A 57,671-nucleotide genomic window follows, 5' to 3' on the forward strand; every position below is an offset into this window, starting at 1 on the left:
GTAAATATCTTTTAGTAAGAGATACTTGAACATCATGATAGGAGAGTAGGCACGACGTCCGAAGTCAGGTTGATAATTCTTTTCCAGCTCATCATAAATAAAGCTAAAATCACAGAGTTCCGTTAGCTGCCGTAAAAAATGAGTTTTAGGAACAACAATATCATACAGAGTAGAATAGGGACTAACATCTAAAGTCAACTGATTATCAAGCATATCATCACCTCAACTTTAGTATAGCAAAAAAAGCCATCAAACGATGACTTTTTCAGTGGGCTCGTCATTTGCTCAACTCTTTTTTTGTTATAAGCTATAGCTATAGCTAAACCTAGTTTTTAACAACTTGTTTTTTATAACTGCCTATGCCATAATAAGAAAGTATTAAAAATAAGAGGTGAGAGCTATGACAATTAAAAAATTTTTAGGCATTGCAGGTATTGCACTGGCTTCAACGGTTACTTTAGCAGCTTGTTCAGGTGATGAATCAGCTGATGATAAGAATGTTGTTCGCGTTGGTATCATGACTAGAACTGATGCTACAGAACCTCTATGGGATCGTGTTGAAGAATTAGCTGAGAAAAAAGGTGTTGAGCTAAAATTCACAGAATTTACTGACTACACGCAACCAAACAAAGCCCTTAAAAATGGTGAAATCGATGTCAATGCGTTTCAACATTACAATTTCTTGAACGATTGGAATAAGAAAAATAATGGTGATTTGGTAGCAGCAGCTGACACACTCTTGAGTCCAATTCACTTGTTCTCAGGCTTAGATGGTAAAAAAGCCAAATACACAGATGTCAAAGACATTCCAAAAGGGGCAACGATTTCAGTGCCAAACGACCCAACCAATGAAAGTCGTGCTCTCTATGTTCTTCAGTCAGCAGGTTTGATTAAACTGTCTAAATCAGGTGAAGAAGTAGCGACACTTGACGATATTACATCAAATTCAAAAGATTTAAACATCAAAGAAATCGCTGCTGATCAATCCGCTTCAACGCTGACATCAGTTGATGCAGCTATTGTTAATAACAACTATGCTGTTGACGCGGGTGTTGATTATGACACATCAATCTTCACTGAAGAGAAAAATGATAGTTCAAAACAATGGATTAACATCATTGCTGCTCAAAAAGATTGGAAAAAATCTGATAAAGCAGATGCAATCAAGACTTTGATTGATGTTTACCAAACGGATGAAGTTGCTAAAATCATCAAGAAAGCATCTAAGGGTACAGATATTGCTATCTGGGAAGGTGCTCCAAAAAATTAATTCAAGTCTCCAATAATTTATTAATGAACAAGTAAAATAGGCGTGTGAGAAGCACTCCTGTTTTCTTGTTATGGTATCGTCTTTTGAATTGACTTTGATACACCGACACTTTCGACTTGCCGCATACTCATACTCACTGAAAATAAAAAAGCAGACTAGGCGACACAGATAGCAGATAGAACTGTCTTCATCAAATCAAGTCAACAAGGTCTGGTTTTGATTTTCGAAGAGTATCAAGTACTGCCCGTGTCTTTCGTTCCTTGTTCTAAAAGTTAATTCATTTGACTATAGTATTGAGCATAGAGAGGAAGAACATGCCAGAGATAAATCAAACTAAAGAAAAAGCTAGCTTGACGGAACATTATCTTGAAGTTTTGGAAAAACTAATTGCAAGCAAATCTATTTTTGCTCAAGCAGTTGGTCTGGCTGAAACAGCAGCCTATCTTAAAGAAGTCTTTGAAGATGCTGGCGCAGAGGTTACTGTTGATGAGAGCTATGCTGCACCATTTATTCTGGCTCAGTTTAAGAGTTCACGACCAGAAGCCAAACATATTATTTTTTATAATCATTACGACACACAACCTGCAGATGCCGATCAGGTTTGGCAGAGTGACCCCTTCCAACTTACCTTCCGCAATGGTTACATGTATGGTCGAGGTGTAGATGATGACAAAGGTCACATTACAGCTCGCTTAACAGCGGTTGTAGCCTATTTGAAAAAGCATAGGGATTTGCCGGCTCACATTACCTTTATGATGGAGGGAGCGGAAGAATCCGCATCTGTTGATTTAGAAAAGTATTTAGCAAAATATGCTGATAAGTTAACTGATGCAGACCTTTTAGTTTGGGAACAGGGTATTCGTAATAAAGAGAATCAGATTGAAATTTCGGGTGGAACTAAAGGAATTGTCACCTTCAATGCAGAAGTAAAATCTGCTAAGGTTGATAGTCATTCTAAATTTGGAGCTATTTTTGATAGTGCAACGTGGTACCTTCTCAATGCTTTGAGTAGTCTCAGAGCAGCAGATGGTCGGATTTTGGTTGATGGTATCTATGAGGACATCATTCAACCGTCACAGCATGAGCTTGACTTAGTAGCAGAACATGCGCATATAGATTTGGAATCCTTAAGGGAATTATATGATTTAAGCCTTCCGACCTTAGCTAAAACGCAGGAGGATTTGAAAAGACGTCTGTTCTTTGAACCAGCTTTAACGATAGAAGGCTTATCATCTGGTTATCTTGGACAAGGTGTTAAGACGATTATTCCTGCTCAGGCTTCGGCTAAGCTAGAAGTGCGATTGGTACCGGGCATGGATCCTCACAAGGTTTTAGGCTTGATTGAAAAACAACTTGCCAAGAATGGCTACAATCAAGTACAATTAACCTACACTTTGGGAGAAAAAGGTTATCGAAGTGATATGACGGCGCCAGCTATTCAAAATGTGATTAACATTGCAGATCGTTTTTCACAAGAAGGTGTTGCTGTTTTACCGACGACGGCTGGTACTGGTCCTATGCATCAAGTATTTGAGGCTTTACAAGTACCTATTGTAGCCTTTGGGATTGGTAATCCTGATAGTCGGGATCATGGCAGTGATGAAAATGTCAAAATGACAGACTATGAGACACATATAAAAATGATAGAGGAGTTAATTGCAAGTTATGACTGATGCGATTATAAATTTAGAACATATCGATATCACTTTTCATCAGAAAAAACGTGTTATTGAGGCCGTGAAGGATGTTTCTGTAAGCATCAATAAAGGTGATATTTATGGTATTGTTGGTTACTCAGGTGCTGGGAAATCAACTTTGGTGAGGGTGATTAACCTTCTACAAGTGCCAACGTCAGGAAAGATTACTATTAATGATGATGTGACTTATGATAATGGAAAGGTTCAACTGTCATCAGCTGAATTGCGCCAAAAACGCCAAAAAATTGGAATGATTTTCCAACACTTTAACTTGATGGCTCAAAAGACGGCTTCTGAAAATGTTGCGTTTGCCTTGCGTCATTCAGATTTGAGTAAGGAAGCCAAAGCCAAGAAGGTTTCAGAGTTATTAGAGTTGGTAGGTTTGTCTGATCGTGCGGACAATTATCCAGCACAGCTATCTGGCGGTCAAAAGCAACGTGTCGCTATTGCGCGCGCCCTAGCAAATGATCCAGAAATTTTGATTTCTGATGAATCGACATCAGCTTTGGATCCGAAAACAACCAAGCAGATCTTGGCTTTGTTGCAAGATCTTAACCGAAAATTAGGCTTGACGGTGGTGATGATTACCCATGAAATGCAGATTGTTAAAGACATCTGTAACCGTGTTGCCGTAATGCAAAATGGCGTTCTAATCGAAGAGGGTTCGGTTTTAGATATTTTCTCAAATCCAAAAGAAGAATTAACACAAGAGTTTATTAAAACAGCGACTGGTATTGATGAAGCCATGATTAAGATTGCACAGCAAGATGTTGTTGCTAATCTAGCAGCAGATTCTATTTTAGTGCAACTTAACTATGCGGGAACATCGACAGATGAGCCAATTTTGAACGATATTTACAAACGATTCCAAGTCACTGCCAATATCCTTTACGGGAATATTGAAATTCTTGATAATACACCTGTTGGTGAAATGGTGGTTATTTTATCAGGAACTTTGGATAATCTATCAGCAGCACAAGAAGCCATCACAGCAGCTGGTATTCACTTAACGATTTTGAAGAGAGGTGCCTAGATGTTAGAGTGGATTCAAACGTATTTACCAAATGTTTATAATATTGGTTGGACAGGGGATAATGGCTGGTTAGCAGCCATCAATGCTACCTTATACATGACTATTGTCTCCTTTATTATCGGTGGTCTTTTAGGTCTCCTTGCCGGTCTCTTTCTTGTTTTGACGGGACCTGGTGGTGTTATTGAGAATCGTCCTGTTTTCCAAGTTTTGGATAAGATTACTTCGGTCTTTCGCGCTATTCCTTTCATCATCTTGTTAGCTATTTTGGCGCCAGTGACCTTCTTTATTGTCAAAACAAATCTTGGTGCGACAGCTGCCTTGGTTCCCCTCTCAGCAGCGACTTTCCCATTTTTTGCTCGTCAAGTTCAGGTGGTTTTATCAGAACTAGATCGTGGAGTGATTGAAGCAGCACAGGCTTCAGGAGCAACGCTTTTTGATATTATCAAGGTTTATCTTGGAGAGGGTTTGCCTGATCTTATTCGTGTGTCAACAGTAACCTTGATTTCCTTAGTTGGAGAAACAGCTATGGCGGGAGCTATTGGAGCTGGAGGTCTTGGTAACGTTGCTATTTCTTATGGTTACAACCGTTCCAATACAGACGTTACCTTTATGGCTACGTTAGCAATCCTTTTGTTAATCTTTGCCATCCAATTTATCGGAGATTTCCTAACACGAAAACTTAGTCATCGCTAATCATTGTTGATGAGTGTAACAGGGCTTATCAAGAGCAATACATAAAGGAGGTTTTACCTGTTGGTAAGCCTTTTTTTGATCAATAGGGGGTATTATGAAAGTTGCTTTATTACAAATGGCCATCAAAGAAGGTCAGCCTGATAAAAATCGTCAGCACCTTTTAGAATTGTTGGATGATGATGTCACCTTAAATCAGGTAGATTTACTAGTATTGCCAGAATTATGGGATACGGGTTATGCTTTGGCAGATTTGGACGCTTGTGCTGATGAGAACGGACGAGAAGCGCAAGAATTTTTAGCGGAGTTGGCTAAAAAATATCACATCAACATTATCGGAGGTTCGATAGCTAGAGCCCACGATGGACGCTATTTTAATACTTCTTATACTTTCGAGCGTAATGGACAATTAATCAATTGTTATGATAAAGTTCATCTGTTTGGGCTCATGGGTGAAGACAAGTATCTGTCGGCAGGTGATAGCGACAGCAGTTTTTTAATAGATGATATTTTAACCAGTCAAGTTATTTGTTACGATATACGCTTTCCAGAGTGGCTTCGCAAGCAAATGGCTAAGGGGGCAAAACTTTTGGTGGTTCCTGCGGAATGGCCGAGTGCTAGAATTTCACAATGGAAAATTTTATTGCAGGCAAGAGCTATTGAAAATCAAGCTTTTGTCGTTGCTGTTAACCGGACAGGGCAAGGTCTGCTAGATAGCTTTGATGGTCATTCCCTAGTCATTGATCCATTGGGCAATATTCTTTTAGAAACTGATGATCAAGAGGGGCTTTCGCTTTTTGATATTGATTTTTCAAAGATTGAAGAAGTTCGCGGTCAAATACCTGTTTTTGCAGACCGTCGTCTAGACTTATACGAGGAGGATTAGGATGGGATTTTCACAGTCACATTTATTAGATCAATTACCTAAGCAATTTTTCGCAGATTTGGTCGCTAAGGTCAATGCTCAAGTAGCTGCTGGTCATGACGTTATTAATCTTGGACAGGGGAATCCTGATCAGCCGACTTATGATTTTATTGTCGAAGCCATGGCGAAAGCAAGTCGAAAGCCTCTAAACCATAAATATTCCAATTTTAGAGGACAGACTTCTTTGAAAGAAGCGATAGCTACCTTTTATAAAAGACAATATGGTGTTGACTTGGACCCTGAAACTGAAGTTTGTATTTTAGGAGGTGCCAAAATTGGCTTGGTTGAATTCCCTCTAGCCTTGATGAATCCAGGTGAGAAATTATTACTACCCGATCCCGGCTATCCAGATTATCTTTCCGGAAGCGTTTTAGGACAAGTCGACTATGATACCTTTCCTTTGCTTGCTGAGAATGATTTTTTACCTGACTATGCTAGTTTTTCAGATAAGCTATTGGATAAGGCAACATTTCTCTATTTAAATTACCCCAACAACCCAACTGGTGCAGTAGCTAGTGCTGAATTTTATGACCAAACGGTGGCTTTTGCCAAGAAAAATGGTTTAGGAATTGTCAGTGACTTAGCTTATGGTGCTCTAGGAGCTGATGGCTATGATAATCCTAGCTTTTTGTCTTCAAAAGGGGCTAAAGATGTAGGTATTGAACTTTATACATTCTCCAAAACCTTTAATATGGCGGGCTGGCGCTTGGCTTTTGCAGTGGGAAATAAAGATATGATTTCAGCACTCAATCTGTTGCAAGATCACCTTTTTGTCTCAGTCTTTCCAGCCATTCAAGAAGCTGGTCGCATCGCCTTGCTTGATGAGAGAAGTGATGACGCTATTTATCACTTAAACAAGCTCTACGATCAAAGGCGACATGCCTTTGTTGAAGCAGCTGCAGAAATCGGTTGGCATGCCTACCCTTCTAAAGGGAGTTTCTACGCTTGGATGCCAGTTCCTAAAGGTCACACTTCCGAAACATTTGCGGATTTCTTATTGGAAGAAGCTAAGGTTGCTGTCGCTCCGGGTCTAGGTTTCGGTGCTGCCGGAGATGGTTACGTACGAATTGGTCTTTTAGAAAGTACCGAGCGCTTGCTTGAAGCGGTAGAAAGAATAAAAAGATTAGATTTGTTTTAAATAATTGAAAGTAACTTGAATTTTTAGATAATTTTTTATGATATAATAGGTAAATGGAGGCGATATGTTCCTCTTATATTATAAAAATGTAATAAAAATACAGGAGAAGTTATGAAAAAAGCATTTCACGCTTGGGGACGTGTTAGTCTAGTCAAGCGCATTGTTATTGGTGTCATTGTCGGTTGTCTTTTAGGTTTACTTGTTCCTAAAATGACCTTTATTGGATTAATTGGGAAGATGTTTGTTGGTGGCTTGAAAGCTATCGCTCCACTCTTGGTATTTGCCCTTGTTGCTAATGCCTTATCACAATCACGTGATGGGCAAAAGAGCAATATGAAGATTGTTGTCTTTCTTTATCTTTTAGCGACATTTTCAGCAGCCTTTGTTGCAGTTTTGAGCTCATACGTCTTTCCGGTGACGTTGACATTGACAGAATCAGCTGCTGCCAATGCTGATTCACCTGAAGGCATTGCACAGGTTTTCCAAACCTTACTCTTGAACGTCGTAGATAATCCAATCAATGCTCTTGTTCAGGCTAATTATATTGGGGTATTATCATGGGGAGTAATCTTTGGCTTAGCCTTGCGTTCAGCTAGCAAAACGACAAAAGAGCTTTTGGCTACTTTGGCAGATGTCACAGCCCAAATTGTTAAGGGAATTATTGAATTAGCACCGCTTGGTATCATGGGATTGGTCTTTTCGACAATTTCTGAAAATGGTATCTCAGTATTAGCTGATTATGGTATTTTGATTTTAGCACTTGTTGGAACAATGGCTTTTGTCGCCTTAGTTATCAACCCGCTATTAGGCTTCATCATGATGGGGAAAAATCCTTACCCACTTGTTTTTCAATGTTTGAAAGAGTCAGGGGTAACAGCCTTCTTTACACGTAGTTCAGCAGCGAATATCCCTGTTAATATGGGGCTTTGTGAGAAGTTAGGCTTGAATCCAGATACCTATTCTGTTTCTATACCACTCGGAGCAACCATCAATATGTCAGGGGCGGCAATTACCATTAATGTTTTGACCTTAGCTGCAGCGCGTACCTTAGGGATTGAAGTTGACTTTGCTACAGCCTTTATTTTAAGTGTTGTTGCAGCAGTCTCAGCATGTGGAGCTTCAGGTGTTGCTGGTGGGTCTCTACTTTTGATTCCTGTCGCATGTAGCTTGTTTGGTATTCCAAATGACATCGCCATGCAAGTTGTTGGTGTCGGCTTCATTGTCGGTGTTGTTCAAGACTCTTGCGAAACAGCTTTGAACTCATCATCGGATGTCTTCTTTACGGCAGTTGCTGAAAAATCACATTTTAATAATCGTTAAGTAAAAGGCTATCAGAATTTTTCTGATAGCTTTTTATACTCAATGAAAATCAAAAGCAAACTAGGCAACGCCGATGCAGATAGAGCTGAAGTTCATTAAATCAAGTCAATAAGGTCTGCTTTTGATTTTGGATGAATATTAAATGTGGTGTAGTGGGTGGATGAAAAGCTAACACCTATGAAAATGTGAGATTAGGGGCTTTATTTTTAATTCCTAGCAGTTGTGTGATAAGATGTGATTGTTCCATATAAGTTTTTCTAAATGATAGTTTAGTCACTTTTCATTATAGGTCATATAGGGCTTTTTGTATGCAATCAAAAAGCCCTATGATCTCCAGAGTGGGTTTCCCCACTACAGAAATTATAGAACCTTAAATGTAAACCAATGCTCTAAATGATTGAGAAATTGAAAATGTAAGACCTGATTGTAAATAAACAAACACTTAGGGATGCTGATTGATACTCAATGAAAATCAAAAGCAGACTAGGAGACGCCGATGCAGATAGAACTGAAGTTCATTAAATCAAGTCAACAAGGTTTGAATTGATTTTCGAAGAGTATCAAGTACTGCCCGCCTCTTTTCTGTTCCTTGCCCGAAAGTTAATTTATTTGATTATAGTAATCTTTCTAAGAGTTAGATTGAAGACAAATGCCCCGAATGGACTTTTTCTTCAATCTTTTTTTGTAGCTAAAAACGAAAAAACTACTAAAAACGTTGAAATAACAGTCTTTTTAAACCTTTAATTATTATTCGTTCTCCCTGTTAGATGTCCCAAATATCACATTTTCAGGGATTTGTTTGCGTTCTGAATCTTTCTAAGAGTTTTTATTTCCCAAGAAAACCAAAAAAGTTGAAGAATATTATCCAAAATGGATTTTCTTCAACCTGAGCTGTTTTGTTATTTATTTTTGAAGTAGTAATGGTACCCCAGTATTCCAATAGCATAACCAATCAGTGCAAAGGTAATCCATCCCATGTTGTATTGTCCCAAAGGTACAGTATGGGTAAAGAAATGGTTGATTGTATCTGGTAAATGGAAGAATCCGGTCATGGTTCCCAGTGTTGACGAAAAGTCATAGAAACCAGCAATAAATGTGGAAGCAATCGTTGTCTGGTAGACAAAGGAATGATTGGCGAAGAATTGTTTCGTGAACACTAGTAAAATCAAAGCAATGGTCAATGGGTATAGGAGATAAAGAAATGGTGTCGACCATTTAATAATTTCTGATAATCCGCCAAAGTAAAAGAGCGTAGACATAAGCGTAAAAATCGTTACCCATGTCACGTGAGATAATTTAGGCATGAAGCTATGGAAGAATTCTGAACAAGCTGTGATTAATCCAGAAGACGTTGTCAGACAGGCTAGGAAAATAACAACTGAAAGAATGGTCTGTCCGAAATTACCTAGATAGAATGCTGCGGATTGATTGAGGATGTGACCACCATCGACTTGGATGCCGTAAAACTCAAAGATACCACGATTCAAGGTGAATAGGCTTTGAGATGTGGCACCGATGTGTCCGATAAAGACATAAACTAGAGAAAGCAAGAAGCAGGCAATCAGACCCGATTTAACAACATTTTGTCCAACTTGTCTTTTTTCACTGATACCGTGATCTTTGATTGCATTAATGACGAGAATGGCAAAGGCTAGTGAAGCTAAGGCATCCATTGTCCCATAGCCTTGAAGGAGGCCAGCTACAAATGGCGAGTCTTTAAAAGCATTATTGACAGTCTCTGAAGCATTGCGTGGTTCTCCTAGTCCACCGATGGGATTGATAAGAGAAACAACAATCAAAAGAGCAAGGACAGCTATCAAAATAGGCGTTAGGTATTTTCCGATATAATCTGCAATTTGACTCGGTTTAACAGCTAATAAATAGGATAAACCAAAGAAGACTAGAGCGTAGATTACCCTTACTAGTGGGCTATTACCAAAAATAGGCTCAATTCCGATAGAAAATGATGTCGCGCCTGTCCGTGGGATGGCAAAGAAAGGACCGATTGAAAGGTATAAGACGGCTGCGAAAATTAAGGCATACCACTTGGAAACGGGGCGGGCAAGATCCTGAGGACTCTCATGTCCAGAAAAGGCTACGGCGGTGACCCCTAGCAAAGGAAGACCGATACCAGTGATACAGAATCCTATGATAGATTGCCAGAAATTTTGCCCTGAATAAAGGCCTAAAAAGGCTGGGAAGGTTAGGTTTCCTGCACCAAAAAAAAGTGCGAAAAGCATAAATCCAACAATAAGTGTCGGATTTTTAAATTTTTTTAACATGTAAAGACGATACTTTCTAAAAATGAGTATTGTGTTATAAAAAAACAACGTTTATTATTTTAGAATTATTCTGACATTTTGTCAACTTGTCTTACTAGGAATCTTACAAAATAAAAGACGTCAGACAGAACGTAGACAAACCCCTGCAACTTTGATATTTCGGAACATCTCGCAGGGAAATGGGGAATAATTAAACACTCAAAAACGTTGAAATAACAGCGTTTTTGAGTGTTTTTGTTTTTGGCTACTGAGAAAAAAGCTTGGAGGAAGATATCCAAAATAGACTTTTTCTTCAACCTGAGACCAATTTAAAAATTGGTCTGCCTACTAGAACCTAGATACCTATTTGAAAATGTGATACTCTAGGAAATCCTGCTAGATGCGACGAATAATGATTAAATGTTTAGACATGCTGTAATTTCAACAGGTCTGAGATTTTCTTGTTTTTGACGACAGAGAGAAAGATGAAAGCAATTATTTTAAGTAGCCTAAATAGTCAAATTTTTCAAAAGTGCGAGAATTTGTAACAGCACTTATTTGGATATTATCTGGCAGAGGCTCTTGAGCGTTAAAATCTGTTGTTAGGCTTTCCATATTTCCTCTGCGAATACCGACAACGTTCAATTCGTATTTGTTACGCACATCAAGTTCAATCAGGTTTTTACCAACCCATTTTTGGGGGATTTTAAATTCAATGATAGAAATATCGTCTTCAACATGGATGATATTGGAAATGTGACGTCTTAGAATGTGAGATGCTAATGATTTTCCAGAAGCTCTCTCGGGCATGATAACGCGACTGGCTCCAATATTGTACAAAACATCTTCAAAAATCCCGCTTTTAGCTTTGGCGATAATATTTTGAACCCCCAGTTTTTTGCAATGCATGACAGCAAGAACTGAGGCTTCGAGACTGTTACCTGTTGCAATCACAACAGTGTCACAGTGTTCAATACCGACACTTTCGAGAAATTCGTAGTTGGTAATGTCACCGACAGCAGCACGAGTGACAGTATTAGCAACCGCTTGAACATGATCTTCGTGATAATCAAGGGCAATGACTTCTTGGTCAAAGGTACAAAGTTCTTCGGCGACGGTTTTTCCGAAAATTCCGAGGCCTAGGACACCAATAATTTTTTTAGACACAATTATTTCCTTTCTGTCTTATCCAACTGAAATATTTGCTTTAGCATAATGGATAGTTTTTTCTTTCTTTTGTAATAGGCTGAGCAGCACTGTTACTGGTCCAACACGACCAATAAACATGAGAATGATAATAATGATGCGCCCAGCTGTAGACAAATCGGCAGTCAAATTCATAGAGACACCAACAGTCGCAATAGCTGATGACACTTCAAATAAAAGCTTAAAGGGACTTACTGTTTTTTCGACTATCAATAATAGAAGAAATCCGGTAATCATAATACTGAAGAAAAAGATGATGATGGTTAGCGTTTGTTTGATAATGCGATTGTCGATAGTGCGGTGATGGAAGGTAACTTCTGTCTGTCCAGAAAGTTCAGCTTTAAAGAGTAAAGCGATAATAGCAACAACGGTAATCTTAATACCGCCAGCTGTACCTCCAGGTGCTCCCCCCATAATCATTTGGATCATGTAGAGGAAATTAGTAGCAGGATTGGCATTTTCATAATTAATGGTTGCAAAGCCAGCTGTTCTCATTGTAACAGTCTGAACAAGAGAAGTCATAAACTGCTGCATGGGAGATAGGTTGGCGATGGTTTTTGTATTGTTAAATTCTAATAGCCAGCTTAGTGCTGTTCCTATTACTAAGATAATAGCTGTTGTTTTGAGAACTAGGCGTGATTGATTCGTTAGGGCACGAAAAACCGTTGTCAGACGTCTTGGGCGTTCAGAAAGGTAGCTTTTAACGCACTGTATTATATCCTGCCAAACACCAAATCCTAGACCACCTGCTATAATCAAGCCAATAATGGTAAAGTTGATAATGGGGTTCGTTGCATAATTTTGTAAGCTAGATGAGCCAAGGTTATCAAATCCCGCATTACAAAAAGCTGAGATGGCTAGGAAAATAGCATTGAAGATGCCGTGACCTAAGCCAAATCGTGGTATAAAATCAATCATTAGGATTAGGGCGGCGATACTTTCAATGATAAAGGTAAATTGATAAACCAGATAGAGAAATTTTTTTAAGTCCTGTCCGCTATCTCGACTCAATGCTGACTGTAGCAAAGATTGATCGGATAAATTAATTTTGCGGTGGAGGGCATAGCTACTAATGGCTATTAAGGTAACTAAGCCCAGACCACCGATTTGCATGAGGAGCATGACAATGATTTGTCCGATTCCATTATAAACATCCCCCACAGCAAAAACCGACAAGCCTGTTACGCAAACCATAGAAGCAACATTAAAGAGATGGTCAAAATAACTGGTTTGTGGAGCGTCAGCATAGTGTGTAAAAGGCTGTGAGAGGATGAGACTACCGACTAAAATAACGATAATGAAACTAAAGCTAAGTCGCTGAGTCACCGACCATTTGGAAATAAAAGTTGACATGAAAGTCCTTTCTGATGATCAAGATTAAAGTGGTTTTTTATTCGGAGTTCCAGCTTTTCGTGGGTATTTTTTGGGTGTTTCCTTCTTCTTTTCGACAATAGTAATATTTCTAGGGTCTCCGTTTGGAAGCTCGTAATCCCTGCTTTCAATAATCTGTGCAAAAAGGGTCGTGAGAGCATTTTTTGCCTGCTCCATCTCTTGGTCAGCTGCACTCGCTTTTAAGGCGATTAATCGACCATTTAATTTTAAAAAGGGAATCGTTAATTCGGCTAAAATTTGCATTCTCGCAACTGCTCGAGCTGTTACAAAATCAAATTGTTGACGAAATTGTTTGTCTTGACCAAAATCTTCAGCACGTCCATGGAAGAAGTGCACCTTGGTCAAGGATAATTCATCAGCTAAAAGATTTAAAAATTGAATCCGTTTATTGAGAGAATCGACAATGGTGACATCTAAGTTGGGGAAGATGATTTTCATAGGAAGGCTGGGAAAACCAGCTCCAGCACCGATATCAAGGATTCGAACGGATTCATTTGCCAAATGTCCTTGTAAAATAGGGGCAATGGAATCGTAGAAATGTTTGAGATAGACATCGTTTTTTTCAGTAATAGCAGTAAGGTTTATCTTTTGATTCCATTCGACCAAAAGTTCAAAATAACGCTCAAATTGCTTCTTTTGTTTGTCTGTTAGAGTAATGCCATGAGTTTTTAGCTGCTCATAAAAAGTTTGCGGTGTCATATAAGCTCCTTGTATCTTAAACTTCCCCTATTTTATCACAATCACTTGCTATTTTCTTTAGAAATTATCATAAACCTGCTATAATGAAGAGAAACATTCTTAGGGGATGACAGATGTTAAGACAACAGATTGCAAGTAATAAAAGAAGGACCATTTTTCTTCTTGTTTTCTTTTTTAGTTTGCTCAGTGCTATAGGAGCAGCGATAGGCTATCTTATGATTGGAAATACAGGCTTTGGTCTCACTATTGCATTAATTATCGGGATCATTTATGCTGCAAGTATGATTTTTCAATCGACACAAGTGGTGATGTCAATGAATGGTGCCAGAGAGATTGGGCCTGAGCAAGCTCCTGAATACTATGATATTGTTGAGAAGATTGCCATGGTAGCACAGATTCCAATGCCAAAAGTATATATTATTGAAGATGAAGCATTAAATGCTTTCGCAACAGGTTCTAGCCCAGAAAATGCTGCCGTTGCGGCTACCAGTGGATTACTCAAGGTGATGAATCGAACAGAATTGGAAGCCGTTATCGGTCATGAAATTAGTCATGTGAGAAATTACGATATTCGCATTTCAACAATTGCGGTAGCTCTCGCTTCTGTTGTAACCATGATTTCGAGTATTGGCGGTCGTCTCATGTGGTATGGTGGAGGAAGACGAAGAGATGATCGTGAGGACAGCTCGGGGGCTTTGGTTTTTGTTTTTGCTATTATTACCATTATATTGGCTCCGATGATAGCAAGTTTGGTTCAATTAGCTATTTCACGACAGCGTGAATATTTGGCAGATGTTAGTTCAGTAGAATTAACTCAAAATCCTCAGGCTATGATCAATGCCCTTAAAAAATTGCAGTCTTCAAAACCAATGTCACATGATGTTGATGAGGCAAGTGCCGCCTTGTACATTAGTGACCCCAGAAAGAATGAATCTTTTAAATCCTTCTTTCAAACCCATCCACCCCTTGAAGAACGCATCAAGAGATTGGAAGAAATCGCAAATAGTCATTCATTATAAATTGAAAAAACATATAGAAAAGGTAGAGCATGAAGGTAACAGAAATCCGAAAAAATCCAGAAGGATTGCACTTTGAAAAAGAATTAGACTTAAAAGATCAACTCATTGCGCGTGATGAGACAGTAATTGATTTGCAACATTTAAAAGCAGTTGGTGTTGTGAGCTTTGATGATGGGCTTTACTTACTAAATTACCAACTTTCTTATGATTTGACTTTGCCATCAAGTCGTTCGATGGAAGCGGTGACCATTTCTGAAGACTATCCTGTTTCCGAAGTTTTTATTGCAGCAGCCGATGTTTCAAGTAAGAAAGAGTTGGTTGAAGAAAATCTTGTTTTAATTATCGAAGATGATGAGATTAATCTTTCTGAAAGCATTTTAGATAATATTTTGCTAAATATTCCATTAAAAGTTCTCACAAAAGAGGAAGAAAAGTCTGAAACAATGCCAGAAGGTAATGATTGGGTTGTTCTGACTGAAGAACAATATCAGGCTATGAAGGAAGAAGAAAAACAAGAAAATAGCCCATTTGCGTCGCTTTCAGGCTTGTTTGATGAGGATTGAGATAAATTGATACCATTTTGACATATAAGTTTAATTTGTAATCTTTCGTAAAACATGGTATGATGAAATATCTGGAAATTATTGAAACGACGCTTGCTGATAATAGTTTAACTAAAAATGAGTAAACGCTACTATTTAATTCGTTTATTTATCAATTGTTGAGACTATTTAGGTATGTAGAATCTTATTATTATAGATAATATAAAGTTTAATTAAATAACAAAGGTGGTAAAATGACGAAACACATTTTGATTATAGAAGATGAGAAAAATCTTTCACGCTTCGTTTCTTTAGAATTACAACATGAAGGTTATTCTGTAGCGGTTGAAAACAATGGTCGTGCTGGCTTAGAAGCTGCACTTGAAAAAGATTTTGACTTGATTCTTTTGGATTTAATGTTGCCAGAGATGGACGGATTTGAGATTACACGCCGTTTACAACAAGAAAAATCAACGTATATCATTATGATGACAGCAAGAGATTCAGTGATGGACATCGTTTCAGGCTTGGATCGAGGCGCAGATGATTACATTATCAAACCATTTGCAATCGAGGAGTTATTGGCTCGTGTCCGTGCTGCATTCCGTCGCCAAGAAATCGAAGAAAGTAAACGAGCATCATCAGGTGGAGCAAGCTACCGTGATCTTAAATTAGATCCTCAAAACCGTTCAGCTGTCCGTGGTGATGAAACAATTCCATTGACAAAACGCGAGTTTGACTTACTCTCAGCCTTGATGTCAAATATGAACCGCGTTATGACTCGTGACGAATTATTGAACCTTGTTTGGAAATACGACGAAGCTGTTGAAACTAACGTCGTTGATGTTTATATTCGTTACCTTCGTGGTAAAGTTGATGTCCCTGGTAAGGAGTCTTACATTCAAACAGTTCGTGGTATGGGGTATGTCATTCGTGAAAAATAAGCAGTTTTTTGAAAAACTACATCGAATGTCATTGAGAAAAAAAATGGTCCTAGTAACAATGGGACTGTTTTTTCTCATTTTGACTACATTTACCACTATGGTTCTGCTATTTTCAAATGATTTATTGATAAAACAGGAAGAAACGACGATTATAGCAACAGCAGATTTGGTACAAAGCCACATTTCGGATATTGATGAGCCTTTAACCAAAGAAAATCTAATTGAATATTTGCAGACAACTCAGATAATTGAGATGTCAAGTCCTGAAACTGTTCTAACCGAAGGAATGGCTATTTCGGGGAATAATTCGGTTTCCCATCTTTTATTTTCAAACCAGATGGCATACCTTTACAATACCAAGAAAGAGATGCTTTTTACGACGGGCTTAGAAGTTGAGCACATCGATCTTGGCCCGCTTAATAAGCTGCGTTCGGAGAGAATTGATGGTTTTAGGGGATTCACGATTAACGTTCCTATTTATAACAAGTCTGGAAAAAAAGTGATTGGCTATGCTAAGCTGTTTCACAATCTTGAATTCTATTATACGTTGAAGAATCGCTTGATTATTTTGCTACTTTTCTTGGAAGTTGGAACGATTGTTATCGTCTTAGTCATTATGCGCCGTAGCATTGAGAACTTCCTTAGACCCATATATAGCTTACGCCGTGTCATGCGTCGGATTGAGGGGGATCCTACTGATTTGAACGTCCGAGCGGATATTAACAGTGGGGACGAGATTGAAGAGCTGTCTCATATGTTTAATGCCATGATGGCACGTATCGCTGAACAAAATAAGTTACAACAACAGTTTATTAGTGATGTTAGTCATGAGTTGAGAACACCTGTTGCTGTTATTAAAGGACACTTGGACATGCTTAGTCGCTGGGGAAAAAATGAACCGGAAATTTTAGATGAAAGTTTAGAGGCCAGTCGTCACGAAGCACACCGCATGAGCTTGATGATTAGTGATATGCTTGATTTGATTCGATTGCAAGGTAATCTGACTGGAAAAAATAAAGAAGTTAGTAGTTTAGAACCTTCCATGCAGGTTTCGCTATATAATTTTGAAATCCTAAGACCAGACTTTCAATTTGCTCTTCATGTGAAGGCAAGTAATGTTCAAGCCAAAATTGCCAAGAACCACTTTGAACAGCTTTTGACGATTTTGATTGATAATGCCATTAAATATTCACCGCACGGAGGTTTGATTGAATTAACCTTGGATAAGGAAGAAGGTTACGCACTGGTCACGGTCAAAGATCATGGAGAAGGGATTGCAGAAGAAGATTTGCAAAACATTTTTGAACGTTTCTATCGGACGGATAAGTCGCGTAATCGTGAAGGGACTAGAGCTGGTTTGGGAATTGGTCTATCCATTCTTAAGCAAATTTGTGATGCCTACGATTGTCGTTTGAAAGTTGAAAGTGAAGTCAATGTTCAAACGAGTTTTACCATTGCGATACCATTGGCGGAACCAGAACCAGATTTTTTTGAGGAATAATTGTCATGGTCAAATGAATTAACTTTCAGAACAAGGAACTGTAACGCGGATAGTACTTGATACTCTTCGAAAATCAAAAGCAGATCTTGTTGACTTGATTTGATGAACTTCTATTCTATCTGGATCTGCATCGTTTAGTTTGATTTTGCTTTTCTTCGAGTATGCGTAGAGCAAGTCGAAAGTGACGATGTAGCAAAGTTAATTCAAAAGACTATACATTCGATAAATTAGATAACAACAAGTAAGTTATTGCTATTCAAACGAGTAGTAATGACTTACTTTTTTTAAGTTTTTATTGTCCAAAATGACGGGGTGAAATAGATATTGAGACTAGTAATAATCGTGTCTGGTCGTTTTGTTTCTAGATGAAACTATGGTATAATAAAGTATTACAAAGCTGATTTTAAGCTGGTGTTTGAAAGACCTCTTTAACTCAGTTTTCGAGTAACAATTTTAAGAAAGATTGGGGTGCTTTTTGTGCGTTGTCCAAAATGTCATACTACAAAATCAAGTGTTGTCGATAGTCGTCAAGCTGAAGAGGGGACAACTATCAGAAGACGCCGAGAATGTGATAATTGCCATAATCGTTTTACAACCTTTGAGCGTGTTGAAGAGATACCGCTCTTGGTGGTTAAAAAAGATGGAACCAGGGAGGCTTTCTCAAAAGATAAGATTTTACACGGGATTATCATGAGTGCCCAGAAGCGTCCGGTTTCTAGTGAAGACATTGAAAATGTCATTAGCCGAATTGAGCAGGCTATTCGTAGTAACTATGAAAATGAGGTTCCAAGTACAGTGATTGGTAACATGGTCATGGATGAGTTGGCAGAACTTGATGAGATTACCTATGTTCGTTTTGCGTCGGTTTATCGTAGCTTTAAGGATGTTGATGAGATTGAAGAATTGCTACGACAAATTACCAATCGTGTTCGCGGGAAAAAGGGTAGTTAATGAGACCTATTGATGAATTTTCATTTGTAAAAGGAAATGCGGTTGATGCATCATCACAGGCTTTGATGACTTGTTATTACCCAATTATTGGTCAAGAAGCCTTCAGTCTTTATCACTATTTGGTAGCCTTTAAAGATGACGGAACTAAGAAACATAAGTTTTCAGAGATTCTTAACCATACCTTAATGGGAATGACAGCTTTTGAGACGGCTTTAGCTACTCTAACTGCTATGGATCTTGTTGCTTTTTACCAACAAAGAGATACTTATCTGATAAAACTGAAGGCTCCTTTACCCAGTGAAGATTTTTTGAAGGTGTCCCTCTATCAACAGTTGCTTAGCCAAAAGATTGGGGAGACTGCCGTTGATGAGTTGCGAGTTATTCTGCCAGAAAATGTGCGGAATTTGTCTAAGAATTTCTCTGACGTGTTTGATGATCAAGGGCAAATAGCCCTCGTCCAAGAAGCTGGCAGATCGAAAGAATCGTTTGATTTGGATGCTTTTAAGAATTTGATGAAGCGTGATGGTTTATCCTTCGCTCAAGAAAAATCGGACATTATTGGTTTGTATCGTATAGCTGAAAACCATAAAATGACTTGGTTTGACACTTACTTACTAGCTAAAGAAACTGCTGTTAATTTGACCATTTCCTTGTCACGGATGAAGGCTAAAAAAGAACAATCGAAAGTAGCTCCTGTTAAAACAGGAGAATTGACGCCTCAAGAAGCAGTTATCGTTAAGGAAGCTCAGCTTGATCGAGCAGATGTTTTCCTAGCTAAAATCAAGAAAACACGTAAGGCTGCTATCACTTATGATGAGAGACAGTTGCTTTTAGATTTAGCTAAAATGGGTTTTTTAGATGAGGTTATCAATGTCATTGTGCTTTATACCATCATGAAAACCAATTCAGCAAATGTGAATAAGAAATACGCCATGAAGATAGCTAATGACTTTGCTTATCAAGAGATTAACAAGGCTGAAACAGCTATTTTAAAGATGCGAGATTTTTCAAATAAATCAGTAAAAAGCACTCAGACATCATCCAATAAACAAACCAAGCCTAATATTCCTGAATGGAGTAATCAAGATTATCAAAATCAGACGTCTGATGAGGAGCAAAGAAGACTAGAGGAAGCGAGACGGAAAGCTTTGGAACGTCTTAGAAAGGACTGATCATGGAAAAAGTAGGAAAAACTTTAAACAAATCGGGACATTCTAGGCATTTCGATGCAAATCAGGTGACCCAGTTAATCTTATCGGATCCAGATGTTGTGACGTTTATCAATCAACATGGTTTGACGCAGGATGAAATTAAACGTAGCTTACCCAAGTTCAATCAATTTATTAACGAACGCCGCAAGTTCCAAGATAAGGAATCATCCTATATTGCTAAGGGCTATGAACCTATTCTAACGATGAATGAAGGTTATGCTGATGTGACTTATTTGGAAACTAAGGAGTTAAAAGAAGCTCAGGAACAAAAGGCGATCGAGGATCGGATTAACTTGGTTAGTTTGCCAAAATCATATAAATTCATTTCTTTTGCTGATGTCTTACTGGACGATGTCAAGCGTTTGGATGTTTATGAAAGTTTGGTTGACTTTATCAGCCAGTACCCGAGTCCAGATCAAAAAGGTCTTTACCTCTATGGAGATATGGGGGTAGGAAAATCCTTTTTCATGGCGGCTTTAGCGCATGAACTTTCAGAGAAGAAGAATGCTATGACAACTATTCTTCATTATCCAAGTTTTACGATTGACATTAAAAATGCCATTAAAACGGATTCTGTTAAAGATGAAATTGATGCCATTAAAACTAGTGAAGTCTTAGTTTTAGATGATATTGGTGCGGAGCAAACCTCATCTTGGGTACGTGATGAAGTTTTACAAGTTATTCTGCAATACCGGATGCAAGAAAATTTACCGACCTTCTTTACATCGAATTACAGTTTTGCGGATTTGGAACGAAAACTAGCTAATGGTCGAAATGGTGACGAAACGTGGCAGGCTAAGCGTGTTATGGAGCGTGTTCGCTTTTTGGCTAGGGAAACCCATTTGCAGGGTGAAAATAGAAGATAGTACCTTGGGTCATCTTTTAGCATTTTGAAAATAATTTAAGAAAAATAAGATAGGGAGACATTATGTCCTTACCAACAGTTGCTATTGTCGGGCGCCCTAATGTGGGGAAATCGACGCTATTTAATCGTGTTGCTGGAGAACGCATTTCTATTGTAGAAGATGTGGAGGGTGTGACACGTGACCGTATTTATACCAGTGCGGAGTGGCTTAATCGCCAATTTTCTTTGATTGATACCGGTGGTATTGATGACGTGGATGCACCATTTATGGAGCAAATCAAGCACCAAGCAGATATTGCCATGACAGAAGCAGATGTCATTGTTTTTGTCGTGTCGGCAAAAGAAGGCGTGACCGATGCGGATGAATACGTTGCGCGCATACTTTACAAAACAAACAAACCAGTGATTCTAGCTGTCAATAAGGTTGATAACCCTGAAATGCGTTCGGAAATCTATGATTTCTACACGCTCGGTTTAGGCGATCCTTATCCTGTTTCATCTGTTCATGGTATTGGTACGGGTGATGTCTTAGATGCCATTGTGGAAAGTCTTCCGACAGAACATGAAGAAGAAAATTCAGATATTATTAAATTTAGTTTGATTGGACGTCCTAATGTTGGTAAATCAAGTCTTATCAATGCTATTTTGGGTGAAGAGCGTGTGATTGCTAGTCCAGTTGCAGGAACAACACGTGATGCCATTGACACTAATTTTACGGACAGCGAAGGTCAAGAATACACCATGATTGACACCGCTGGTATGCGTAAATCAGGTAAAATTTACGAAAATACCGAGAAATATTCTGTCATGCGGTCCATGCGTGCCATTGACCGTTCAGATGTTGTCTTAATGGTTATCAATGCTGAAGAGGGGATTCGTGACTATGATAAACGTATCGCTGGTTTTGCTCATGAGGCAGGCAAAGGGATTATTATCGTCGTTAACAAATGGGACACCATCAAAAAAGATAACCACACAGTAAGTCAATGGGAAGCGGATATTCGCGATAACTTCCAATTCTTAGCTTATGCGCCAATTATTTTTGTCTCAGCTGAAACCAAGCAACGTCTTAACAAATTACCTGAGATGATTAAACGCATCAGTGAAAGTCAAAATCGCCGAATTCCATCTGCTGTGCTTAACGATGTTATCATGGATGCTATTGCCATCAATCCGACGCCAACGGATAAAGGGAAACGTCTCAAGATTTTTTATGGGACACAAGTCGCTGTTAAACCACCAACTTTTGTTATCTTTGTCAATGAAGAAGAGTTGATGCATTTCTCATACCTTCGTTTCTTGGAGAATCAAATTCGGGCAGCTTTTGGATTTGAAGGGACACCTATTCATCTCATAGCACGTAAACGTAGCTAATCATGTAGAAATAAGCGATTCAGATTGCTTTTTAGGGAGTTTATGAAAAAACTATCTTTAGTCGGTTTCTTTGCCTTCGGGCTTGGTCTTGTTTTTCTTATTTATCGTCTGGTTGCCCCACCTACTGTTGAGCAGAAACAGCAGGCTAGTTACGATACTAGCACTGAACAATTTATAGTTGCGGATGACAGTGAAACTCTTTCGAAAATGACTTCTAAGCAGGCTGGGATATACTTTTATGGGTTTCCAGAATGTCCTTGGTGCCAAGAATTGCTCCCAATAGTTAATGATGCCTTGCAGGGAGAAAAAGCAAGTGCTTATGTTGTTGATATTCATGGAAATAGCTATAGCGAAGAAGATGCCGCCACTCTCAAGACATTTTACCAACTAAACGTCAAGCAAAAAGAGGTTCTAGTCCCTTTCTTGGTTTTTATCAATCAAGAGGGACAAGTGAAAACTCACGTTGGTACCATTGAAGGGCATAATGCTAAAAAAGAAAAAATGACAAAAAATCAAAGAGAAGAATTGATGAAAGCCCTACGTGACTTGGTGATTTGGAGCCAGTCTTGATAAATACGTCAGAAAGCCAATAAAGGCTATCTTAAGTTTTTCTTACAGTTAATAACGATTGTATGGAGACCGTTTTGACGAATGAAGCGAGTGTCAAAAAAGATTTTCCCTTCCATTTTTGAAAAGACCTGTAAGAGGTCTTTTCTTTTACGCTAAAAAATCCTTAATGCCAATTATCATAAGCGAAATTCTAGTCTTTTTGTTATAATATAGGGATAGATAATGCAAGATTTAGCTAAAAATCCGTTTAAAAGAAGCAGTTTCGTTTAGCTTTATTTTGCATGAGAGGGTGAAAGAATTATGGCAAAATTAATTCCAGGTCGTATCCGCAATCAAGGAATTGCTTTTTATGAAGCGGGTGTAATTTCGATTATTTCTCAAGAAGGAACCTTGTTGCAGGCCAGTGTTGATGGGGTGACAATCCAGTATTCATTAAATGATGAGGAAGTTGCCTGTCAATGTGCTTTCTTCCATGAAAAAGCTTACTGTGAGCATTTAGCAGCGATTGAATATTTTTTGAAAAAAGATACTCAAGGCAAAGAACTAGCAGAACAACTGGAAGAACAAACTGACGTAGTAGAAGAAGTTACTGAAAGGCAGTCATTTGGCAGTTTATTTTTAGACACACTACAAATGAACGATAATAATGAGGATGCTTTTATTCTCAGTGCTGAAGGTCAACAAAGTTTATATTCTAACGACATCTGGTGGACGCTTCGAATTCGTCGCCTACCTGATCAAAGAAGCTATGTTATACGTGATATTAAGAGCTTTCTCAATCTTGTTAAAAAAGAGTCGTTTTATCAAATTGGAAAAAAATATTATGAACAATTATCATTTGGCCAATTCGACGAAGCTAGTCAGCAATTGCTTGAGTTTTTGTGGCGTATGACACCCGATACGTCTCAACAAGACTTAGAGTTTTTATTTCCTAATCATAGTCGCCATCTCATGGTTCCGTCAGGCTTCTTTGAAGAAGGATTGAGCTTGTTAAATCAGCTAGAATATTTTAGTTTAGAAGTTGGCTTAAAAACTTATCATCATATTGATTTTACTTACCTCCAGCCAGAACATAATCTCTTTGAATTCGAGGTTGAGGTTCATCAAAAGGCAATCGAATTGAGGGTTAAGGAGAGCAGTTATCAGGCTTATTTTGATAATCAGTATCTTTTTGTGAATGGACACTTTTATTATCTGGATCGTAAACAGCAAAAGTTGGTTGGTGCTTTAAAAACCTTACCAATTGCTGAGGATTTGGTAAAACACTTGTATTTTGATTTGAATGATCAGGATAAATTGGCAGCCAGCCTTTTAGACTTTGACATTTTAGGAACAGTAAGTGCCCCTAAAACTTTCAAGCAAAGAGATTTTAAAATACTTTTTGCTTTTGATTTGCATGATGACAATCGCCTTGTCTTACAAACGACCTTACAGTTTACAGACGTCGAAGTTACTACTAAAGCACAGCTCAAGAACCTACCTTTTGCAGTACATTACAAGAAGGAAGCTAGTCTTTTTCAATTGATCGAAAAAGAAAGTTTTGGCTTTGATCTAAGAGGCGAGAAGGTTCTTTCATCGAGTGATGATTTGGTTCAATTCTTTCAAACAAGTTTACCCAAGTTTCGTCAGTTAGGCGCTATTAAGATTTCAGAACGCCTGGAAGCCATGAAAGTGGTAGAGCGTCCTAAGGTTAGGGTAGAACGTCAAGGTGGTCTTTTAGATGTGTCCTTTGATTTCACACAACTGGGTGAAGAGGATGTCGATAAAGCCCTTCAAGCGCTCTTTGACAATCAATCCTACTTCATTGCTCAATCTGGGAAAATGGTTGTCTTTGATCAAGAAACACAAAGAATTAGTAAGTCACTGGAAGAATTACGAGCAAAGCCAATCCAAAATGGACATGTGCAGTTGGATAGTATCGCAGCATTCCATTTATCAGAAGCGTTTATGCGTTCAGAACAGGTAATCTTTTCTCAAGAATTCCAAGAATTAGCTAGGGATTTACGTCACCCAGAAGAGTTTGAACTTCCTGAATTATCGGTAAAAGCTGATTTACGTGATTATCAGCTTAGAGGAATCCAGTGGTTATCAATGCTGGATCATTATGGCTTTGGTGGGATTCTAGCTGATGATATGGGGCTTGGTAAAACCTTGCAAACAATAGCATTTTTGACAAGTAAGTTGACCAAAGATTCCCATGCTTTGATTTTGGCACCGTCTAGTCTGATTTACAATTGGCAGGAAGAATTCAACAAGTTTGCCCCACAGATTGATGTGGCTGTCTCCTATGGCTTAAAGCCAGTGCGTGATGAGATTATTGCTAGCAATCATCAAGTGACCATTACTAGCTACAGTTCTTTCCGACAAGATTTCAAGGAATATCAAGCACTTGCTTATGACTATCTGATTTTAGATGAAGCGCAGGTCATGAAAAACGCTCAAACGAAGATTGCACATTATTTAAGACAGTTTGAGGTTAAGAATGTCTTTGCCCTCTCGGGGACTCCTATTGAAAACAAACTTTTAGAGATTTGGTCTATTTTCCAAATCGTCTTGCCCGGTCTTTTGCCAAACCAGAAAGCCTTCTTAAAATTAGATGCCAATCAAGTTTCTAGATATATTAAGCCTTTTGTTCTTCGGCGAAAGAAAGAAGACGTTTTACCAGAATTACCTGATTTGATTGAAATCACTTATCCAAATGAGTTGGCTGAGAGTCAAAAAGCCATCTATCTCGCCCAGCTTCGTCAAATGCAGGAACGCATCAGTCGTTCTAGTGATTCAGAGATTAATCGCCAAAAAATCGAGATTTTATCTGGTATCACCAGATTACGACAAATTTGTGATACACCAAGCCTCTTTATGGATTACTCTGGAAACAGTGGAAAACTAGATAGCTTGCGAGACCTCCTTCTTCAAATTAGGGAAAACGGACATCGTGCTTTGATTTTCTCACAATTTAGAGGCATGTTGGATATTGCAGAGACAGAATTAGATAAATTAGGGTTAAGTACCTATAAAATAACGGGTTCAACCCCAGCAAATCAACGCCAAGAAATGACTCGAGCTTTTAATGCGGGGTCTAAAGATGCCTTTTTGATTTCCTTGAAAGCAGGGGGAGTAGGGCTCAATCTAACTGGCGCTGATACGGTTGTTCTGATTGATTTATGGTGGAATCCTGCTGTTGAGATGCAAGCGATTAGCCGAGCCCATCGGATTGGTCAAAAAGAAAATGTTGAAGTCTATCGTTTGATTACACGCGGAACGATTGAAGAAAAGATTTTGGAAATGCAAGAGAGTAAGAAAAATCTTGTCACAACAGTCTTAGATGGTAATGAAACAAGAGCAAATATGACGATTGAAGACATAAAAGAAATTCTTGGAATAGGTACCGAAAGATAACTTTGAAAAAGTGGACTCTTTAGTTTATAATAGGACTGTTACAGAAAGGAAGTGAGCCAATGAGTTCCAGAAGACGTGCGTTTCCCCTAGTTCCTGATGACGAGCCTGTTATCGGACAATCAACAGCGATGCGCTTATATGATAATGATGATCTCATTACCAATATAAATGGGACTTATTACGATAAGGACTATTCCGATGTAACATCTGATATTCAGTTTGTTCATAAGACTAGTAAGGAAAGAGAATCCAGTCAATCAGCTGAGCATGAAGACTTGAGAAGCACTCAGACTTATGCTGAGCAGGCGCGCGAAGAAGCTAAAAACGACTTGAGACAAAAGAGACAATTTTATGTCAATCGTGAATTACAGCGCACTAAACAACCAAGTAAGTCTGCTAAGACAACTACAACCATATCTCAATCATCTCCGAAAAGAGAAATGCCAAGTTTTCAAAAGAAAACACCGTCTACTAAGAAAATGAGACAATCTGTTTCAACAGCTAAGGTATTTCAGAAAGAGACAGCATCAGCACACACCTCTGAATTAGCTGCATTTTCGAAAAGGCTACACCAAGATTCATACATTTTGGTGGATTTACCAAAAGTCTACAGCAAACCCGACAATCAAAAAGATTCAAAACCAAAGAAAAATACATTTGACTTTTTAAAACGCAGTCAAATATACAACCACCAAGAAAGGCAAGAAAAACGAGAACGTCAGATTGCTCAAGAGTTAAATCTGATCCGTTTTGAGGATTAAGGAGTTACCATGTCAAAAACCTATCATTTTATCGGAATTAAAGGCTCAGGAATGAGTGCACTGGCATTGATGTTACATCAAATGGGGCACAAGGTTCAAGGGTCTGATGTTGATAAATATTACTTTACACAACGTGGATTAGAACAAGCTGGAATCCCCACCCTTCCTTTCTCTGAAGAAAATATCACGGCAGATGTGGAATTGGTTGCTGGTAATGCCTTCCGTCAAGATAACAATGTTGAAATTGCTAAAGTGATTGAGTCGGGTTATTCGTTTAAACGTTACCACGAATTTCTTGGGGAATTCATGGAGCAATTCACGAGCTTTGGTGTAGCAGGTGCTCATGGTAAGACGTCAACAACAGGTCTTTTAGCCCATGTGATGAAAAACATCACTGACACATCCTTCTTGATTGGTGATGGTACTGGACGTGGTTCAGCTTCAAGCCAGTATTTTGTGTTTGAATCGGATGAGTATGAGCGTCACTTTATGCCATATCACCCAGCTTATTCAATCATCACAAATATTGATTTTGATCACCCCGATTATTTTACAAGTATTGATGATGTTTTTGATGCTTTTGATGCGTATGCTAAACAAGTTAAAAAGGCTCTTTTTATCTTCGGAGAAGATGATTACCTCCGTCGGATTACATCTCCAGCTAAGATTTACTATTATGGTTTTGAAGAGTCAAATGATTTTTATGCAGCAGATATTACCCGTACGGTAAACGGTTCGGACTTTACAGTAATGCATGAAGGTCAAGCTATTGGTCGTTTTCATGTACCAGCATTTGGACGCCATAATATCCTAAACGCAACAGCAGTCATTGCCAACCTTTTTGTTGAAGGGTTTGATATGGAGCTTGTTGCAGAACACCTTAAAACTTTCTCTGGTGTTAAACGTCGTTTCACTGAGAAAAAGATTAATGAAACCATTGTTATTGATGACTTTGCCCACCATCCTACGGAAATTATTGCAACCTTGGATGCTGCTCGTCAAAAATACCCTTCAAAAGAGATTGTTGCCATTTTCCAACCACATACTTTTACGCGTACCATTGCTTTGTTAGATGAATTTGCAGTAGCTTTAAACGAAGCTGATGCTGTCTATCTAGCACAAATCTATGGTTCAGCTCGTGAGGTTGACCATGGAGATGTCAAAGTTGAGGATTTGGCAAATCGCATCAACAAACCAGCAAAAGTAGTTACTGTTGAAAACGTGTCACCACTCCTTGATCATGACAATGCTGTTTATGTCTTTATGGGCGCTGGTGATATTCAACTGTATGAGCGTTCTTTTGAAGAACTCTTATCTAACTTGACAGAAAATAATCAATAGAGTCAGAGGAACGTCTTTCACTTTTTAAACGGAGAAAAGAAAAGTTCCAGCTTTTGGATTTAAAATATGGAGTAGGCAGATCCGTCTTAATTTAAGAGGTTTTATCTGCCTTTTTTTATAAGGAGACCCTATGGACATTAGACATGTGAAAATGGCAGATTGGAATGTCATTGTTGATATTGAATCTCAAAATTTTTCAGCGGAAGAAGCGGCGACACCGGAGGCTATTAAAGAAAGAATTGAGCGTATTTCAGATACCTTTCTGGTTGCTGTGATTGATGATGAGATTGCTGGTTATATTGAAGGACCAGTAGTGTCGCAACGTTACCTGACAGATGATTTATTTCATAAGGTTACGGAAAATCCCAACGTAGGCGGTTTTATTGCAGTGACTAGTCTATCAGTGTCAGAAAATTTTAAAGGTCAAGGTTTGGGGACTGCATTGCTTGCGGCTCTTAAAGATTTGGCAGTAGCTCAAAATCGTCAAGGCATTACACTAACCTGTCATGATTATTTGATTTCCTATTATGAAATGAATGGTTTTGTAGATGAGGGAGAATCTGAATCAGAACATGGTGGCACTCTCTGGTATAATATGGTCTGGGAAAATCCTGTGAAAGAATGTTAAAAATAGGTGACAACCCCGTATAATCGTTGCTTTTCTAAGGCTTTTAAGATATAATGGCGAATGATTATTATGTAGGAGGATCAGCTTTGACTGATTTTAAAGACGATGACAAATCTTCTTCTGGTAGTGCGGAAAATTTTAAAGAACGCATTTTACGAGAATTAAAAGAAGCAAGTCGTGAACGTCAACTTCAAGAAGAAGAGGCTCAGCGAAGGGATGAAGAAAACCGTCAAGCTGAGAAGGCTAGACGCCAAAAAGAGTTAGAATTAGCGCGTTTAGCTAAGGAGCGTCAACGATCAGAAGCAGCACGTCAAGCCGCTGCTGCCGCCGAAACAGCACGTCAATCAGAGATGGCTCGCGTACAGCGTGAAGAAGAGTTAGCGCGTCAAGCTGAGAAGGCTAGACGCCAAAAAGAGTTAGAATTAGCGCGTTTAGCTAAGGAGCGTCAACGCTCAGAAGCAGCACGTCAAGCCGCTACTGCCGCCGAAACAGCACGCCAATCAGAGATGGCTCGCGTACAGCGTGAAGAAGAGTTAGAACAAGAGCAGCAAAAGGCAATTGAGCGAGAACGTTTGGTTCATGAAGCTGCTAAAATGCTTCTCGCCTCGTCAGAAACAACTAGTCAAATGCCCTTATCTTTCGAAAGTCAAGACAATAGTCTAGGTGAGAATGATTGTGATTCGGCTACAAACGTTGAATTAGCAGATCCGACTAGTCATCAAAAGCAAAGTGACGTTGCTAATTTCGCTATGAAGACTCAAGAATTACAGAGTGAGACTATCTCATCTTCAGAAACTGTTACGAAAAAAGTTGCACCAGATACATTATCGGAACAGTCACCAATAGATTTAGCTACTTTAGATGAGAGTAGCACGTCTAGAAGTTCCCTTTCATCTTCTGTTGCTCTATTAACAGAGGCAAATACTGATGAAACAGATATTGCCACTTCAGAAACGGTGACCGAAGCAGATGGTTCTGGTGAAAGTATAGAAGAACAAAATGAAGCTGTTGTCGCTCAAGTAGAAGCAAGAGAATCCATTACTGAGGAAAGACAATCATCGATGAATAGAAAAAAGAAAAATCATAAGATTGCAGCTAAAATCGCAGGGATTTTAGTGACCATTATCCTAGTTGTAGGATTATTAACGGCATTTTTAGGGTATCGTTATGTCTCGAGTTCACTTGGGGCTGTTGATGCAGGGGCTAAGAAATTTGTCACCGTCCAAATTCCTAAAGGGTCTGGCAATAAGTTAATTGGTCAAATCTTGGAAGAAAATGGTTTAATAAAAAATGCATCTATTTTCAACTACTATACTCGTTTTAAAAATGTGTCCAATCTTCAAAGTGGATACTATAATCTTCAGAAAAGCATGACCGTTGAGGAGATTATCGATACCCTAAAACAAGGTGGTACGGCAGAACCTCAAGAACCTGTTTCTGGGAAAATTTTGGTGACAGAAGGTTTCACGATTGATCAGATTGCTAAAGCTGTGACAACCAATGTCAATACGAAAAAAGTAGGTAAGACACCATATTCTGAAAAAGATTTCCTAAACTTAATGAAGAATAAAGACTTCATAGATAAAATGGTTAAGAAGTATCCGGAACTCTTGAAAGATATTCCCTCTGCTGATAAAGCAAGGTACCAATTGGAAGGGTATTTGTTCCCAGCAACCTATAATTACTATGAAGAGTCAACTCTTGAAGACGTTGTCGATCAAATGCTAGCAACAATGAATACTAATTTAGCACCTTATTATGAACAGATTGCTGCTAAAGGACAAACTGTCAATGAAGTCCTCACATTAGCTTCCTTGGTTGAAAAAGAAGGTTCAACGGACGAAGATCGTCGCAATATTGCTAGTGTCTTTTATAACCGCTTGAATACTCAGATGCCTTTACAAAGTAATATTGCTATTTTATATGCAATGGGCAAACTTGGTCAGGAAACAACACTTCGGGAAGATGCTGCTATTGACACTAAGATTAAATCCCCGTATAATATCTATGAAAATCCTGGTTTAATGCCTGGACCTGTTGATAGTCCGGGATTATCCGCGATTGAAGCTACTGTCAATCCTGCTAATACAGATAACCTATACTTTGTGGCTGATGTTACAACTGGTGAGGTTTACTATGCAGAGGATTATGCCACTCATGAAGCCAATGTTTCTAAATACGTTAATGCGCATTTAGATAAATAGAAACAATTCCAATGAGTAAACTAATATGATGTGGTTTTACCACATCATATTCATTTAATAAAAAGAATAGAAAAGAGATTAAAATATGTCAGAAAAAACATTTCCAATGACTCAGACTGAAAAAGAAAAGCTTGAGAAAGAGTTAGAAGAATTGAAATTGGTTCGCCGTCCAGAAGTTGTCGAACGTATCAAAATCGCTCGTTCATACGGTGATCTTTCAGAGAACTCCGAGTACGATGCCGCTAAAGATGAACAGGCCTTTGTTGAAGGTGAAATTTCAACCTTGGAAAACCAAATTCGTAATGCAGAGATTATTGATAGTGATGCCGTTGATAAAGATGAAGTAGCGATTGGTAAGACTGTAGTTGTTCAAGAAGTTGGAACAACAGATAAAGACACTTATCACATTGTTGGTTCAGCGGGTGCAGATATTTTCTCTGGGAAAATATCAAATGACAGTCCAATTGGTCAGGCTCTTATTGGTAAAAATAAGGGTGACAAAGTTGCTATCGAATCACCTGCAGGAAGCTACCAAGTTGAAATTATCAGCGTTGAAAAAACACAAGACAATAAATAACAATAAAAAAGAATTGGCCCTTGTTCAGTCAATTCTTTTTTATTGAATCATAATCTCTATGGTATAGTCTTTTGAATTAAGGTTGAGACATCGTCACTTTCGCCTTGCCCTACTCAAGTGCTGCCCGCGTCTCAGTTCTTTGTCTCAAAGTTAATTCATTTGACTATAGATTACAGATATAGCGAAATGAAATAAAAACAGTACACTTGTGATATCATGTTTTTATGGCATATTCACTAGATTTTCGTAAAAAAGTTCTTGCATACTGTGACAAAACTGGCAGTATTTCTGAAGCATCTGTTGTTTTCCAAATCTCACGCAACACCATTTCTCAATGGCTAAAACTAGTTGAGTACAATCCCAGCGAGAAAACATGAGCTTACATCAAAAGTGCCTCAATGAAAGTATCGCCAAATGGCCATATTTTCATTGAGGCACTTTTGTCCTGCTCTTGTTTCAGTTGACTATATTATAGAGCCAGAAAACCCACTGAAGAGCTATTTCAGTGGGTTTTCTTATTGGACGCCATTCATTTCATAATAAGACGCCTAGCACCTCAGAAGATGTCTCTCTAACAAATCAAAAAGGCTGAGAAAATTCTCAACCCTTTTACAATATACTCTTTTGAATTAACTTTGACACATTGTCACTTTCGACTTGCCGTACGCGAGTACTGTCTGCGTCTTTCTGTTCCTTGTCTGAAAGTAATTCATTTGATTTTAACGTTTACGCTGTTTCCCTGCATTACGATTTGATTTTGTTTGAATAGCGCCTTGTGTTGACTTGGTTGTTGGGGTAACATCCTTGCGAGTTGCCGCATTTGACTTAAAAGGTTTTGGAGGATTTTTAGCAAACTCTTCTTCTACTTTTTTGCGCAAACGAGGCTTGATTATATAAGTTGTAATCAATTGCTGAGCGATAGCGAAGAAACCACCAACGAACCAGTAGAGGGTGACACCTGCTGGTGAAGAGAAACCAAAGAAGGCCATCATGAGAGGCATTGAATACATCGCTGTCTTCATTTGTGCACGTTGCTCTTCTGGAACGGTTGCCATTGATAACCAAGATTGGAAGAAATAGAGGGCTACGATGATGGCTGTGAGAAGCAAGTCAGGTTTATCCAATGAGAACCATAGGAAATGAGAACCTTGGATACCATTTGTGTAGCGAGCTGCAAAGTAAAGAGCTGAGAAAAATGGCATTTGAATGAGGAGTGGTAGGCATCCGATACCACCAAACATGCTGACACCATATTGACGTTGAGCTGCCATAAAGTCAGCTTGAGCTGCTAATTTTTCTTCTTGCGTAGTTGCTGACTTCATGCGTTCTTGAATAGGGCCAAGATAGGGTTTCAAGAAAGCCATTTTTTCTGATTGGTAGGCTGCTTTTTGGGCTTGGTAGAGACCAAGTGGTAAGATAATCAAGCGAACGATGATTGTTACAGCGATAATCCCAAGACCAAAGCCAAATCCTAAGTCATTTGCAAAGTATTGGATTACTTTTTCCATCGGTTTACCAAATGTATTCCAGATGAAGCCGACTGGTTTACCGTGTTCAGTCCTGACACAACCAGACAGGAAGAGAAGCATTGATAATGCCATTCCTGAGAGGATTAATTTTTTATTTGTTTTTTTCACAGTTCATATCCTTTAATTTTTGTAATACCTACCTATTTTACAGTTTTTTTAGGATTTTCTCAATACTTCTGAGGTCCTAATTTTAATTAGCCATTCGGAAGTCGGTATAGTCTTGAAATTGCCCCATCTGCACATCGACATAAGTGACATGACTCATACGAGAAGGCCCCTTACGAACTTCTTGGATAAATTTAGCCATCTTGGTTGAATCGTTTGATTGTGCAAGGATTTCAACAGTTCCATCGTCGTTATTCCAAACGCGTCCTTGAATGTCACCTATTTCTTTAGCAAGGGCATAAGTTGAGTAGCGAAAGCCAACGCCTTGAACACGACCGGAAACAATCATACGTACTTTTTTCATGGTTTTTCCTCCATTTGCTCTTTTAGTCTGTGATATAATACTTCTATGATTACTATTATAACCTCAAAATCCAATAATCTCATTAAAAAGACTAAAAAACTCTTACAGAAAAAACACCGCAAGGATTCTTACCTTATTGAGGGTTGGCATCTCTTTGAAGAAGCTCAAAAAGCGGGGGTTCAATTCCGACATATTTTTGTATTGGAAGATTTAGCAGATAAGGTGCCTCCGTGTTCTGAATTGGTTTTGGTTTCAAGTGAAGTTTTGAAAGAGATTTCTGATGCCCCAACGCCACAAGGGATTGTTGCAGAAGTTATTTTGAACCAAGTGACCTTGCCAGATTTCAAGGACGGACGGTATCTTGTTTTAGAGGATGTCCAAGATCCTGGAAATTTAGGGACGATGGTTCGAACAGCAGATGCTGCTGGTTTGGATGGAGTGATTTTGTCAGATAAATCTGCTGACTTGTATAATCCTAAAACGCTTCGTTCCATGCAGGGAAGTCATTTTCATTTGCCTGTCTTTCGCTTTGCTTTGGCTGATGTTTTTGACGAAATGAAGGCGGCTAACCTACCCATTTTAGCGACAACCTTGTCAGATAGGTCAGTCGATTATCAAGAGTTAAAACATTTTGAAAAGTTTGCCTTGGTGATGGGAAATGAAGGACAAGGGATTAGTTTGGAGACAAGTGCCACAGCTGATTATTTGATTCATATCAATATGCCTGGACAGGCGGAAAGTCTCAATGTCGCAGTAGCGGCAGGAATAGTGATTTTTAGCTTGCTTTAAGTCAATATGGTATAATAGTGGTCTAGAGAGGTGATTCTGATGAAAAAATATGAAAAAGATGCTGAATTCATGGAACTTGTTGGGCATTTGATTGAACACCCACGCTTTAAAAAACTTGATGGTATTGTTCAGCATCACCATTCCACGCGTATGGAACACTCGATCAATGTCGCTTACACCAGTTATAAAATTGCCCGCAAATTTGGTTGGGATCAAAAGGCAACGGCACGTGGTGGTCTTCTCCATGATTTCTTTTATTATGATTGGCGCGTGACTAAGTTCAAAAAAAGTCATGCGTGGATACATCCTCGTATTGCCGTTCGCAATGCTAAAAAATTAACGTCGCTGAGTAAAAAAGAAGAGGATATTATCCTCAAGCATATGTGGGGAGCAACCATTGCCTTTCCACGTTATAAGGAATCTTATATTGTAACGATGGTTGATAAATACTGGGCAATTAAAGAAGCTACCACTCCTATGCGCCGTACTTTTGTAAAACCCATCCGCTATAGCCGTAAATTTTTGGACAGTCACAATCGCTAGTTAGAAAAGGAAATGTTATTTATGAATGATAATCTCGTTTACACAGAATCACAAAATGGTCTATCAGCCTTCTTTACAAAAATCTACAGTCTTGTTGGTATTGGAATTGGGCTGTCAGCCTTTGTTTCTTGGCTCATGCTCTACCCATTTAAGGCTAACCTTGTCACTATTATGACTCAGTACTCTTGGGTTTACTACAGTGCTTTCTTTGCAGAATTGGCCTTGGTTTTCTTGGCATCAAATGCAGCCCGTAAAAATACACCAGCTGCCTTGCCACTCTTTTTAACCTACTCAGCCTTGAACGGCTTTACACTTAGCTTTATTGTTGTTCAATACACTCAAGCGACAGTTCTTCAAGCTTTTATGAGTTCGGCTCTTGTTTTCTTTATTATGGCAGCCATTGGTGCAACGATTAAAAAAGACTTGTCAGGTATGGCAAAAGCTCTTGTGGCAGCCTTAATTGGTATTATCATTGCCAGTCTGGTTAACATGTTTATTGCTAGTGGCACAATGAGTTTCATTATCAGTATTATTTCTGTTTTGATTTTCTCAGGTTTGATTGCTTATGATAACCAAATGATTAAACGTGTTTACCAACAAACAGGTGGTAATGTTCAAAATGGTTGGGCTATTTCAATGGCACTCAGCCTATACTTAGACTTCATTAACTTGTTCTTAAATCTTCTACGTATCTTTGGAAGTAACGACTAATAAGTTTTCAGGTTGAAGAAAATTGTCCATTTTGGACTTTTTCTTCAACCTTTTTAATTTTGATGGGTAAAGAAAAACTCTCAGAAAGCTCACCAATACTCTTTATAGTCAAATGAATTAACTTTCAGAACAAGGAACAAAAAGACACGAACAACACTTGATTTTCATTGCGTATGAGTCCGGCAAGTCGAAAGTGGCGATGTTTCAAAGTTACTTCAAAAGACTATAAAAATCAATTCAGACCTTGTTGACTTATTTTGAAGAACTTCAGTTCTATCTGAGTCGTCACGTCTGCTTTTAATTTTCATTGAGTATCAATCAACACTTCTAAGAGTTTGTTTAATTTACAATCAGGTCTTACTTTTTCAAGTTCTCTATTGTTTAGAAGGAGCTGTCTACATTTAAAAAAACTTGTCATAAGACAGGTTTTTAAGTTATAAATGATTTAGTTCATGAGCCAGTAGAATAGTTTGTCGGCCATTGTTATCAACAATATAAATCTTTTTAGGGAAAAAGGGATCAAATAGATACTTGTAATCAAATGCGATGATCAGTCTTCTTTTGGCATCGTGATATTCATAGGTCATGCCCTTGTTAGATTTTTTTAGTTTAAAGGTTAAAACGCTGTCTAAGGGAACAACGGACTTTAAATAATTGTCCAAGATGTCCCAAAAGGTATCAATGAGTTCGCTCGGTAAACTGGTAGCAACGCCGAAGCTAGCGTAACGAGCGCTTGTTTTTTCAAAAGCCATCTACTGGTATCCTTTCTGAGAATATTGACTAATATATTGCCTAATACTCTTTGAAAATCAAATTTAGGGCTTGCTGCCTTGATTAGATGAACGTTTAGTTCTATCTGCAACAGCGTCGTCTAGTCTGTTTTTCATTGAGTATAATCTGGTTGTTGTGCAGAAGCAAAAGTGAAGGAGCTGAAGACCTTTCTCCAGCTCCTATGGGCAACTTTAACGCTTCTTCAGCTCAAGATAGCGTTTGTACCAGATATTAACGTAAGACTGTGAAAATGGTCCTTTGTGGTTATTAATCCAATCCACTAAAATTCTGACATTCTTTTTAAGAATGAAATCAATATCAGCCGAATAGTGCATTTCTCGCTTATGAATCTCATATTCGTCCACATCAAGAAGTTTTTTCTCTCCATCAGCAAAGACTTTGACGTCTAAATCATAATCGATGTATTTGAGAGCTTCTTGATCTAGGACGTAGGGACTGGCAAGATTACAGTAGTAGGAAATACCATTATCGCGAATCATTGCGATGATATTAAACCAATATTTTTTGTGGAAATAGACAATCGCGGGCTCTCGAGTAACCCATCTGCGACCATCGTGCTCTGTCACAAGCGTATGATCGTTCACCCCAATAATTGCATTTTCCGTTGTTTTGAGTACCATAGTATCACGCCAAGTGCGGTGCAAACTACCATCATGTTTATAACTTTGAATTGTAATAAAGTCGCCTTCTTTTGGTAATTTCATGGCAATCATCTTTCTACAATTTCTTTGTCCCTAATAGTTTATCATAATTTTCAGAAAAAATCACTTTGAGATTGGATGTGATTACAAATAGTCTCTTAAAGCTGAACGAATGGCATCAAAATCGTAACCTTTTCGAGCTAGTGCCTTTGTCAAACGTTCTTTCAGGTCATAACCATCATATTTTCGGCTGTATTTTCGATACTGCTTGTCTAATTCTTGGTAGATAAGTTCTTCCTCAGTTTCCTCGTCCTTCTCCAAGTCTAGCGCTTCAATAGCGATTTTGGCTTCCTGGTAGGAAAATCCTTTGTTAGTTAGATTTTGGCTGAGTTTGTCTTTTAGGGCTTTAAAAGCTAGTTTGCCATCATACTTGCGTAAAAGTTTCTGCGCCACGCGCTCGGCAACCTCTGTGAAGTCATAGTCTGCTAAAACGCCATCAATGGTGCTACTAGAGATTCCTTTTTGCATAAGTTTTTGCCTAATAACAAAACCTCCCTTATCACCACTAGATAGATTTTGCTCAACTGTTGAAATCACAAACTGTCTATCGTTAATCCATTTATCAGTTTTCAGATTATCAATCACTTGAGGAATGATAGCCGACTCAATCTCATGTTTATAGAGATAATCCCTAACTTCTTTTTCCGTTCTCTGTTTGAACGAAATGAAATAAAGAGCCAGATTTTTTCCATAAGAAAACTGGGCAAACTGGCGAATTTCGTCAAGTTCTTTTTCTGAAATAGCCATCCCTTTACTCAACATAAAGCGGACAATGGTGTCCTCAGTGATATAAAGGTTTTTTGTCTCATCAAGTTCTAAAAGATAGAGACGCTTTTTCTTTTCGATTTTTGTGATTTTCATGCTTAATCTCCAAAGACTTTGTGGGCAGAAACAATTCTTAGTATATCCCAGTCAATCTCTTTTCTGCCATAATTATCTAGGAAAATGCCAATGTATCTGTCCTCTCCTAAATGATAATGAATAGACCAAATAGCCCAAAAGATATCAATATGCTTATCGCTATAACCAGAAAGCCCCAAAATGATGAAGGTTGAGAAGGTTTGGCTATCTTTTAAAATGATATTTGGCAAGCAGGTATCGCCATGAATAAAGACATTTGTTTCTAAAAGATGTCCTTTTTCTTCAACTAGCTAAAAAGCTTCTTCTCGAGCTGAGATATGAAAAATCAGAAGCAGTGCTTTTCGTAGAAGACACTATTTTGATAATTGGATTTGACTGTTTGACGATAAGTATCAAGAAGACAATCTTGTGGGAAATGCTTGGGGCTTAATTGATGCAGTTGTCGCATGCTTTTCTAAAATCGTACAGACTGATTCAGGCTGATTTAAAAAAGAAGTTGCAGCAGAGCCTGTCACAGCTCTTGTTAAGAGGTAGTCTCTATCTGTATTGATATATGCAATCACCTCAACTCCCATGTGATGTTGGTAAAACCACTTCGTTAATTGAGCCTCCTGGTTTGATTTTCCTTTTGTATCCATTAAAAATACGTCTCACCAACTTTTAACACCAGAGCTCCAGAATGAGATGAATCATCATAGAGACTTTGGTTTCTTAAATATTGGTGTCATTTTTCAGGAATTTCACTTATCTTTAGGGAAAATTCAGGATTTGTCATGCTTTTATTATACCAAAAATGGTACAATGGAAGCAAAAGTAAGTTGAAAGCGAGTAGCTGATATGGCTGATAAAAAGAAAGATAAAATAGTTGATTTTAGTAACTATCTAGCTGAAAAGGATTTTGAAGAAATTCTCCAAAAAGGCTTGGCAGATTTTTCAGATGAAGAGTTAGATGAACTTTATGACGATTTAGCCTTTGGTCAACTATTTGAGGAAGAATGGCAAGAGGAAGATGAAGAAGAAGTGGCTCGGGAGAATTTTCAAATCCTAAAAGAGTTAGAGAAAAAAGAAGCTGCTGAACATGATGCTTGGCTAGCAGCTTCACCTGTTGGTTGGATTAATCTAGAAGAGCGTTCCTACTTGTCACACAAGATGGAATTAGCTATGGTCTACAAACAAAATGGTCGCTATCAACAGTCCCTGCAGCATCTTCTTGAAATCTATCAATACGATGAAAATGATGGTCTGGGTACTCGTTATGAAGTGATGGCTCTCTACGTGCTCATGTCAAGACACGAGGACTTGGAAGCATTTTATTTCAGTAATGACCATCATCAGGGAGATTTGATGATGGATATTCCTTATATCATATCAAGCATTTTGGCAGGAAAAGAAGATTCTGTTAAGGAGATGTTAGTTGATTGGATAGACAAAGTGGACGGGCTATTTGAATTTTGTAACAGGTCTGGTATGCCAATGGGAGATATTATGGAAGCAGGCAGTCTAGAGTTCTATCAAGCTAATACCATGTCGGCAGTCTATGTTTCGCTAAGCACTTTTTTGGCTATTTTGATTCCATCAGGATATTATATCATGTCTACTCTCCATCAACTGCTAGGTATTGACGCTGAAGTTTTGATTACAGAATTAGATATCTTTAGTCCTGTTCAATTAGGGACAATCATTAGCATGGGTATCAGATATGTTTCAGATATCGAAAAATGGTCGGAGAAAGATTTTTTAGCTATTCCTAAAATCGGAAAAACAACGATTAAGAAATTGAAAGAGAAAGGAGTTATTTTTGACTCGTGAGTGCCTTGCAAGTTAGACAGCGAATCCCATTGAAAATCAAACGTATGGGTATCAATGGGGAAGGGATTGGCTTTTATAAGAAAACCTTAGTTTTTGTACGTGGTGCCTTGAAAGGTGAAGAAGTCTTTTGCCAAGTGACATCTGTTAAACGTAATTTTGCAGAAGCAAAGATTTTGGACATCAATAAAAAGTCCAAGTTTCGAGTTGTTCCCCAATGCCCTATTTATGAAGCCTGTGGTGGTTGTCAAATCATGCACCTTCGCTATGATAAACAGCTAGATTTCAAAGTTGATTTGCTTAAACAAGCTCTTAAGAAATTTAAGCCAGCCGGTTTTGAAAACTATGACATTCGTTCAACTTTGGGGATGGATAAACCCCAACATTATCGTGCCAAGTTGCAATTTCAAACCCGCTCTTTCGGTGGTTCTGTAAAAGCTGGTCTTTTTGCGGAGGGTAGCCATCGTCTAGTTTCACTGGAAGATTGTTTGGTACAAGATAAGCTCACCCAAGAAATCATCAACAAAATCACCAATCTCTTAGACAAACACAAAGTTCCTATCTACAATGAACGTAAAATCCAAGGGATTCGTACGGTTATGGTGCGTAAGGCAGAAGCAACCGACCAAGTACAAGTTATCTTTATCGCCAGCAAATGGGTTAATTTGACGGCTGTTATTAAAGATTTGGTTGCAGTATTTCCCCAAATCAAAACCGTTGCCTTTAATCTCAACACTTCAAAATCCAGCGACATTTATGGTGCAGAGACAGAGCTTCTATGGGGGCAGGATGCTATTGAAGAGGAAGTTTTGGATTATGGTTTCCAATTGTCTCCAAGGGCATTCTATCAGCTCAATCCGGAGCAAACAGAAGTGCTCTACAGTGAGGCAGTCAAGGCTCTTGATGTTAGTTCAGAGGATCATTTGATTGATGCTTATTGTGGGGTGGGTACTATTGGATTTGCTTTTGCTAAGCAGGTTAAAAGCGTTCGCGGTATGGATATTATTCCAGAAGCCATTGAAGATGCAAAAGAAAATGCACGCCGTATGGGCTATGACAATACCTATTATGAGGCAGGAAAGGCAGAGGACATCATTCCAAAATGGTATCATGAAGGTTACAGAGCAGATGCGTTAGTGGTTGACCCACCACGTACTGGTTTAGATGATGCCCTCTTAAAAACTATCGTCAAATATCAGCCTAAGAAAATGGTTTACGTGTCTTGTAACGTTTCAACCTTGGCGCGTGATTTGGTACAGTTGACAAAAGTTTATAATGTTGAGTATGTTCAAAATGTGGACATGTTTCCGCATACTGCACGAACTGAGGCGGTTGTTAAATTGTCCAAACGAGATATCAACCATCATATTGATCTTGAAATCAATGAAGAAGATCTCAAAGATATTTCTGTCAAGAAGGATGCCACTTATTCAGAAATCAAAGATTATGTCTTTAGAAAATTTGAATTAAAAGTATCTACCCTTAACATTGCACAAGTAAAAAGGAAACTTGGGATAATCGAGCGAGAGAACTATAATCACTCTAAGAAAGAAAATCAAAGAGTTCCAAATTGTCCACCCAAAAAAGAACAAGCTATCATCAATGCGTTAAGTTGGTTTGGAATGATTGAGTAATTAAATAAATTAAAAAGTGCAGAATTGATCTGCACTTTTTAACGTTCACAATCATTTGTATTGCGATTTTTACTCTTTTGTTCTCGGTGTAACTTTTTGTGTTTTTCGATACGTTCAAATACTTTTTTCTTATCATTTTCAGTGAGATAATTTTGAAAATCGTCGTAAAGGTCTATTGCTGGCTGTACTTCTTGCAATATTGAATCCATTCTTTTCTCTGCTTCTTTCTGTTCAGCAATTCGTACAGACCTCTCATGTTGAAGCTGTTCTCTAGCTCTTTTCAATTCACCAGTTAATTGGCTAATTTTTTGTTTTAATCCTTTGACAATACTATTATTTAAGACTTTATCAATAAAATCGTCTAAAATTTGTTTCATAGGTTTGGTATTTACTTGGTATAACATTTTTTCAAAAATTTTTAAAGGTACAACAGCGAATTTTTCTTTTTTTCCAATTAGTCCACGTTCCTCTACTTTAAAGTCCTTGGTAAATAGGTAATTCTTATCCTCTTTAATTCCAATATCCTTTAATAATTGTTCGTTGATAGCATTTATAGCTTTTTCTTGAGCTAATAGTAATTCTAGTTTGTCAGCTTTAGCTTCAAACTTTTCATCTAACTTATTAACAGACTCTTGCTTTGAATGGATGACATTATCATATTGTTCAATTGATTGTGTTTTTCTATCAATCTCTTTTTCAAGTGTATTCAACTTCACTTTCTTTTTTGCAAATTCTTTTTCTACTTTTGAAACCTCAGAAGTGATTTCAGCTTTAATATCATTCAGTTTCTTTTCTTTTTCCTCCTCAAGTTTAGCCATCATTTCTTTGTACTCACGCATATCTTTAATATTATTTGTTCCTACTTTTTTACGTTCGACTGCCATTTCTTTCAACATTGTCTCAAGGACTTTAATTTCGTTGTTGCGAAAAGCCATCAATTGAAATTTTCCTTTTTCTGTAAATCCCTCTTGCTTCAATGCTTTTGAAAAGCTTGGTTGTTTTGAAAGACCATTTTTGTAACCAGTTGCGACAGGAACTACATTTAAATGCAAATGCGGAGCACCTTTTTCATCCAGATGCACTACTGCATTATAAACACGGAAATGTGGATGACGTTTTTCGAAATCTTGTGCATATTTAGCTAAATATATCCCTATGTTGAGTTTATATCCTTCTGGTAATTCATCCCAATCCGCTTTTGATCCAATACCAATGATAAACTCTCTCTGTTGATCTAAGGTATCAAGTTTACCAACATGTTTATAATAATCCTTGATTTTTCGATCATTTCTTATCTGCTTTTCATTGTATTCCTTCAAAGAAGGTCCAAATTCCTTTTCATATAGCTCTCGAATATCTAATTGTTTAACTACAATATTTTGATGACTTTTATCTCTAAGAATGTGTGAATGTTCTGGACTCTTCCATTCTTTTTCTGTTAAATCTCGATTATTATGTCGAATATTTGTCATTTTCGGATTTGTTTTAAATGAAATTGTTAATTTTGGCATCACGTATACTCCTTAAAATTTTTTCTTTTATACAGTATGCCTTAAAAACTCATTTTAAAAATTTGAGAATGAATTTCGTTGGGAGCTATCCCTGAACCAAGTAATTAATTACTGATGTTTTATTCTTTAGAACTAAAATATATAAGAACCGTTCTCCTACTATTAGAATGAAATTGACAACTTAACGAGTCCATTATAGAAAAATGTATTGACTATTTAAGTAAGCCATATTTAAGCGATTAATGGTTTTGTATAGTTGACCATTTTGGCTGTAATCATGGATTCATAAATTACTCCATGATTAAAAAACATTGGCTAATAAAGTAATCCATGTTTGTAAAATGAACGGCCTATTAAAGTAGTCCATAATTGTATAATAAATGGCTGAATAAACTAGTCCATATTCTCTAAATTAATGGACTAATTAAAGAAGCCCATGTTTTCAAAAATAGCGGACCAATAAAGTAATCCATCCTTTAACAGATAATGGTTTTATAAAGTTACCCATTATTACTTAAAAAATGGATAGATAAATGACCCCATTATTTTTGTAGAAAAGGGATTATTTAAGATTGGTATCTTAATTTCTAAATTATCAATATCTTAAAATTTTGTGTTATGATTACTCGAATAGCGAGCAACGGCGAGGCGCTCCGCTATTCCTCGCCAAATAAATTAGACTCAATGATTTTCATTAAAAAAATTTGAGAAGCAAGTAACAGAGGTTTTTGTTACTTTTTGTCAAAAAGTAACGTTTTTGTAGTTTTGACAACCCTACGGTTCATCAAAACTACAAACGCTCTGCCGAGGGCTATGGGTTGCACCCCTTTTTTGACCCTCACGGTTCAAAAAATTCACTGCTTTTTCGGCCCACAAAAGTGGCCTCGAAAAAATCGGCGCGAACTACGCACCGAAAAAATTGCTTCACGCAATTTTTGCTTGCCCATCTTTTGCTGATAATTTCAGCTGCGCTAAAATTATCAGCAAAAAATGGTCTTCGCCCGTCGCACGAATCAACGTGCGATTTGTCCGCGAACAGCGCAGACAAAAAAGAGAGATCTTATAACTCCCTCCCATGCTTATTAACTAGGCTATTACTCTAGTTAATGTTTGCAATTAGACATATATTCATCATACGAGATTTCCAATGGCTCATAAATCGAAATAGTTTTAAACTCAATCAACGGTCGTGGGACTGACCCCAAAAAAGTGAGAATTTAATAAAAACACCCTAGGGCTACCGTCTCCGGTATTCAACCGGAGACAGGTAGTCCAATTTTTGTTGGATTCTTTTTTCATTATAATATTTGATGTAATTTTCTACAATTTGAATTACAATATATTTCTGAAACTACACAATACAAATATTGACATGCAATTATTAATTGGTGGATTTTAAGTTGACATCTATAAAGTTTAATGTTAGAATACATTCAAAAATATATTTGAATGAGGTGTTTTATGATTCAAAATATTGTTACTTCAATAATCCTGTATTCTGGGACAGCCGTAGACTTACTTATTATCCTAATGTTATTTTTTGCCAAAAGAAAAAGCAGAAAAGACATCATTAACATCTATTTAGGACAATTTCTAGGCTCTGTTAGTCTAATATTGCTAAGTTTGCTTTTTGCATTTGTCTTAGATTATATTCCTAGTAAAGAGATTTTAGGTTTGCTCGGTTTGATTCCAATTTTCCTAGGCCTCAAAGTTTTGCTTTTAGGAGATTCTGATGGAGAAGCTATTGCCAAAGAAGGTTTGAGCAAAGATAATAAAAACCTGATTTTTCTAGTCGCTATGATTACTTTTGCAAGTTGTGGTGCTGACAATATTGGTGTCTTTGTCCCATATTTTACTACCTTAAATTTAGCGAATTTGATAGTGGCTTTACTGACCTTTCTAGTCATGATTTATCTCTTGGTTTTTTCTGCCCAAAAATTGTCACAAGTCCCTTCTGTTGGAGAAACTTTGGAAAAATATAGCAGATGGTTTATTGCCGTTGTTTATTTAGGATTGGGGATATATATCCTGATTGAAAACAACAGTTTTGACATGCTATGGACTGTGTTAGGCTAGGAGAAAATATTTTGAAAAAAGATAGTATCTGCCAAGTGAATGTTATAAATCAACAAAATGTTACAACCGCAACGAACTACCTTGAAAAGGAAAAAGTCCAAAAATCACTTCGCATTTTATCAAAGTTTACCGATAATAAACAGATAAATATCATCTTTTATCTCCTTGCTGTTGAAGAACTCTGTGTCTGCGATATAGCCTGTTTATTAAATCTCAGTATGGCATCTGCCTCCCACCATCTTCGTAAACTAGCCAATCAAAACATCTTGGACACTAGAAGAGAGGGGAAAATTATATATTATTTTATAAAAGATGAGGAAATCAGAGATTTTTTTAATCAACTAGGATAACAACTATTTTTACTACTTTTCCATGATTATAGGGAGATTATATATGAAATTTTTGATGAAAATTACTCACAAGAAATACCTACTCGTATCAAATGTTTAAGAAAAAAGTATAATTTAAAGCAAAGCGACCTACGATTATATCAGCGTTTACAGACATTCAAGAGAAATCTCTTGGATGTCTTTTTTGGGCTAAAGCAAGGCTATGATTAGCCTTGGCAAATTTGCCTAACAGCTCCAAACCTGTCATCAAATGAAATCGATGACTTATCAGAATGAGTCGTAGCCTTCATCTCACAGTATAGGTAGATGGCTAATTTCATTTTAAAACTTTCAGTTTTAAGGGACTGACCCCAAAAAGTGAGAATTTAATAAAAAGACTTGACAAATTTCGTTTACAATAGTAGACTTATTTTGAATATATTCGTTTACATTTGTAAACGACAAGGAGTAAAGGAAAATGAGCACAATAGAACTTAATACTTCTATCACAGATGCTGAATGGGAAGTAATGCGTGTAGTTTGGGCAAATGATCGAGTAACTAGTAAAACAGTCATCTCTGTATTGAAAGAAAAAATGGACTGGACAGAATCCACTATCAAAACGATCTTAGGTCGATTAGTTGAAAAAGGCGTACTAAATACAGAGCAAGAAGGTAGAAAGTTTATTTACACTGCCAATATTGTAGAGAAAGAAGCCGTAAGGGATTATGCAGAAGATATTTTTAACCGTATTTGCAATAAGAAAGTTGGAAATGTAATAGGAAGCATCATTGAAAATCATGTCTTAAGCTTCGATGATATAGATCGACTAGAGAAAATATTAGAGATAAAAAAATCTTTCGCAGTAGAAGAAGTGGCTTGCAATTGTCCAGAAGGACAATGCGAGTGTCATTTACATCATCATTAACATAAGGAGGAATAAAAATGAGTAAGAATAAACATATGTTATTAGGTATTGGACTTACAGTCGTATTAACTGCAGTTGGATATATTACACTTTTAGAACCAATGATTAGTTATTTTAAAATAAACCAGAGTGCAGTTAATATAGATATTCAAACAAGTAAAACAAAAAGTACACTTCCTATACCACCACTATTAGAGGATAAAAATCCAGATCCTAATATTGCGGATTTTACTTTAGAACCTCAAGAAAGAGAAACTTCATTTTTACCAAATACCAAGACACGAACTATGGGTTACAACGGAAGTTTCTTAGGCCCTGTCATCAGAGTAAGTAAAGGTGAGCAAGTAAATGTGCACGTAAATAACAAGCTAAAAGAAGCAACTACAGTTCACTGGCATGGACTAGAGGTAGAAGGAGAAAAGGATGGGGGCCCTCATCAAGGAATTGAACCAGGAACAACTTGGGAGCCTAGTTTTACAGTAAATCAACAGGCTGCAACATTGTGGTATCATCCGCACTTTGGAGGAAATACTGCTACCCAAGTTTATAAAGGTTTAGCAGGACTATTCTATGTGGATGATGAAGTATCAAAAAGCTTAAATATTCCTAAGGAATATGGAGTAAATGATATACCTTTAGTAATTCAAGATAGAAGCTTTGGCAAGGACGGCAGTTTTATTTATAATACAAATATGATGGATGGAGCAACAGGGGATACTATCATAGTTAACGGAGCTATTAAACCTAATTTAGAGGTTAATAGAGTCAAGATGAGATTTAGAATAGTTAATGGTGCTAATGCAAGTAACTTTAATTTGAAGTTAGATAATAGAGATGGATTCTATCAAATAGCATCTGATGGTGGATTTTTAGAAAAACCGGTTAGCCAGAGAAATATTATGTTATCACCTGGGGAAAGAGCAGAGATAATAGTGGACTTTTCAAAGTATGAAAAGGGAACGCAGCTATCACTTATGAGTAATAAGGAAGCCATTATGACCTTTAATGTTAAAGGCGATGGGAAAGATGATACTGAAGTACCTAGCACTTTAACGAATATAGAAAGAATGTCAGAAGCACAAGCTACTAAGATAAGAAGTTTTGAGCTTCAAGGTATGGGTCACATGGTATCAATAAACGGTAAAAAATTTGATATGAATAGAATTGATGAAACAGTGAGGCTTGGAGATACAGAGATTTGGGAAATTACAAACCCAGGATCTATGATGCATGAAATGGGACACCCATTCCATATTCATGGCACCCAGGTTCAAATTCTATCAAGAAACGGTAATGCGCCTTCTCCAGAGGAGAGCGGATGGAAAGATACTGTATATATTGAGCCTAACGAAAAAGTAAGACTTATAGTTAAGTTTAATAAGAAGGGTAGTTATATGTACCACTGTCACATTCTTGAACATGAAGAAGCAGGTATGATGGGACAAATTAAAGTAGAATAATAAATAATATTGAAGATCATGTCTTAAGCTTCGATGATATAGATCGACTAGAAAAAATATTAGAGATAAAAAAATCTTTCGCAGTAGAAGAAGTGGATTGCAATTGTCCAGAAAGACAATGCGAGTGTCATTTACATCATCATTAAGAATAAGGAGGAATTTAAAATGAACAATAACAACAAACATTTATCCCACTGTCACCATAATCATGGCGACATGGATCATTCAAAACATGAGCACGTAAGCACGGAAGAACATGGAGACCATAAGAATCAACATCAAGAACATCATGCTGAGCATGATCACAGCGGGCACAGTGGGCATGACCACAGTGGGCATCACGGAGGGCATGAACACCATCATCACGGTAACTTTAAGGAACTTTTCTTAAAATCATTGCCACTAGGAATCATTATTATGCTCTTATCCCCTATGGCTGGGTTTGACCTACCATTCCAGTTTACTTTTCCATATTCTGATATTGTAGTAGCTATTTTATCTACTATATTAATTATTTATGGTGGACGTCCATTCTATCAAGGCGCAGTTGACGAATTTAAACAAAAAGAACCTGGAATGATGGCTCTAGTTTCTTTAGGTATAAGTGTTTCATATTTATACAGTATTTATGCTGTTATCATTACCTACGTAACGGGTGGACACGTGATGGACTTTTTCTTTGAATTTGCTTCATTATTATTAATCATGTTATTAGGTCACTGGATTGAGATGAAAGCTATTGGAGAAGCAGGAGACGCACAAGCAGCATTGGCTAAGTTGGTACCAAAAGATGCTCACGTTGTGTTAGAAGATGATTCAATTGAAATACGTCCAGTTGCTGACTTACAGGTAGGCGATTTAATTCGTGTTCAAGCCGGAGAAAATGTGCCAGCAGACGGAACTATCGAGCGTGGCGAATCACGTGTAAATGAAGCTCTTTTGACTGGAGAATCAAAAGCAGTTAAAAAAGGTCCTGGCGATGAAGTAATCGGAGGCTCAACAAATGGAGAAGGGGTTCTTTATATTAAAGTGAATGAGACAGGTGATCAATCCTTTATCTCTCAAGTACAGACTTTAATTAGCCAAGCTCAAAGTCAGCCTTCCAGGGCAGAAAATATTGCGCAAAAGGTTGCAGGGTGGCTCTTCTATATTGCTGTTATTGTCGCGCTAATTGCTTTTGTAGTGTGGATGATTATTGGAGATATCCCAACGGCAGTTATATTTACTATTACTACATTAGTTATTGCTTGTCCGCACGCATTGGGTCTGGCTATTCCATTGGTAACCGCCCGAAGCACAAGCTTAGGGGCTAGCCGTGGCTTACTAGTAAAAGACCGCCAAGCCTTAGAAATAGCTCAAGATGCAGATGTGATAATTTTAGATAAAACGGGTACTTTAACAACTGGTGAATTTAAAGTATTAGATGTAAAACTTCTTAATGACAAATATACAAAAGAGGAAATCATTGCCTTATTGGCAGGTATTGAAGGAGGATCTAGCCACCCAATTGCTCAATCAATTATAAGGTTCGCCGAGCAGCAAGATATACGTCCAGCATCTTTTGATTCGATTGATGTGATTTCCGGTTCTGGAGTAGAGGGTAAAGCAGGTGGGCACCGTTACCAATTAATCAGTCAAAAAGCCTATGGACGTAATCTTGATATGGATATTCCAAAAGGAGCAACTCTTAGTGTCTTAGTAGAAAACGATGATGCCATTGGTGCTGTAGCTTTAGGGGACGAATTAAAACCAACGAGTAAAGAGTTAATTAAAGCTCTTAAAAAGAACAATATTCAACCAATTATGGCAACAGGTGATAATGAAAAAGCGGCTCAAGGCGCGGCAGAAGTTTTAGGGATTGAGTATAGATCAAATCAATCTCCACAAGACAAATATGAGTTAGTTAAAACACTTAAAGATGAAGGAAAGAAAGTTATCATGGTAGGTGATGGTGTAAATGATGCTCCTTCTCTTGCCTTAGCAGATGTTGGTATAGCTGTAGGTGCTGGAACTCAAGTTGCATTGGATTCAGCTGATGTCATATTGACTCAATCCGATCCAGGAGATATTGAATCATTCATTGAATTAGCACACAAAACAACTCGTAAAATGAAACAAAACCTATTTTGGGGAGCTGGTTATAACTTTATAGCTATCCCTCTAGCTGCAGGAATTTTGGCTCCTATTGGTATCACATTAAGCCCTGCATTAGGAGGAATCCTAATGTCTGTGTCAACAGTCATCGTCGCCATTAATGCTATGTTATTAAGTTTAGATCCAAAAAATAACGGTTAACAGATCGAATGATTGAAACTCCTTAAAGTATCAAGATACAATAGTTTTACAGGAGAAAAAGAGATGTAAGTACTGGCTCTTTGTAAAATCGTGTTGGTAGAAGTAGACGATTTTTCTACCAACACGATTTTTAATTTATTATAGAACTGATTATTTTTAGGATATAAGTACCTGAAGCATAGAGATGAGTATGGCTATAGTCAAAATAAGGCAGTAACAGCCTTGAAATATATAAATCTATCATTCAAAGAATTGATTTATGAACAATACGATTACTATGTTAAAAAAAAATAAGAAAGATCCTTTGGATCGGGCTATCGATTATATGCTGAAATTTCAGAGAACTGATGCAAATTTTGAGATTCCCAAGCTTCTTGCTATTGTTGATTCTATTCAAAAATATGTTTTTAGCCAATCAAAAATGAAGTGCGGGGACTATAGCGTGTTTGCTTCTTTATTAGAAAATGAACAAGTTGATGAAAGATTACAATTCTTAATTGATTATGGGGTACCTTGTTCAGCAGTCAAAAAAGTAAAATTACCAGAGGAGTTAACTGGTTATCCTAATATTATCCAATATCTAAAGGATAATATTTCGCAAATAAGTTCAAAGCTAATTCCTTATGAAATGAAGTTGATGAATGAGGCACTTTTTTAAGTGGATAATAATTTTTAAAATGTTGACAAGAGTTGTGTTTAATCGTACTGTATATATACTTCTAGTACACCTCTAACAATGTTTTAAAACTAAAATCTTCTTACCTTCTGTAAGAAGATTTTTTGCATGGAATTAAAATGTAATATCAAATTCATTAACAGTTTTTTTATAATTTCCAAAAAATGGCAGAATATAGTTGAGTTATAGAAGGAGTTTATCATGATTATACATGATTTACATTTCTACAAGCAACTACTTCTGCCTTTTGTTATGAGGAATCAGAGAATAATAGTTTCACTTGGAGGTCATCTATGGATGAACTAGTGAGATTTTTGGAAGAAATGCTTCTGAAATATGGAGATAACATTGATTGCTCAAATTTACCAATCAAGGAAGAAAACCTGTATACTGATGAGTAGTTGCTTGTGTTCTTTTCTAAAAAGAGTTAAAATACCCTTAAGATTATAAGGGTATTTTTTGGTCAAACTTTTCAAGGAGAAATTAAATGAAGCGAAAGAAAGCCTATATCTATACAAGGGTATCTACAAATATGCAAGTTGAAGGATTTTCATTAGACGCTCAAGAAACAAGAATTCATCAATATGCCAATGCTTTTGATATTGAGATTGTGAAAACCTATCAAGACGCTGGGAAATCTGGTAAAACCATGCTAGGTAGAACGGAATTTATGGCTATGATATCAGATATCGAAGCAGAGAAAGATAAAGTAGATTATGTACTTGTATTCAAATTATCACGTTTTGGTCGAAATGCTGCGGATACTTTAAAATCTCTAGCTATCATGGAATCTCATGGTGTAAATCTGATTTGTGTTGATGATGGACTAGATAGTTCAAAGGATTCAGGAAAGTTAGTCATTACTATCTTGTCGGCTGTTGCTGAAATGGAAAGAGAGAATATTATTTCTCAAGCTATGGAAGGTCGCAGACAAAAAGCGAGAGCTGGTCAATGGAATGGTGGATTTGCGCCTGTAGGATATTCCCTTGTTAATGGTCAATTGCAAGTAAATCAAGAAGAAGCTGAATCAGTAAAAATGATTTTTGATTTATTTGCTAACAGTGATATGGGTACTATAGCTATTGCCAAGCATTTAGCCAACCTAGATATAAAGAAACCAATTCGACATAATAGCACCCTTCCATATTTTTCATCAAGTGGCATTGCAAGAATCTTAGACAATCCAGTTTACAATGGAAAAATTGCTTTTGGACGGCGTGAAAGCACTCGAGATAAAATTTCTGGTGAAACGAAAGTCATACAGTCTGAAAATTATATTCTAACAGACGGAATACATGAAGCAATTATTGACGATGAGATTTGGAATAAAGTGAGGAAAAAACGAGAAGCTAATGCCCATAAGTATAAACGTGAGAACCCAAGTAAGGGCGATTCTATTTATATACTTTCGGGATTGATAAAATGTCCATTATGCCATGCTGGGCTTTATGGAAATAAAAGTATCAAGAGAAATAAAAATAAGAAAGATGAATACTATAAAAACTATTACTACTATGCTTGTAAACATAGAAAACATGTAGATGGTCATAAGTGCACATTTAATAAACAGCTTAAAACAGGAAATTTAGACCATGAAGTATTATCAATCATTAGTAAGTTAGTTTCAAGACCTGATTTTGCACGAAAACTGCAAGAGAAAATAAATATTCAGGTTGATACAAGTAGGATAGACAGTGAAATTGAACAATATAAGAGTCTCTTTCGCCAACTCAATGCAACCAAATTGAATTTAATCCAACAAATTGACTCCTTAAATTTTGAAGATCCTCATTTTCAGCAAAAGTCAATTGATTTAGATATGAGATTAAATACTATTTATGATAAAATAGCAGATGTAGAGATACTAATTGAGACAAGTGAATCTAAACGAGAAGTAATCTTAAAAGATAAAATGACCGCTGATAATATTTATAAAATATTAGTCAATTTTGCATCATTTATGGACGTTATGGAAGATATCGACAAGAAGCGATTGTGTCAGATGTTGATTGAAAAAGTCGAAATTTATGATGACAAAAATAAAGCAGGACGTTGGGTGAAAGCCATTCATTTCAAGCTTCCAATCATTGAGGAAGACTTAGAAATTAGTTTGGACAATAGTACACCGGTTGAGGCTGTAGTGAAATTAGTGCGTAAGTAGTCTTTTCCTTTGTTTTCTCATTTTTAAGTTCAAGGTGGAATGACCTCTAGCTATCCCACTCTCCAAACTGCTAGAATTATCACGATGGTAGATAAATTAATGAGAATTAGTCTATTATAGTCTTTTGAATTAACTTTGCTACATGCCCACTTTTGACTTGCCGTACTCATACTTTTCGAAACTCAAAAGCAGACGTTGTTGACTTGATTTGATGAAGACAGTTCTATCTGCTATCTGTGTCGCCTAGTCTGCTTTTGATTTTCATTGAGTATCAAGTACTGCACGCGTCTTTTCTGTTCCTTGTTCTGAAAGTTAATTCATTTGACTACAAAATTAAGAGGGGGAGGCTACTGTTAATTTATAATCTAGCCATTGTGTACTTTTCAAAGGACAAAGTAGAAACAGTTAAAGAGTTGTTTTGAAAGAAAATCGAGAAACTTTTGAACCGATAAAAGTCGCATAGTTTTTAGGAAAATACAGTTAGTATTTATGGATATAGCAGCTCCCTGCGCTATCAAGCGGGCTGCAGGATCATTTGATTGTTTTGCATGAAGGACTAGCCCCTTATTAGCTCTCCTACTATTAATGCGGAAATCTTCAAGGAAAAATGATTGATTTTTAAAACATTGCTAAAGACTAGTCGCATCATAGTAAGGAGGTCATGTGTTTACCCAAATAAATAATTACCTAGCCTATCAAGGCCTCAAATACATCAAACCAGAAAAAGCTGGTGTAGAGGCGCAAGCCATGATAGACTTTAAAAGTCAGGGTCAGGCTGCGCGTGCTGAGATGATGACCTTGTCAAAGGTGCTTGCAGAGGAGTTGTCCGAGTTTAAAATGGATCGTGTTAGTAATTGGGCTAACCAAGCTCAAGTGGGGCGACCACATTTTTGGACTTATTTCCATGGCCTTGAAGAAGAGAAGGATTCTGTTGGTTTTGCCATACGCCTTTACGGTCAAAAGGATAATTTTGGTATTTCTGTCGAAGTCAGCTTTATTGAGAGAAAGAAATCAGATTACACCTTGGGCCAGCAAGCCAAAGTTTTAACAGTTCCAATCCATGAACCACTTTATTATTTAGTTCAATCTAATGGAGTTAGCCATCGTGAAGCTGGTACAGAAAGTAATCGACAGAGATTACTGACTGAAGTAGCTAAAGGGGATGTTCGAAAAGTTTTAGTCAAAAAAGATATTCCAGTGACAGAACAAATGACCATTCAAGAGCTTATTCCGAAGCTACTAGACGCCTTTAAAGACTTGTCACCATATTATGAAGCCACTCAAAAATGAGCTCCAAAAGGAACTCATTTTTTCTTTATTCTGGTGCGATAACTTCAACACCACCCATGTAAGGGCGAAGAACTTCTGGGATTGTGACAGAGCCATCTTCATTTTGATAGTTTTCAAGAATAGCTGCAACTGTACGACCAACAGCGAGACCTGAACCGTTAAGAGTATGAAGAAGTTTGACCTTGCCATCAGCTTCATCACGGTAACGAATTTGGGCACGGCGGGCTTGGAAATCTTCTGTATTTGAACATGAAGAAATTTCACGATAGGTCTTTTGAGCTGGGATCCAAACCTCTAAATCATAGGTTTTTGCAGCTGAGAATCCCATATCGCCAGTACAGAGAGCTAGGACACGGTAAGGCAAATTTAGTTTTTGAAGAATGTTTTCGGCATTGGCTGTCATTTTTTCCAATTCCTCGTAAGATTCTTCAGGTTTGGCAAATTTGACCATTTCAACCTTATGGAATTGGTGCAAACGAATCAAACCACGCGTATCACGACCAGCTGAGCCTGCTTCAGAACGGAAAGAAGGGCTCATGGCAGTGAAGTTAATAGGGAGTTCTTTTCCATCAATAATTTCATTGCGATAGTAGTTGGTTAACGGAACTTCAGCTGTTGGGATAAGGACAAAAGGAGTGTCTGCTAATTCAAAAGTATCTTCCTTGAATTTTGGATATTGCCCAGTACCAAACATAGAATCCTGATTGACTATGTAAGGGGGGATGACTTCTTGGTAGCCTTCTTTAGCGTGTTCGTCCAGCATAAAGTTGTAAATGGCACGCTCTAAGCGAGCACCCAAGTTACGATAAAAGAGGAAGCGAGTACCAGTGACTTTTGCACCACGTTCCCAGTCAAGAATGCCTAAATCTTCACCAAGATCCCAGTGAGCTTTTGGCTCGAAGTCAAAGTCACGAGGAGTTCCCCAACGGCGTACTTCTACGTTTTCTTCCTCGTCAGCACCAACAGGAACTGAGTCGTGCGGTGTATTTGGTAAGACTGTAATAATCGCATTTAATTTTTCATCAATATCAGCTAATTCGCTATCCACAGCCTTAATGTCAGCAGACACATTTTGCATTGCAGAAATCTGCTCAGAAGCATCTTCTTTGTTGCGTTTGGCTTGGGCGATTTTATCTGAAGCAAGGTTACGTTCAGCTTTTAATTCTTCAGACTTTGTTAAGAGTTGGCGACGTTTAGCATCTAAGTCTTTCAACTCATTTAAGGTTTCCGCAGTAACACCACGAGTGGCCAATTTTTCCGCAACAGCATCAAAGTCGTTACGAATACGTTTAATATCTAACATAAATACCTCCTAATATGGTAGAAAAAAACACAACCTGTTTGTCGTTGGAGCGCTAGCTTGCGCGGTTCCATCCAACTTCACAGATTGTGCACTTAATTAATATCAATAATAATAACACGGTAGAATTTCATAAAGCAAAGAGATCTGCTCACAGCAACCGCAGACTTTCTGAACGCTCAGCATTATTACTTATCCGTTGGAGTTATTATACACAAAATAAGAGCAGGTGTAAACCCTAAAACAAGGATTTTTCTTACTTTGTTGAATTATGTTAGAATAAGACCATGGAAAAGAGACTTTATAATGCAGGAATTGATTTTTTAAGAATTTTTGCCATGTTCATGATTGTTGTGACCCATGTGTTAGGTAAAGGTGGTGTTCGTGATTCGGTCGCCGGAACAGTTGATATTCATTTTGTGCAAACTTGGGTTATTCAAGCCAGTGTTTACGTTGCCGTAAACTGTTACGCTTTGATTAGTGGCTATGTTGGTTTTCGTTCCAACTTTAGGTACTCAAAAGTGGTTAATTTGTGGCTTCAAGTGGCCTTTTATTCCATCGGTATCACTTTGTTTTTCCTTCTATTAGGTAAGGAGATTAGCGGTAACGATTGGTTGGATGCCTTTTTCCCCGTTATTAGGGGTCAATATTGGTATGTTACCGCTTATTTTGGGTTAATGTTGACCATGCCATTCTTTAATATTGCCCTTCCGAGGATGGAACTTTCTGACTTAGGTAAAATGATAGCGACTGGTTTTATTGTCTTTTCATTATTGCCTGTGTTGCTTGACACCAGTGTTTCGGAGTTTTCTTTATCTAAGGGATTTAGTATGACTTGGTTAATTCTTCTTTATGTCGTCGGCGCTTTTTTAGCACGTATTGACTTGAAAAAGTACAATAAACCCCTCATATTGATTGGTATTTATGTATTATCAATTGCAGCGACCTTGGTTTTGAAGCATGCAGTTAGTGAGAAGTGGTATTGGTACACCTCGCCAACCATTAGTTTAGGGGCTCTAGCTCTCTTTGTTTTATTTGCTAATTTGGACATTTCATCATCAAGGATACTGGTTAAATTCATTAAATTCTTTGCGCCAGCGACATTTGGTGTTTATTTGGTTCATCTGCATCCCTTAATTGTAAAATTTGCCATGCGAGATTTTGCAGAAAACTTTGTGGACCAATCTCCACTCGTTTTTCCAATCATAATATTAGGGGTTAGTCTCCTAATATTCTTAGGTTCTATCTTGATTGAAAAAGTTAGAATTTGGCTCTTTAAAACCCTTCAGGTATCAAAAATTGCGGCTAAAATTGATAATTGGTTGACCTTCAAGAATAAAGTCAAAAAAATATAAAGATAACTTCTAAGTTGGCTTAATCATGGCTAATTTAGGAGTTTTTTTATTAATGAAATGCGGATAGCTATTTATGATAGTCCTCTCCATTTTCCTGATTCTGTTTTGGACTTGATATTGCAGTAGATACTGAATACGCTAATCTAGATAGGAAATCTAAGGGAGTCGATGAAATCTGATTCTCGTAAGAATAAGAGGATAACAGTGAGGGCAAGGACTCGACCTAAACTTCCAAATAATAAGCCTGTATCAATGGTAATGGTGTTTGTACTCGCAATTACTTAGACATGGTAACCTTAAAGATTGCGAGCTATACCGCTTTCTAAATTACTTGTTTTTAACTCACCTGATGCTTGTTTTAAAATATTGAACCCCACTCTTTAAAAACAAAGGGCTGTACGTATTTTTAAGAATATTAGCCATACTTTTTGATTAAAAATTTAGGTTAGGAAAAAGCCTATCCTCTCTTTGGTATATAGGTCTCATAATCATCAGATAATGGCGTTTAAAATTATTATGTTATAGTTAAAGGAGATTGAAAAGCTTATTTATAGTCTTTTGAATGAACTTTGCTACATGGTCATTTTCGACTTTCCCTACTCATACTCTTCGAAATTCAAAAGCAGCCGTCCTTGACTTGGTTTGATGAAGACAGAACTATCTGCTATCTGTGTCGCCTAGTCTACTTTTGATTTTTTTGAGTATCTATCAAGTACTGTTCGGCGTCTTTTCTGTTCCTTGTTCTGAAAGTTAATGCATTTGACTATAGTAGCCAAAAGAAAAACAAGCTTGATACCAAGCTTGTTTAAGCATTTTAATTAACGACGTTTGAATTTGCTAGCAATGATTTGAATCAATGTAGGTAATTTAACAACCTTATCATTACCGATTTTATCGCGAGCTATTTTAAGGATTTTACCTGAATCTTTCGATGAGA

Annotated in this window: 50 protein-coding genes and 4 pseudogenes (1 of these 54 running past the window's edge); 38 read left to right on the forward strand and 16 right to left on the reverse strand. The window is 37.5% G+C overall.

Features of this window, described 5'->3' with window-relative positions; all coding sequences use genetic code 11:
- A partial coding sequence (locus A3IA_RS0109535; protein WP_018381095.1) for a transposase occupies positions 1–213 on the reverse strand: 213 nt, incomplete at its 3' end.
- 187 nt (positions 214–400) lie between these two features.
- Here A3IA_RS0109535 and A3IA_RS0109540 point away from each other — a divergent pair.
- The 7 genes from A3IA_RS0109540 to sstT all read left to right on the forward strand — a co-directional run bounded on the left by A3IA_RS0109540 (position 401) and on the right by sstT (position 8,073).
- The gene (locus A3IA_RS0109540) at positions 401–1,270 is read left to right on the forward strand and encodes a MetQ/NlpA family ABC transporter substrate-binding protein (protein ID WP_018381096.1); all 870 of its coding nucleotides are present in this window, start codon (positions 401–403) and stop codon (positions 1,268–1,270) included.
- A 314-nt stretch (positions 1,271–1,584) separates the two neighbouring features.
- Positions 1,585–2,943, forward strand: a complete 1,359-nt coding sequence (locus A3IA_RS0109545; RefSeq protein ID WP_018381097.1) for a M20/M25/M40 family metallo-hydrolase — start codon at positions 1,585–1,587, stop codon at positions 2,941–2,943.
- Positions 2,936–4,000 carry a methionine ABC transporter ATP-binding protein gene (locus A3IA_RS0109550; protein WP_018381098.1) on the forward strand — a complete coding sequence of 355 codons (1,065 nt, stop codon included), beginning with the start codon at positions 2,936–2,938 and terminating at the stop codon, positions 3,998–4,000. Before A3IA_RS0109545 ends, A3IA_RS0109550 begins: the two co-directional genes overlap by 8 nt.
- Positions 4,001–4,693, forward strand: a complete 693-nt coding sequence (locus A3IA_RS0109555) for a methionine ABC transporter permease (protein WP_018381099.1) — start codon at positions 4,001–4,003, stop codon at positions 4,691–4,693.
- A 94-nt stretch (positions 4,694–4,787) separates the two neighbouring features.
- A complete protein-coding gene (locus tag A3IA_RS0109560) occupies positions 4,788–5,576 on the forward strand; it encodes a carbon-nitrogen family hydrolase (RefSeq protein WP_018381100.1) in 789 nt (262 codons plus the stop codon).
- 1 nt (position 5,577) lies between these two features.
- Positions 5,578–6,753, forward strand: a complete 1,176-nt coding sequence (locus A3IA_RS0109565; protein WP_018381101.1) for a pyridoxal phosphate-dependent aminotransferase — start codon at positions 5,578–5,580, stop codon at positions 6,751–6,753.
- Between the two features lie 111 nt (positions 6,754–6,864).
- Complete coding sequence (sstT, locus tag A3IA_RS0109570) at positions 6,865–8,073, forward strand: serine/threonine transporter SstT (RefSeq protein WP_018381102.1); 1,209 nt, start codon at positions 6,865–6,867, stop codon at positions 8,071–8,073.
- A gap of 899 nt (positions 8,074–8,972) precedes the next feature.
- Here the strand turns inward: sstT and brnQ are convergent.
- The 4 genes from brnQ to rsmG form a co-directional block, all read right to left on the reverse strand.
- Positions 8,973–10,355, reverse strand: coding sequence for a branched-chain amino acid transport system II carrier protein (brnQ, locus tag A3IA_RS0109575; protein WP_018381103.1), 1,383 nt, complete (start codon positions 10,353–10,355; stop codon positions 8,973–8,975).
- 474 nt (positions 10,356–10,829) lie between these two features.
- Positions 10,830–11,501: a potassium channel family protein gene (locus tag A3IA_RS0109580; RefSeq protein ID WP_018381104.1), complete on the reverse strand. Its 672-nt coding sequence runs from the start codon at positions 11,499–11,501 to the stop codon at positions 10,830–10,832.
- Between the two features lie 18 nt (positions 11,502–11,519).
- A complete protein-coding gene (locus A3IA_RS0109585) occupies positions 11,520–12,893 on the reverse strand; it encodes a TrkH family potassium uptake protein (RefSeq protein WP_018381105.1) in 1,374 nt (457 codons plus the stop codon).
- A 24-nt stretch (positions 12,894–12,917) separates the two neighbouring features.
- The gene (gene rsmG / locus A3IA_RS0109590) at positions 12,918–13,631 is read right to left on the reverse strand and encodes a 16S rRNA (guanine(527)-N(7))-methyltransferase RsmG (RefSeq protein WP_018381106.1); all 714 of its coding nucleotides are present in this window, start codon (positions 13,629–13,631) and stop codon (positions 12,918–12,920) included.
- Positions 13,632–13,744: 113 nt separating this feature from the next.
- Here rsmG and htpX point away from each other — a divergent pair, with 113 nt between their 5' ends.
- The 16 genes and pseudogenes from htpX to A3IA_RS12785 all read left to right on the forward strand — a co-directional run.
- Entirely contained in the window at positions 13,745–14,650 is a 906-nt protein-coding gene (gene htpX, locus A3IA_RS0109595) for a zinc metalloprotease HtpX (protein WP_018381107.1), read from the forward strand.
- 29 nt (positions 14,651–14,679) lie between these two features.
- On the forward strand, positions 14,680–15,213 hold the full coding sequence (locus A3IA_RS0109600; RefSeq protein ID WP_018381108.1) for a DUF177 domain-containing protein: 534 nt from the start codon (positions 14,680–14,682) through the stop codon (positions 15,211–15,213).
- A 233-nt stretch (positions 15,214–15,446) separates the two neighbouring features.
- Positions 15,447–16,136 carry a response regulator transcription factor gene (locus A3IA_RS0109605; protein ID WP_018381109.1) on the forward strand — a complete coding sequence of 230 codons (690 nt, stop codon included), beginning with the start codon at positions 15,447–15,449 and terminating at the stop codon, positions 16,134–16,136.
- A gap of 43 nt (positions 16,137–16,179) precedes the next feature.
- Complete coding sequence (locus tag A3IA_RS0109610; RefSeq protein ID WP_244862342.1) at positions 16,180–17,637, forward strand: sensor histidine kinase; 1,458 nt, start codon at positions 16,180–16,182, stop codon at positions 17,635–17,637.
- Between the two features lie 477 nt (positions 17,638–18,114).
- Positions 18,115–18,588: a transcriptional regulator NrdR gene (gene nrdR / locus A3IA_RS0109615; RefSeq protein ID WP_026217663.1), complete on the forward strand. Its 474-nt coding sequence runs from the start codon at positions 18,115–18,117 to the stop codon at positions 18,586–18,588.
- On the forward strand, positions 18,588–19,760 hold the full coding sequence (locus A3IA_RS0109620) for a replication initiation and membrane attachment family protein (protein ID WP_018381112.1): 1,173 nt from the start codon (positions 18,588–18,590) through the stop codon (positions 19,758–19,760). The genes nrdR and A3IA_RS0109620 overlap by 1 nt, the downstream gene beginning before the upstream one ends.
- Before the next feature lie 2 nt (positions 19,761–19,762).
- Complete coding sequence (gene dnaI, locus A3IA_RS0109625; RefSeq protein ID WP_018381113.1) at positions 19,763–20,665, forward strand: primosomal protein DnaI; 903 nt, start codon at positions 19,763–19,765, stop codon at positions 20,663–20,665.
- Positions 20,666–20,727: 62 nt separating this feature from the next.
- Positions 20,728–22,038, forward strand: coding sequence for a ribosome biogenesis GTPase Der (gene der / locus A3IA_RS0109630; RefSeq protein WP_018381114.1), 1,311 nt, complete (start codon positions 20,728–20,730; stop codon positions 22,036–22,038).
- A 42-nt stretch (positions 22,039–22,080) separates the two neighbouring features.
- Positions 22,081–22,608 (forward strand): thioredoxin domain-containing protein, encoded by a 528-nt coding sequence (locus A3IA_RS0109635; RefSeq protein WP_018381115.1) that lies wholly within the window; start codon positions 22,081–22,083, stop codon positions 22,606–22,608.
- Between the two features lie 300 nt (positions 22,609–22,908).
- Positions 22,909–26,007 carry a pilus expression-regulating Snf2 family helicase gene (locus A3IA_RS0109640; protein ID WP_018381116.1) on the forward strand — a complete coding sequence of 1,033 codons (3,099 nt, stop codon included), beginning with the start codon at positions 22,909–22,911 and terminating at the stop codon, positions 26,005–26,007.
- Between the two features lie 59 nt (positions 26,008–26,066).
- Positions 26,067–26,768 carry a divisome accessory protein ZapJ gene (zapJ, locus tag A3IA_RS0109645; RefSeq protein WP_018381117.1) on the forward strand — a complete coding sequence of 234 codons (702 nt, stop codon included), beginning with the start codon at positions 26,067–26,069 and terminating at the stop codon, positions 26,766–26,768.
- Between the two features lie 9 nt (positions 26,769–26,777).
- Complete coding sequence (murC, locus tag A3IA_RS0109650) at positions 26,778–28,109, forward strand: UDP-N-acetylmuramate--L-alanine ligase (protein WP_018381118.1); 1,332 nt, start codon at positions 26,778–26,780, stop codon at positions 28,107–28,109.
- 130 nt (positions 28,110–28,239) lie between these two features.
- Positions 28,240–28,737 carry a GNAT family N-acetyltransferase gene (locus A3IA_RS0109655; RefSeq protein ID WP_018381119.1) on the forward strand — a complete coding sequence of 166 codons (498 nt, stop codon included), beginning with the start codon at positions 28,240–28,242 and terminating at the stop codon, positions 28,735–28,737.
- 86 nt (positions 28,738–28,823) lie between these two features.
- Positions 28,824–30,941 carry an endolytic transglycosylase MltG gene (gene mltG, locus A3IA_RS0109660; protein ID WP_018381120.1) on the forward strand — a complete coding sequence of 706 codons (2,118 nt, stop codon included), beginning with the start codon at positions 28,824–28,826 and terminating at the stop codon, positions 30,939–30,941.
- A gap of 85 nt (positions 30,942–31,026) precedes the next feature.
- Positions 31,027–31,518, forward strand: a complete 492-nt coding sequence (gene greA / locus A3IA_RS0109665; protein ID WP_018381121.1) for a transcription elongation factor GreA — start codon at positions 31,027–31,029, stop codon at positions 31,516–31,518.
- Between the two features lie 224 nt (positions 31,519–31,742).
- Positions 31,743–31,871 (forward strand): annotated as a pseudogene (locus A3IA_RS12785) (IS630 transposase-related protein); the annotation flags it as partial.
- A 366-nt stretch (positions 31,872–32,237) separates the two neighbouring features.
- On the opposite strand, the gene yidC reads toward A3IA_RS12785, so the two are convergent.
- Both yidC and A3IA_RS0109675 read right to left on the reverse strand, forming a co-directional pair.
- Positions 32,238–33,155: a membrane protein insertase YidC gene (yidC, locus tag A3IA_RS0109670; RefSeq protein ID WP_018381122.1), complete on the reverse strand. Its 918-nt coding sequence runs from the start codon at positions 33,153–33,155 to the stop codon at positions 32,238–32,240.
- A gap of 82 nt (positions 33,156–33,237) precedes the next feature.
- Entirely contained in the window at positions 33,238–33,516 is a 279-nt protein-coding gene (locus A3IA_RS0109675; protein WP_018381123.1) for an acylphosphatase, read from the reverse strand.
- Between the two features lie 48 nt (positions 33,517–33,564).
- On the opposite strand from A3IA_RS0109675, the gene A3IA_RS0109680 reads away from it, so the two are divergent.
- From A3IA_RS0109680 to A3IA_RS0109690, 3 genes are read left to right on the forward strand one after another with little or no spacing between them, the layout of a single operon-like run.
- Positions 33,565–34,305 carry a TrmH family RNA methyltransferase gene (locus tag A3IA_RS0109680; protein ID WP_026217664.1) on the forward strand — a complete coding sequence of 247 codons (741 nt, stop codon included), beginning with the start codon at positions 33,565–33,567 and terminating at the stop codon, positions 34,303–34,305.
- Positions 34,306–34,344: 39 nt separating this feature from the next.
- Complete coding sequence (locus A3IA_RS0109685) at positions 34,345–34,848, forward strand: HD domain-containing protein (protein WP_018381125.1); 504 nt, start codon at positions 34,345–34,347, stop codon at positions 34,846–34,848.
- A 21-nt stretch (positions 34,849–34,869) separates the two neighbouring features.
- Positions 34,870–35,559, forward strand: coding sequence for a Bax inhibitor-1/YccA family protein (locus A3IA_RS0109690; protein WP_018381126.1), 690 nt, complete (start codon positions 34,870–34,872; stop codon positions 35,557–35,559).
- A 434-nt stretch (positions 35,560–35,993) separates the two neighbouring features.
- Here the strand turns inward: A3IA_RS0109690 and A3IA_RS0109695 are convergent, their stop codons facing one another.
- The 5 genes from A3IA_RS0109695 to A3IA_RS13495 all read right to left on the reverse strand — a co-directional run bounded on the left by A3IA_RS0109695 (position 35,994) and on the right by A3IA_RS13495 (position 38,551).
- Positions 35,994–36,311 (reverse strand): DUF960 domain-containing protein, encoded by a 318-nt coding sequence (locus tag A3IA_RS0109695; protein WP_018381127.1) that lies wholly within the window; start codon positions 36,309–36,311, stop codon positions 35,994–35,996.
- A gap of 210 nt (positions 36,312–36,521) precedes the next feature.
- Complete coding sequence (ntdP, locus tag A3IA_RS0109700; RefSeq protein WP_026217665.1) at positions 36,522–37,055, reverse strand: nucleoside tri-diphosphate phosphatase; 534 nt, start codon at positions 37,053–37,055, stop codon at positions 36,522–36,524.
- Between the two features lie 81 nt (positions 37,056–37,136).
- A complete protein-coding gene (gene recX, locus A3IA_RS0109705; RefSeq protein WP_018381129.1) occupies positions 37,137–37,913 on the reverse strand; it encodes a recombination regulator RecX in 777 nt (258 codons plus the stop codon).
- Between the two features lie 2 nt (positions 37,914–37,915).
- A complete protein-coding gene (locus tag A3IA_RS13490) occupies positions 37,916–38,143 on the reverse strand; it encodes a protein kinase family protein (RefSeq protein WP_018381130.1) in 228 nt (75 codons plus the stop codon).
- 162 nt (positions 38,144–38,305) lie between these two features.
- Entirely contained in the window at positions 38,306–38,551 is a 246-nt protein-coding gene (locus A3IA_RS13495; protein WP_026217666.1) for a protein kinase family protein, read from the reverse strand.
- 199 nt (positions 38,552–38,750) lie between these two features.
- Between A3IA_RS13495 and A3IA_RS0109720 the strand changes: the two genes are divergently transcribed.
- Together A3IA_RS0109720 and rlmD are read left to right on the forward strand one after the other, a co-directional pair.
- A complete protein-coding gene (locus tag A3IA_RS0109720) occupies positions 38,751–39,722 on the forward strand; it encodes a hypothetical protein (protein WP_018381131.1) in 972 nt (323 codons plus the stop codon).
- Positions 39,719–41,071 (forward strand): annotated as a pseudogene (gene rlmD, locus A3IA_RS0109725) (23S rRNA (uracil(1939)-C(5))-methyltransferase RlmD); the annotation flags it as partial. The gene A3IA_RS0109720 and the pseudogene rlmD, both read left to right, overlap by 4 nt.
- A 320-nt stretch (positions 41,072–41,391) precedes the next feature.
- Here the strand turns inward: rlmD and A3IA_RS13500 are convergent.
- Positions 41,392–42,864: a plasmid recombination protein gene (locus A3IA_RS13500; RefSeq protein ID WP_018381133.1), complete on the reverse strand. Its 1,473-nt coding sequence runs from the start codon at positions 42,862–42,864 to the stop codon at positions 41,392–41,394.
- A 1,237-nt stretch (positions 42,865–44,101) separates the two neighbouring features.
- Positions 44,102–44,215, reverse strand: a pseudogene (locus A3IA_RS12790) (IS3 family transposase); the annotation flags it as partial.
- Positions 44,216–44,325: 110 nt separating this feature from the next.
- Here A3IA_RS12790 and A3IA_RS0109735 point away from each other — a divergent pair.
- From A3IA_RS0109735 to A3IA_RS0109780, 9 genes and pseudogenes are all read left to right on the forward strand, one after another.
- On the forward strand, positions 44,326–44,940 hold the full coding sequence (locus A3IA_RS0109735) for a CadD family cadmium resistance transporter (protein WP_018381134.1): 615 nt from the start codon (positions 44,326–44,328) through the stop codon (positions 44,938–44,940).
- 11 nt (positions 44,941–44,951) lie between these two features.
- Positions 44,952–45,290: a Cd(II)/Zn(II)-sensing metalloregulatory transcriptional regulator CadX gene (cadX, locus tag A3IA_RS0109740; RefSeq protein WP_000711091.1), complete on the forward strand. Its 339-nt coding sequence runs from the start codon at positions 44,952–44,954 to the stop codon at positions 45,288–45,290.
- A gap of 457 nt (positions 45,291–45,747) precedes the next feature.
- The gene (locus A3IA_RS0109745; RefSeq protein ID WP_018381135.1) at positions 45,748–46,197 is read left to right on the forward strand and encodes a CopY/TcrY family copper transport repressor; all 450 of its coding nucleotides are present in this window, start codon (positions 45,748–45,750) and stop codon (positions 46,195–46,197) included.
- A 17-nt stretch (positions 46,198–46,214) separates the two neighbouring features.
- Positions 46,215–47,657: a multicopper oxidase family protein gene (locus tag A3IA_RS13715; RefSeq protein WP_018381136.1), complete on the forward strand. Its 1,443-nt coding sequence runs from the start codon at positions 46,215–46,217 to the stop codon at positions 47,655–47,657.
- An 8-nt stretch (positions 47,658–47,665) separates the two neighbouring features.
- Positions 47,666–47,803: pseudogene (locus A3IA_RS13720) on the forward strand (CopY/TcrY family copper transport repressor); the annotation flags it as partial.
- 19 nt (positions 47,804–47,822) lie between these two features.
- Positions 47,823–49,952, forward strand: coding sequence for a heavy metal translocating P-type ATPase (locus A3IA_RS0109755; protein ID WP_018381137.1), 2,130 nt, complete (start codon positions 47,823–47,825; stop codon positions 49,950–49,952).
- 259 nt (positions 49,953–50,211) lie between these two features.
- Positions 50,212–50,610: a hypothetical protein gene (locus A3IA_RS0109760; protein WP_018381138.1), complete on the forward strand. Its 399-nt coding sequence runs from the start codon at positions 50,212–50,214 to the stop codon at positions 50,608–50,610.
- A gap of 505 nt (positions 50,611–51,115) precedes the next feature.
- Entirely contained in the window at positions 51,116–52,789 is a 1,674-nt protein-coding gene (locus A3IA_RS0109775) for a recombinase family protein (RefSeq protein ID WP_018381141.1), read from the forward strand.
- Positions 52,790–53,452: 663 nt separating this feature from the next.
- The gene (locus tag A3IA_RS0109780) at positions 53,453–54,079 is read left to right on the forward strand and encodes a hypothetical protein (RefSeq protein WP_018381142.1); all 627 of its coding nucleotides are present in this window, start codon (positions 53,453–53,455) and stop codon (positions 54,077–54,079) included.
- Between the two features lie 25 nt (positions 54,080–54,104).
- Here A3IA_RS0109780 and serS read toward each other — a convergent pair whose 3' ends face one another.
- A complete protein-coding gene (gene serS / locus A3IA_RS0109785) occupies positions 54,105–55,382 on the reverse strand; it encodes a serine--tRNA ligase (protein ID WP_018381143.1) in 1,278 nt (425 codons plus the stop codon).
- Positions 55,383–55,666: 284 nt separating this feature from the next.
- Here serS and A3IA_RS0109790 point away from each other — a divergent pair, with 284 nt between their 5' ends.
- Positions 55,667–56,734 (forward strand): acyltransferase, encoded by a 1,068-nt coding sequence (locus A3IA_RS0109790; RefSeq protein WP_018381144.1) that lies wholly within the window; start codon positions 55,667–55,669, stop codon positions 56,732–56,734.
- Positions 56,735–57,552: 818 nt separating this feature from the next.
- On the opposite strand, the gene A3IA_RS0109795 is transcribed toward A3IA_RS0109790, so the two are convergent.
- On the reverse strand, positions 57,553–57,671 hold the 3' portion of the coding sequence (locus A3IA_RS0109795; RefSeq protein WP_018381145.1) for a DUF956 family protein. Its footprint extends 241 nt past the window's final position; 119 of the gene's 360 nt are visible here — the last part of the coding sequence; its start codon lies off the right edge, out of view — the gene reads right to left on this strand; its stop codon occupies positions 57,553–57,555.

This window comes from Streptococcus thoraltensis DSM 12221 (assembly GCF_000380145.1).
In the GTDB taxonomy this organism is placed as follows: domain Bacteria; phylum Bacillota; class Bacilli; order Lactobacillales; family Streptococcaceae; genus Streptococcus; species Streptococcus thoraltensis.

Bases quoted from the DNA above. Each gene is read 5' to 3' on its own strand.
- A3IA_RS0109540 (WP_018381096.1), top strand. From the start codon at position 401: ATGACAATTAAAAAATTTTTAGGCATTGCAGGTATTGCACTGGCTTCA.
- dnaI (WP_018381113.1), top strand. From the start codon at position 19,763: ATGGAAAAAGTAGGAAAAACTTTAAACAAATCGGGACATTCTAGGCAT.
- A3IA_RS0109565 (WP_018381101.1), top strand. From the start codon at position 5,578: ATGGGATTTTCACAGTCACATTTATTAGATCAATTACCTAAGCAATTT.
- A3IA_RS0109685 (WP_018381125.1), top strand. From the start codon at position 34,345: ATGAAAAAATATGAAAAAGATGCTGAATTCATGGAACTTGTTGGGCAT.
- murC (WP_018381118.1), top strand. From the start codon at position 26,778: ATGTCAAAAACCTATCATTTTATCGGAATTAAAGGCTCAGGAATGAGT.
- brnQ (WP_018381103.1), bottom strand. From the start codon at position 10,355: ATGTTAAAAAAATTTAAAAATCCGACACTTATTGTTGGATTTATGCTT.
- htpX (WP_018381107.1), top strand. From the start codon at position 13,745: ATGTTAAGACAACAGATTGCAAGTAATAAAAGAAGGACCATTTTTCTT.
- A3IA_RS0109550 (WP_018381098.1), top strand. From the start codon at position 2,936: ATGACTGATGCGATTATAAATTTAGAACATATCGATATCACTTTTCAT.
- A3IA_RS0109790 (WP_018381144.1), top strand. From the start codon at position 55,667: ATGGAAAAGAGACTTTATAATGCAGGAATTGATTTTTTAAGAATTTTT.
- rsmG (WP_018381106.1), bottom strand. From the start codon at position 13,631: ATGACACCGCAAACTTTTTATGAGCAGCTAAAAACTCATGGCATTACT.
- A3IA_RS0109720 (WP_018381131.1), top strand. From the start codon at position 38,751: ATGGCTGATAAAAAGAAAGATAAAATAGTTGATTTTAGTAACTATCTA.
- ntdP (WP_026217665.1), bottom strand. From the start codon at position 37,055: ATGAAATTACCAAAAGAAGGCGACTTTATTACAATTCAAAGTTATAAA.
- A3IA_RS13495 (WP_026217666.1), bottom strand. From the start codon at position 38,551: ATGGATACAAAAGGAAAATCAAACCAGGAGGCTCAATTAACGAAGTGG.
- A3IA_RS0109735 (WP_018381134.1), top strand. From the start codon at position 44,326: ATGATTCAAAATATTGTTACTTCAATAATCCTGTATTCTGGGACAGCC.
- A3IA_RS0109655 (WP_018381119.1), top strand. From the start codon at position 28,240: ATGGACATTAGACATGTGAAAATGGCAGATTGGAATGTCATTGTTGAT.
- A3IA_RS0109555 (WP_018381099.1), top strand. From the start codon at position 4,001: ATGTTAGAGTGGATTCAAACGTATTTACCAAATGTTTATAATATTGGT.
- A3IA_RS0109605 (WP_018381109.1), top strand. From the start codon at position 15,447: ATGACGAAACACATTTTGATTATAGAAGATGAGAAAAATCTTTCACGC.
- A3IA_RS0109585 (WP_018381105.1), bottom strand. From the start codon at position 12,893: ATGTCAACTTTTATTTCCAAATGGTCGGTGACTCAGCGACTTAGCTTT.
- A3IA_RS0109695 (WP_018381127.1), bottom strand. From the start codon at position 36,311: ATGGCTTTTGAAAAAACAAGCGCTCGTTACGCTAGCTTCGGCGTTGCT.
- A3IA_RS0109640 (WP_018381116.1), top strand. From the start codon at position 22,909: ATGGCAAAATTAATTCCAGGTCGTATCCGCAATCAAGGAATTGCTTTT.
- A3IA_RS0109755 (WP_018381137.1), top strand. From the start codon at position 47,823: ATGAACAATAACAACAAACATTTATCCCACTGTCACCATAATCATGGC.
- A3IA_RS0109545 (WP_018381097.1), top strand. From the start codon at position 1,585: ATGCCAGAGATAAATCAAACTAAAGAAAAAGCTAGCTTGACGGAACAT.
- A3IA_RS0109600 (WP_018381108.1), top strand. From the start codon at position 14,680: ATGAAGGTAACAGAAATCCGAAAAAATCCAGAAGGATTGCACTTTGAA.
- serS (WP_018381143.1), bottom strand. From the start codon at position 55,382: ATGTTAGATATTAAACGTATTCGTAACGACTTTGATGCTGTTGCGGAA.
- A3IA_RS0109560 (WP_018381100.1), top strand. From the start codon at position 4,788: ATGAAAGTTGCTTTATTACAAATGGCCATCAAAGAAGGTCAGCCTGAT.
- A3IA_RS13500 (WP_018381133.1), bottom strand. From the start codon at position 42,864: ATGCCAAAATTAACAATTTCATTTAAAACAAATCCGAAAATGACAAAT.
- A3IA_RS0109690 (WP_018381126.1), top strand. From the start codon at position 34,870: ATGAATGATAATCTCGTTTACACAGAATCACAAAATGGTCTATCAGCC.
- A3IA_RS0109635 (WP_018381115.1), top strand. From the start codon at position 22,081: ATGAAAAAACTATCTTTAGTCGGTTTCTTTGCCTTCGGGCTTGGTCTT.
- A3IA_RS0109745 (WP_018381135.1), top strand. From the start codon at position 45,748: ATGAGCACAATAGAACTTAATACTTCTATCACAGATGCTGAATGGGAA.
- greA (WP_018381121.1), top strand. From the start codon at position 31,027: ATGTCAGAAAAAACATTTCCAATGACTCAGACTGAAAAAGAAAAGCTT.
- recX (WP_018381129.1), bottom strand. From the start codon at position 37,913: ATGAAAATCACAAAAATCGAAAAGAAAAAGCGTCTCTATCTTTTAGAA.
- A3IA_RS0109610 (WP_244862342.1), top strand. From the start codon at position 16,180: ATGGTCCTAGTAACAATGGGACTGTTTTTTCTCATTTTGACTACATTT.
- A3IA_RS13715 (WP_018381136.1), top strand. From the start codon at position 46,215: ATGAGTAAGAATAAACATATGTTATTAGGTATTGGACTTACAGTCGTA.
- A3IA_RS0109775 (WP_018381141.1), top strand. From the start codon at position 51,116: ATGAAGCGAAAGAAAGCCTATATCTATACAAGGGTATCTACAAATATG.
- der (WP_018381114.1), top strand. From the start codon at position 20,728: ATGTCCTTACCAACAGTTGCTATTGTCGGGCGCCCTAATGTGGGGAAA.
- sstT (WP_018381102.1), top strand. From the start codon at position 6,865: ATGAAAAAAGCATTTCACGCTTGGGGACGTGTTAGTCTAGTCAAGCGC.
- zapJ (WP_018381117.1), top strand. From the start codon at position 26,067: ATGAGTTCCAGAAGACGTGCGTTTCCCCTAGTTCCTGATGACGAGCCT.
- A3IA_RS0109620 (WP_018381112.1), top strand. From the start codon at position 18,588: ATGAGACCTATTGATGAATTTTCATTTGTAAAAGGAAATGCGGTTGAT.
- A3IA_RS0109675 (WP_018381123.1), bottom strand. From the start codon at position 33,516: ATGAAAAAAGTACGTATGATTGTTTCCGGTCGTGTTCAAGGCGTTGGC.
- A3IA_RS0109760 (WP_018381138.1), top strand. From the start codon at position 50,212: ATGAACAATACGATTACTATGTTAAAAAAAAATAAGAAAGATCCTTTG.